Origin of the sequence: Bacteroides sp. 11BF, from assembly GCF_019633765.1 — a bacterium.
Classification (GTDB): Bacteria; Bacteroidota; Bacteroidia; order Bacteroidales; family Bacteroidaceae; genus Bacteroides; species Bacteroides hominis.
Genome location: NZ_JAFKPJ010000004.1, coordinates 173,014 through 230,684 on the forward strand (window position 1 = coordinate 173,014; position 57,671 = coordinate 230,684).

Consider the following 57,671-nt stretch of genomic DNA (forward strand, 5'->3'; position numbering starts at 1 on the left):
AAATATTTAAGATTAGTCTTTATTACTTTTAATTTCCTCCTTTCCCACATTCTTTTATTACTTTTGCATCCATTATCTTCGAAACCCAATACCGCAGTCATTATGAAAAGTATAGAAGTCGTAGCAGCCGTTATCAGATCTGGAGGAAAATATCTTTGTGTACAACGGGGACGAACTAAATTTTCATATACTTCTTTCAGGTATGAATTTCCGGGTGGGAAAGTGGAGAAAGGTGAATCTTTGCAGGAAGCACTTCAAAGAGAAATTATGGAAGAAATGGATTATACTATTGAAGTGGGAGAGAAGCTTTTGACAGTTCATCACGTCTATCCTGATTTCGAAATTACGATGCACGCTTTTCTATGTCATCCTATCGGGGAGCAATATGTATTGAAAGAACATATTGCTGCACAGTGGCTCTCTCCTGGGGAGATGGCAACATTGGACTGGGCGGAAGCGGATAAACCGGTAGTAAAAAAGATTTCAGAACAATAAAAAAGTATGTTTAATTACGTGATATCAAGACGCTTCTCTCTCCAGAGATATAAGTTTATACCTTTTTTCTACTCTCTCCAATAATGATCGAATAATAACTTTATGGAAAGGACGAATCACGAAAAAGTAGAGTTTTCCCAAACGGTTGTGGTATTTGACTATCGTGGTGATTCGTAAAGTTTGGCTGTTGGCTTCAGAAACCTTACACCAAAGGGATACGTAGAAAGTCAAGTGTTTATCGGACATGCCAAAGATTATTTCGTGTTGATTTCTTTCACACTCCATATCTGTGATTCGTCTGTTTGTATTGAGCCCGAAAGGCTTGACTATACTATTTCTTACTTTTAGAAGCCGGATAATCCAGGAGGGTAGTTGGTTAAAAGCTATATCTGCAAACTCGTCAGTGGAGATTGCATTCTTATTATGCAACTCTTTTGAAAAGGAGTCATAATAATCTGCCGGAAGATAGTTCTCAATTAGGCTGTCTGGATTAGTTTCTTGTTGCTTCATAGATCTGATTTCTTATGATTATGGGTTTTATTGTATCATGGTACGTCATGGTGTATTATATAATATCATGAAAATTAATTAGTTATTTAAGAACATATATATGTGTCGGTTAATAAGATCGTGTTGTTCTGCCGATCCGTTTTCTCCCATGTTACTGTGTGTAACTCCATCCAGCCGCACAACTTCTATTCGAAATTTCTGTTGCTCCTCGCTGGTTGGGAGTACACCCGGATCAGCATCATAATCGCATCCTCTCAACGTGTATATCCGTGGCTTTTTTGTTCTTGGGATTATCATTCTCCGGTGGTCCATTGAGATAGCTTTCATTATCAGTTCCGGATGATCCGTTGCGGTGAGCATGGTTATATCACCTCCGTTTGAATGACCTATCACACAAAGTTTCTTCCATTGTAGATCCGGTTTTAGCTTCTTAAACTCCCGGATCGTAAAGAGAATATTTTCTTCTCCTCTTTTCCAGTTAGGCATACGGGTTTCCATAAAATTTCCTTCCATAGCCAGAAGAGGATCATCGGACAATTCGTGTTGGATACTTATCACATAATATCCTTTTTCCCCAAAAAAAACGAGTCAGATATGAATAACTCCGGTTTGATTTATCGTTCTTGTTTCCGTCATATCCATGGTTGAATATAATGACTCTTGTTTTGGGGTTTTCTTTTCGCGGTTGATAAATAGCTACCGGCACTATCCGGTTCCGGCTTGAGTCAAACAGACAAGTCGTGAATTCCGTTTGTGCATATACTTCTGCCAGCAAGAATAAAAATAGAAGTACGATGAATCCTTTTTTCATATTGTCTTGTGTGTTTGGTAAACCTGTTGCTATCTCACAAGTCCATTTTTACTGAAATCATAAAATGCCTCGATCTTTTCCGGTGTATCGGCTTTCAATGCTAATAGCAACTCACGGGTGAATTCCAGATAACCGGTACCGTTTGCCGTAACTATGTTCTTATCGCCGACGGCCTGTTTTTCTATGTAGCCGCTTTCGTTGGTATATTGTTTTCCACCCCACTGTTTGAGCACGGCAAGGGTGTTTCCGGTATGTTTAACATTGTTCAGGAAGCCATGGGCGCACAAAAATGAAGCAGCGTTACAGATGCCGCCAATCACTTTCCCTTTTTCGAAAGCATCCTGCACGATGGGAAATACACGTTCTGCTTCGGCAGACTGCCATTGCATACCACCAATTAGGACCAAGGCGGCATAATCGGAAGGAAGGTTGTCGAAACTGTAGTCTGGCAGAGTACGGAAACCACCCAAAGAGCAGACCGCATCTAAAGTGGGGGCTACTGTTTTGACTATGTACTTGATTTCACTGCCCGGCATCAGACCGGAATGAAGGGATGCTGCTACGAAAGCACTTTCCCAATCGGCATATTCGTTGAGAATGATAAATAATACTTCTTGTTTCATTATTCTTTTTGTTTTATAGTTTAATAGTGACTCTGAGAGAGCTTACTTCATTACCCGGTATTTTCTGCAATAATAAATGCTTCCTTTTTAATAATTCTCTTTTACAATAATTTCACCGCATTTCGGTCATGCGTGTTCTGCCATGTTTTTCGTATCGCAGCGACAATGCAAATATAAATATAAAAAGGGGACTTAATGACGTTCTGTAAATTGTTTTTTCATAAAGGTAATACTTGAATGCTATATTAAATCATTATGTCACATCTCTTTGTATCAACCTTTGAATTGAGATTATCTGGAATTTGTACCCCTTTGAGAGTAATTTAACACGATATGCAACTTGATGGAAATACAAACGAAGTACTGCAAATGTTATACATCTTATTGACTGATAAAATTCATTTTCAAGATCTTTCTGACAAAAATAAATTTCAAAAGGACAAAGAATGATTTGGAGTAGATGGGCTCAGTTTATTTAATTTTTTATTTAGCCTTATTTTTGATAGGATACCAATAATGTGTTAAATAAGAATAAAATGTAATTGACGGTATATGAAAATATTAACTTTGTTCTTAATTAAAGTATCACAATACCTTAAATATGACTACTACTAGGATAAGCGAACAAATAATTGATGATATAAATGAAGGGAAAGAAAATGCCTTTTCTGCTTTATATGATTGCTATTATAGTTATTTATGCGCTTATGCTACTACTTACGTATTCGATCCGGATGAGGCAAAGGAAATCGTTAATGATGTTTTTATGAATATCTGGAACAGTAGAGGTCAGTTAAGTTTCCCTATTCATAATTACCTGTTGCGAAGTGTACAGAACCGTTGTTTGAATTACCTTCGTACTTTACATACGAGAGAACGTGTGCTTGACGAGTATCGGGAGGAACTGATTGCTTTTCAGGAAGAATTCTGCAAAAATGATAATAACCCGTTGCAATTATTGGAGATAGAGGAACTGAAAAGTCAGGTTAACACGGTGATAGACTCTCTATCTGTAAAATGTCGCCTTATTTTTGAAAAATACTTGTATGAAGGTATGTCTCCTCAGGAGATTGCTGATGAACAGGCCATATCGGTAAATACGGTGCGCGTTCATATCAAGAATGCGATGGATCATATTAAACTTCGATTGGGATCTACTACAGGCATACTGCTTTTGTTTCTTTACGGGAGGCTTTGAGCCATTTTTTTATTTCCTTGTTTGTTTTACGCATTATTTTGCTCATTTTTCTCTAAGGAATGTCATCTCCCACACACCCATGGGGGGTAATGGATAGCTATAAGAGAGTCTAAAGTAGGTCGTTTATAGAATTTCTTGCAATTTATTTAAAAAAAGTTTCTTTAAGACTAAATGTTTCTATATCGAGATGTGTATTATATATAAACGAACATGGAAATGATGGAAAAGGAACTTGATACTTTTGAAGAATTGATGCTTGATTTTCTGGCAGGAAAACTGTTGGAGGATGGAGAACAGAAGCTACTTCATTTTCTACAGTCGGATATTTCTTATCGGCAGAGATATAAAGAAATGGCACGGACACGGGCTAAATCGTTTATCGGTAAGTTTGAACAGGAAAAACAAGCTGACTATGAGGCTTTGTCTGTGAAGTTAGGACTAAAGAAGAAATCGGAAAAGAAAAGGATACCGTTGTGGCGTACTTTCTCGCAAGTGGCTGCTATTGCTTTATTGATTCTTACTACTTCTATTGCAGGTTATTATATATATAATGATGTAGCCGAATCGAATCAGGAAATGGCTTTGTGTCAAATGGAAGTACCTTTAGGATCGCAGACCAAAGTGATTTTGCCGGATGGTTCGGTCGTTTGTCTGAATTCCGGTTCCGTGTTGAAGTATGATCCTGCTTTTCTCCGTAAAAAGAGCCGGGAAGTCTATTTGATAGGTGAAGGATATTTTGAAGTACAAAAGAATCCGGAGAAACCTTTTATTGTTCATGCCGATGATATAAATGTCAAGGTACTCGGTACGGTTTTTAATGTGCGTTCTTATCCGGAAGATTCTGAAATAGAAGTCAGTCTGATAAAAGGAAAAGTAAATGTATTCTCCGCTTCCGAAACCCGGGACAATGTGATTCTTGCCCCCGATGAACAGTTGACGTATGATAAGAGAAGCGGTAAAATGAACCATCATCATGTAGATGCTTTACAAACTTCACAATGGACTACCGGCCGTTTGAGTTTTGTCAATGCATCAGTACCTGAAATAATGAAAGCTATCGAGCGTAAGTATGATGTGCGGATTGTTATCCACAGTAAATATCTGGATAAAGAGGTCTTCTCAGGAAGCATTAGCCCTAAACTTACGGTTGAAGAAATACTGGACTATATGGATGTCGACAATAAATATAGCTGGAGTCGGAGTGGTAATGTGATTACTATTACCGATAAGTCAATCAAGTAGTAACCTTCAAAAAGAATATTATGAAAAACTGTACGTAAAAAAACAAAAATCGGAGATACATATTGGGGTATGTCCTCCGATTCCGAATTTAAGTTATCTTTTAAGAAAATCTTTAAATCAGTACAAATGTATGAAAAAAAAATGTTTTTATAGCGGAATGACATATTTATTTTGTCATTCCGGAGCTAATCTTTTGTTGGTAAGAACACAGATTTTGCTTTTCTTTTTTGTTTTTCTTTTGCCTCTCTCAGGTGTTGCTTCACCCTTACAAGAGATTAGGATTACTATCCAGCAAAAAAATGTACCGTTAAGTAAAGTATTTAAAGAAATAGAGGAGAAAACAGATTGTTCTTTTCTGATTCGAAACAATGATGTAAATACTAATGAGAAAGTATCGATTGATGCCAAGAATAAGACTGTTGCCGAAATTTTGGGGATACTTTTTGATGGTAAGGGTATCAAATATGAAGTAAACGGCAAGCGTATTTCTGTATATAAAGCTGTCCGGCAGCACACCATTGGAGGCAAACGTAAAGTGACCGGACAAGTAACGGATAATATGGAAGAAGCTGTCATTGGTGCTTCTGTCTTTGTAATGGGAGCTTCCAATGGTACTATTACGGATATGAATGGGCATTTTTCGTTGGAATTACCTGATGATAATGCGAAGTTACAGGTGAGTTATATTGGCTATAAGACACAAGTAATTAATGTGGGGAATAAATCGTCGGTAAATATTGTATTGGTAGAAGATTCAAAGGCATTGGAAGAAGTGGTGGTGGTAGGCTATGGAACACAAAAGAAAGTGAACCTGACAGGAGCCGTTGAGACTGTAAAGTCCGATAGACTTGCCAATAAACCGGTTACTTCTATTGCCTCTGCATTGACAGGTGAAGCTGCTGGTGTTACTGTCACGCAGAATTCTGGTCAACCCGGACCTAATCAAGGTACGGTACGTGTTCGTGGTATTGGTACTTGGGGGGATGCATCTCCTTTGGTTTTGGTGGATGGAGTATCCATGAGCTTAAATGATGTGATTCCGAGTGAGGTGGAATCAGTGTCTGTATTGAAAGATGCTGCGTCAGCTGCTATTTATGGTTCACGGGCTGCTAATGGTGTTATCTTGATTACTACAAAGAAGGGTAAAGAAGGGAAACTTACTTTTAACTATTCAGGTAATGTAGGTTTCCAGTTTGCGACAAGGGTACCGGAGTCGGTAACTTCTTGGCAGTATGCCGAGCTTTATAATCAAATGCAGTATAATGAAGGAAAGAGTTCCTCTTTGTTTCCTCAGGATCGAATAGACCGGATGAAAGCAGGTGGTGATCCTGACAAGTTGGAAGGTAATACGGATTGGTATGACGAATTACTCCGTTCGGGTGCCCCACAACATAATCATCAATTAACTGTATCCGGAGGTAGTGATAAGATAACCTATATGATCTCAGCCGGTTATTCCGATCAACAGGGTATTATTCCTTCTACAGATTATGAACGTTACAATCTTCGTGTTAATACCACCTCCAAACTTACTTCTTGGCTGAAGTTGGATGTGAATATGGCATATTTAAATAGTACTCAAGAAGAGTCCGCAGCAGGAGCAGCTGAGGCTTATCGTAGAACGATGCGTGCATTGCCTTATTTGCCTGTTCAATTCTCGGATGGTACTTATTCTTATGATGCTGCACCTTCTAATCCTGTACGTATGGTGAACGGAGATTATGGGATGAGAAGAAAGAACAATGACTGTATGACATTGTTGATTGCTCCGGAAATTAATATTTTGGACGGTCTTAATATCAGGGGTACCTTTGGGTATGAATCAAATATATATAAAGAAAAAATATTTAATAAAACAGTTACTTACGGAAGTTTTGAGCCTGCAGGACAGAGTGGACTTACAGAAGTTTCCCGTAATAAACAAACTGACCGTTGGGATCAATACCGCAACTTGACTGCTAATGTCACAGCTTCTTATGAGAAAACAATCGGTAAACATGATTTCAAGGTAATGGCAGGTGGTTCTTTGGAAACATTTAAGTGGGCTTATACAAAAGCCTCACGAATGGATTTTCCAAATGATGATTTTGGTGAAATCAATGCCGGGGATGCTACTACGGCAGCAGCAGAAGGTAATTCCACTTATTCTGCATTGGCTTCGCTTTTCGGACGTGCTAACTATGTATATGCTGATCGTTACCTGTTTGAATTTACTGCTCGTTATGATGGCTCTTCCAAGTTTGCACGTGGACATCGTTGGGGATTCTTCCCTTCTGTATCTGCTGGCTGGCGTATATCTGAGGAAGCTTTCTTTGAACCTTTGAAGAAACACGTGCAGAATCTAAAACTAAGAGCGTCATGGGGAGAACTCGGTAATCAACGAATCAATGATTATCAGTTTATTTCGAATGTCGGTAATGGTGGAAGTTATCTTTTTGGAGGTACCCCTATTATCGGTTATAAAGAGGCCTTGATGGGGAATGAAATAATTACTTGGGAGTCTTCTCGTAATTTGGATTTCGGTATTGATTTTGCTTTGTTTGATAACAGGCTGCAAACCACTTTTGACTGGTATTGCCGGACAACTTCGGATATTTTGTTAAACTTGGAAGCTCCGGGTGCATTGGGAATTAAACCTGCTATGGAAAACGCTGGTAAAATGGAGAATAAAGGATGGGATTTGACTGTAAGTTGGCGTTCAAACATAGGGAAAGATTTTAAATACAATATAGGATTCAATCTGTCTGATGTAAAGAATAAAGTGATTGATTTGAGAGGATATAAATCTTCAACTACCGAATTGATAGCTAAGATAGAAGGGCAACCGTTGAATGCAATCTTTGGTTTCGAGACTTTAGGTATTTGTGACAATCAAGAGTTATATGACAAATATGCTCCGATGATGCAGAAATACAATCCTAAATGGGGGATGGGTGATATTATTATTAAGGACCGGACGGGAGAAGGTGTAATTAATGATGAAGATAGAACTGTTATTGGAAATTCTATTCCTCGTTTTACTTTTGGATTGAATTTGGGATTTGAGTACAAAGGCTTCGATTTCTCTTGCTTTTTTCAAGGGGTAGGTAAAGCCGATGGATATGTAACAATGGAAGCTATTCAGCCAATGGGGATTAATGGAGCGCGCAAAGAACATTATAAAGAGTCTTTCAATCCGCAGGATCCTAAGCCGGGGGCTTATTTCCCACGTATTCTGTCCAGTGATTATAATTACGCTTACATGTCTCACTGGGTACAGGATGCTTCCTATATTCGTTTAAAGAACCTGCAGATCGGTTACTCTTTCAAAATAAAGGGGCTCAACCAATTGCGTGTATATGCTTCGGGAGAGAATTTGTTCACGGCTACCAAATACCGTACCTGGGACCCTGAAACTCCGGTTGGTGCAAGAGGATTTTATCCTAATGTAGCAGTTTATTCAATGGGAGTGAATCTTAATTTTTAAACCTTAAATGATTTATAGATATGAATAAAATAGCTTATATGACCTGTGTTTTGAGCTTGGCTTTTACTATGCAGGCATGCGATGATTTTCTGGATTCTTTTCCACAGGATACAGTTACAAATGAAAACTTTTGGAAAAGTAAAGAGGATGCAGACAAGGTGTTAGTAGATATTTATGCATCACTACTTCCTAAAGATGCCATCTTTTTTGATGAGGCTATGTCTGATAATGCCTATCTGGTATGGGATTGGTGGGGAGGTGCTCAACAAGTGGCAAACGGTTCTTATACAACAAGTGGCGAGATACCTACTAATAGATGGAATGGCAGCTATGAAGTTATCCGTAAATGTTGGTTTTTACTTGAGGGTATTGAAAAGATTGAGGATATATCAGAGCAAGATAAAAATAAGATAATAGGTGAAACCTACTTTATGTTAGCCTATAATTACTATGTTTTGACAAGTTATTTTGGTGATGTTCCTCTGGTGACTAAAACACTGGCTATTCCTGAAAGCAAACAACTCGTTCGCACTTCCAAAGCGGAAGTAGTGGATTATGCCATTAACAAGTTGAAAGAGGCTGCCGTAATGCTGGAAGGGCTTTCACAAGAGAAAGGTAGAGTTACGGCAGATGCTTGCAGATTTTTGATTGCCCGTATGTATTTGTATAACGGTGACTATTCGGATGTATTGGAAACAGTTAAACTATTGGAGGGTAAATATCAATTATACAGGGAAGGTGATACACCTTATGAAGATTTATTTTCAGGTGTTGCAGAAAATAATTGTGAAGTAATATTGAGTGTAGTTTGTGATAAAAGAGTTGGAGAAATTTATACTTCCCACGGTGGTAATGGAATCATGTTGTTAAAGGGCATTACCGGTGAGGATCCTTATCGGGGAGTTACGCCTTCAGGTTCGTTGGTTGACGCTTATCCTATGGCAGACGGACGATTGATTCATGAAGCCGGTTCTTCCTATGATCCGAAAAAACCTTATGAAGGTAGGGATCCGCGTTTTTATCAGTCTATTGTATATCCTACCGGACAGATAAAATATCTGGATGTGGAAACTGGTACTGTCAAAGAACGGTTATATGATCCGGAAGATCCTACTACCGTACCTGAACACCAGTATAATTACTCTCAGCCTTCGGCTACCGGATATATGTGGAACAAATACATTGACTACTCTGTCTATGCCATGAACTCCGTGTGGGACTGCACTAATGATATTATTGTGTTCCGTTATGCGGATGTGTTATTGATGAAAGCAGAAGCTTTATTGCAAACGAAAGGAGAAAGTGCAAAAGGGGAAGTATGCAATCTGATAGATCAATTACGTGATCGTTGTTCCTGTGGTAGAGTACACCGTGAAAATTATAACTCAAAAGACGAGTTGATGGAGTTATTGAAAAATGAACGCCGTATTGAGTTAGCCAATGAAGGACTTCGTTATATGGATCTTATCCGTTGGAAAGATGCTGAAAAGAATACGATTGTTACAGGGGTAGGATTAACCGGGCAGATGTATGGTGCATATATGCGTAAAGATGGAGTTGGCAAGGACGACAAAACTGTAGATGTTGACAATACTCCTCGTCGTTATATCGAAACGCGTTATTTTAATGCATCTAAAGGGTATCTGTTCCCAATACCTCAAAAAGAACGAGATCTGAATCCGAACTTAACTCAAAATCCGAATTGGTAACTTCCGTTTTCCGATTTTATTAAATTTTTAGGTTTTCAGGATACAACTACTTATACTTATAGAAGTGGTTGGCTGACTATTACGTAGTGGCTCTACAGCCACTACGTGGTAGCTCAGTATTTGTTCCGTAGTAGTTTAGAGATTTTTTAAGTAGTTATTAAATTAAACAAACGATCAATGAAAAATTATATACTCACAGCAGTATTACTGTTTTTAACCATCAGTTTATCGGCGCAACCCATCCCTAAATATAAAGATGCCTCACAGCCGATAGAAGTAAGAGTGCAGGACTTGTTGAGTCGTATGACCATAGAAGAAAAGGTTGCCCAATTACGTCATATCCATGAAGGAAGTATCCTGAATGATGACCATACTTTGAATTTGGAAAAGATGAAAAACATCATCGGTACATTGGGCTGGGGGGCTGTCGAAGGACTTACTTTAGAGGGGATCGAGATGGCTCGTTATACCTATCAGATTCAAAAGCACTGTATCGAAAATACCCGCTTGGGTATTCCAATCTTTACTATCTCTGAGTCACTTCATGGGGCCGTGCAGGGTGGGGCTACTATTTTCCCACAAGCTGTAGCGTTAGGGAGTACCTTTAATCCTGATTTGGCTTATCAGATGACAAAAGCTATTTCGGGTGAGTTGAATGCGATGGGTGTGAACCATGTGTTATCCCCTACTATTGATGTGATACGTGAACTGCGTTGGGGACGTGTGGAAGAGAGTTTCGGCGAAGATCCATTCTTGGTATCCCAGATGGGAGTGCATGAGATAAACGGATATATTGACGGGGGAATTTCGCCTATGCTCAAGGTATTCGGTCCCCATGGGGTGCCAACTTCCGGATTGAATTTAGCTTCTACCGAAGCCAACGAAAGAGATTTGAGAGAGGTTTTCCTAAAACCTTATGAAGTAGCCGTTAAGCAAACGGGGGTGAATTCTGTAATGACCGCCTACAATTCTACCAACCGCATACCCAATACAGCATCGAAATGGCTGTTGACAGATTTATTACGTACGGAATGGGGATTCAAAGGATATACCTATTCCGATTGGGGGGCGGTGTCTATGTTATATGGTTTTCATAAAGTAGCTTCCAATGTTAATGAGGCGGTTAAGATGGCACTGATGGCAGGTACCGACTTGGAAGCCTCAAGTGATTGCTATGCCAATATACCTGCTATGGTACGTTTGGGTGAATTGGACGTGAAATATGTGGATTTAGCTTGTTCCAGAGTGCTTTATGCCAAGTTCAAAGCAGGTCTGTTTGAAAACCCTTATGGACTTCCTATCGAAGAATACGAAAAAAAGGTGCATACAAAGGAGAATGTTGCTTTGTCTCGCAGGATATCGGAAGAGAGTGTGGTAATGGTTAAAAATGAAGGAAATCTGTTACCGCTCGATATGAAGAAGCTGAAATCTGTTGCTGTTATCGGCCCTAATGCCAATCAGGTGCAGTTTGGTGACTATACCTGGAGCCGTAATAATAAGGATGGGATTACCCCGTTGCAGGGAATACAGAATCTCGTTGGTAATAAACTGGCTGTTCATCACGCTGTAGGTTGTGATTTGGTATCCGATGATAAGTCGGGGTTTGCAGATGCCGTGGCTACTGCCAAGAAGTCGGATGTGGTATTTTTGTTTGTAGGCTCTGCCAGTGCTTCATTGGCGCGCGATTATAGCAATTGTACTTGTGGTGAAGGGTATGATTTGACTGATTTGAATCTGACCGGTGTGCAGGGTGATTTGGTGAAGGAGATTTATGCGACCGGGAAACCAGTGGTCTTGATTTTGGTAACCGGACGCCCTTTCTCCATTACCTGGGAAAAGGAACATATTCCGGCTATCCTGTTCCAATGGTATGGTGGCGAAAGAGAAGGGGAAGTGATTGCCGATGTGTTGTTTGGCAAAGTCAATCCTTCGGGCAGCCTCTGCTACTCCATACCGCAGAGTGTCGGTCATTTACCTATACATTACAATCGTTTGCCTTCGGATAAGGGTATCTATCGTTCACCGGGTACCATTAACAAGCCGGGCCGTGACTATGTGTTCTCAACTCCCGAACCCTTGTGGCCGTTCGGTTATGGTCTGAGTTATTCCGACTTTGAATACAGTGACTTCTGCTTCGACAAAGAAAATTATGGGTTGACTGATACCGTACGTATTCAGGTAAATGTGAAAAACAAGAGTGCCATTGAGGGTAAGTCAACTGTACAGGTATATGTGAGAGACCTGGCCGGCAGTGTGGTCATGCCGATGAAGCAACTGAAAGGCTTTTCCAAGGTTACGGTTCCTGCCTATGGAAGTACGCTTGCCGAAATCTCTGTACCTGTGAGTGAATTGGGGTTGTATGATATGAATATGCGCTATGTGGTAGAACCGGGAGATTTTGACTTTATGATCGGCACTTCTTCTGACAGTATTTGTTTCAAGAAGACTATTCATGTGGGAGAAGTGGACGCTAAGGCAGAAAGAGTTTCTTCCGCAGCTTCTAAGGAAATGCAAACGGTTAAGACCGGCAAGAAGATGATTGTAAAAGGAGTGGTACGTGATGTACAGGCCAAGACATTGGACGGTGTGAAAGTGTCTGTGAAAGGCAGAAAAGGGAGTGTGATAACCAATGGGAAAGGTGAATATTCCATTGAAGCTACTTCTGCAAGTGTATTGGTTTTCAGTAGGAAGGGATATGAAATGCAGGAAGTGGAAGTGAACTCGCAAAAAACACTTAATATAACTTTGTTGAACAAGATTTAAAATCAAGAATATTATGAGTACATCAAGAGATAGAGTCAGACAGGCTCTGAGTCATCAGGGTAGTGATCGTATTCCGGTTGACTTCGGAGCTACAGCCGTAACCGGCATTCACTGCCGGGTAGTGGAGGCTTTACGCAAGCATTACGGATTGTCTTATAAACCGGTAAAGATTGTCGATACCTTCCAGATGTTGGGTGAGGTGGACAGGGATTTAGCCGATGCAATGGGAGTGGATTGCATTGGAGTAGGAGGTACAAGAGATATCTTTGACCATGACACAGAATGCATGCATGAGCAAGTTACACCGTGGGGGCAGAAAGTGTTGGTGCCGATGCTGCTCGATTTGACTCAGGATAAGGAAGGAGATGTTTATGTATATGCAGGGGGAGACAAAAACTATCCTCCGAGTGCAGTTATGCCGAACGGTTGTTTCTTTATCAATGCCATCGAAAGACAGCAGCCGATTGATGAAGATAAACTGAATCCTATGGACAATCTGGAAGAGTTTAACTCCATTACCGATGAAGAATTGGATGCCTACAAGAAAAAAGTGGATGAAGCATCTGCCACCGGCAGGGCAGTGGTAGCCAGTTTCGGTGGCACTGCATTGGGAGATGTTGCTTTTGTACCTGGTATGGGGCTAAAAGAACCGAAGGGTATCCGCAGTGTGGTGGAGTGGTATATGTCCACTGTGATGCGTCAGGAATACTTACACGAAATATTTAGAAGACAGACGGATATCGCCATCGCAAACTATGAGAAATTGTGGGCGGTATTGGGTGATAAAGTGGATGTGGTATTAACCTGTGGTACGGACTTCGGTTCCCAAGAGTCGCAATTCTGCTCAGTGGAGGTTTTTAATGAGCTTTGGCTGCCTCATTATCGGCGTATGAACGACTGGATTCATGAACATACTACCTGGAAAGTTTTCAAACATTCCTGTGGTGCTATTGTGCCTATTTTGCCGGGACTGATTGAAGCTGGTTTTGACATTATCAATCCGGTGCAGATTAATGCTAAGGATATGGATTCCGGAATGTTGAAGAGGGAGTTTGGAAGCCATCTTACCTTTTGGGGAGGTGGAGTCGATACTCAGAAGATGTTGCCTTTCGGTACTCCGGATGAGATTCGCAGACATGTTCTCGGACAATGCGAAATCTTGGGAAAAGATGGCGGTTTTGTATTTAACTCAGTACATAATATTCAGGCTAATGTGCCGGTCGAGAATGTAATAGCAATGCTTGATGCTTTAAAGACTGTATGAACCACTGATAAAAATAAAAGATCATGAACTTGACAGATTTATACGATGCGATTTTAAATGGCAAGCTTGACAGAGCCGTTGCAGTAACCAATGAAGCAATCTCCGAAGGAGTACTTCCGAACGAAATTATTACTAATTACATGATTAAGGCGATGGAAGAGATTGGTAATCGCTTTGAGGCGGGAAAAGTGTTTGTGCCTAATTTGCTGATGAGTGCACGTGCCATGAAAGGTGCACTGGATCTTCTGAAACCGTTATTACAGGGAGAGACTGATGCCTATGTCGGTAAAATTGTTATTGGAACCGTGAAAGGGGACTTGCATGATATAGGCAAGAATCTTGTGGCTTCTATGTTCGAAGGTTGTGGATTTGAAGTTGTCAATTTGGGAGTGGATGTTTCCAGTGAGAAGTTTGTAGAAGCTGCCCGTACAAACAATGCAGATATCATATGTATGTCTGCACTGCTGACTACTACTATGAATTATATGAAGGTAGTAGTAGATGACTTGAAGACGGCAGGATTGTATGGAAAAGTAAAAGTGATGGTGGGGGGCGCTCCGATCAATGAGGCTTTTGCACACTCGATAGGGGCTGACGCATATACAAGCAATGCTAATGCAGCGGTAATAATGGCGAAGAAACTGATAGGAGCGGCTTGATATGGATTTCCGCTATAGAGAGCTTTCATGGAAAGACATTTGTCTGGACTGGGATGACTTTGTTTTTTCTCTGGGCAAAGGTTACAAGATGGAAGGTGAAATATTGACCATGTTCTCCGCTCTGGAAAGAGAAGTGACTCAACTTTGTAAACCTCGTTGGGGATATCGTGTCTTTTCATTGGATGCTTCCGATAAATCTCGGATTATATTGAATGGATGCCGGTTACAGACAGGACGCATTATCACTTCTTATTTGGAGAATGCGGAGTTATGTGCCCTGTTTGTGGCTACAGCCGGTGAGGAATTTGAACGATTTCAACAGGCTGTCAAGAAATCGGGGCAGATTGTTGAGGAGTTCCTGCTGGATGCATTAGGTTCGGCCATTGCTGAGGCTACTGTGAGGGAGACGTGCAAAGCAATAGAAAAGGAGTTCGGGGCGAAAGGATTGGGAATAAGCTATCCTTATAGCCCCGGCTATTGTGGATGGAAAGTCTCTGATCAGCAGATTCTCTTTTCATTGCTTCCCGATCAGCCTTGTGGAGTCGGCCTGACTGCCTCTTCATTAATGTGCCCTATTAAATCGGTGAGTGGAGTGGTGGGAATCGGTAGACAGATGACCAGGCAGAAATACGGTTGTGAGTTGTGTGGGAAAAAAGACTGTTATAAAAATAGATTAAATAAATGATGTAAGATATGAATGTAGATGAATGGATAGAGTATATAATAGTGTCGGATAAAAAGGTTGCATTACCTATTATGACCCATCCCGGCATTGAACTGCTAAATAAAAGAGTTCTGGATGCAGTAACCGATGGTGAAGTTCATTTTAAGGCAGTTGAAGCTTTAAATATGAACTATCCGCAGTCGGCAGCTTGTACGGTCATTATGGATCTGACGGTAGAGGCGGAAGCTTTTGGTGCACAGATTCAGTTTAGTGAGAATGAAGTACCCAATGTTATAGGGCGCTTGGTGAGTAATTATGAAGAGGTCGTCGGATTGAAAATTCCTACACTGGATATAGCTCGTATTCCGCAATATTTGGAGGCAAACCGTTTAGCTGCGAAAGGATTGGATAAACCGGTTTTTGGAGGTTGCATTGGGCCGTATTCTCTTGCAGGCCGCCTATTTGACATGACGGAAATAATGATGGCTATTTACACAGAGCCTGAAACGGCTTTGCTGTTATTGGATAAATGCACTCAATTCATTACCCAATATTGCCGTGCCATCAAAGATTGTGGCTCTGCCGGAGTCATAATTGCAGAACCGGCGGCAGGGTTGTTGTCCAATGAAGATTGTATGCAGTATTCCTCTGTATTTGTCAAACGAATCGTCGAAGAGGTCCAGGATAGTCATTTTGCAGTTATATTGCATAATTGCGGTAATATGGGGCAATGTACTCAGGCTATGGTTGCTACGGGGGCTAAAGGATATCATTTTGGAAATAAAATAGATATGCTTGCTGCTCTGGAAGAATGTCCTTCGAATGCGTTGGTTATGGGTAATCTGGATCCGGTTGGAATTTTCAAACAAGCCACTGCGGAGGAGGTGTATCGGCAAACCTATGCTTTGTTGCAAAGAACCACAGCTTATCCTAATTTCGTGATATCTACAGGTTGCGATGTACCTCCTGAGATTCCATTGGATAATATTCGCGCGTTTTATGAAGCGGTAAAAGATTATAATCAAAAACAATAATAAATAAATTCGGTGTATCATGAAAAAACTAATATTTCTTTCATTGATGGCAATATGCTTTTGTGTCCGTCTTTATGCACAAACCAACTTTAAATATAAGAATGCTTCACTACCTGTAGAGGTAAGGGTACAGGATCTGTTAAGCAGGATGACATTAGAGGAAAAAATTGCTCAAATGCGCCATATTCATGCTTATTCAATCATGGAGAATGGAAAACTGAATGAGGAAAAACTGGAGAAAATGATTGGTGGGCAGAACTATGGGTTCATAGAAGGTATTACCTTGCCCGGAAAGGAATGTCTGACCTTGATGAATGAAGTACAAAAATATATGCGCGAGAAGACCCGGTTGGGTATCCCTGTATTCACGTTGACTGAATCTCTACATGGCTCTGTACACGACGGATCTACTATTTTTCCACAAGCTATCGCATTGGGAAGTACATTTAATCCTATACTGGCTTACGAAATGACTTCTGCCATAGCAAAAGAGTTGTCGGCACAAGGCATCACACAATCTTTAACTCCCGTCATTGATGTCTGCCGTGATTTGCGTTGGGGACGAGTGGAAGAATGTTTCGGTGAAGATCCTTTTCTGGTGTCGCGTATGGGGGTATCGCAAGTGAGAGGTTATCTTGATAATCAAGTATCACCAATGATCAAGCACTTCGGTGCCCATGGTACTCCTCGGGGAGGATTGAATCTTGCTTCTGTATCGTGCGGACAGCGGGAGTTACTTTCCATCTATTTGAAAACTTTTGAAACTGTAGTAAAAGAAGCCAAACCTTGGGCGGTGATGTCCTCATATAATTCTTGGAACAATGAACCTAATTCTTCTTCCCACTATCTGATGACGGAACTTTTACGTGACCGGTGGGACTTCCAAGGATATGTTTATTCCGATTGGGGAGCGATAGGTATGCTGAACTATTTTCATAAAACGGCACAGAACAGTGCAGAAGCTGCTATTCAGGCATTGACGGCCGGACTGGATGCCGAAGCTTCAGACAATAGTTACGCTGAGCTTCAGCAATTGGTGGAGAACGGAATGTTGGATGTGAAGTATATTGACCAGGCAGTGGCTCGTATTTTAACGGCCAAGTTTAATATGGGACTGTTTGAATACTCATTACCAATGGAAAAGAACTATGATAAAGTAGTACATGCTCCTGCCCATGTGTCATTGGCTCGTAAGATTGCTGAAGAATCAATCGTTCTTCTACAGAACGAAAACAATATCTTGCCCTTACAAATGAACAAATTGAAATCCATAGCTGTGATAGGTCCTAATGCTGATCAGGTACAGTTTGGGGATTATACATGGAGTCGTGACAATAAGGACGGGGTTACATTACTTGAAGCTATGAAAGAAAGAGTCGGTAATCAGTTGACATTGAATTATGCCAAGGGATGTGATTTGGTTACGGATGATCGTTCGGGATTTAAAGAAGCGGTGGATGTAGCAAAGAAAAGTGATGTTTGTATTGTTGTCGTCGGTTCGGCAAGTGCTTCTTTGGCGCGTGATTATAGTAATGCCACTTGTGGGGAAGGTTTTGATTTAAGTGACTTGACCTTGACAGGTGTACAGGAAGATTTGGTGGAGGCCATTCATGCTACAGGCAAACCGGTAATTGCTGTTCTATTATCCGGAAAGCCTTTTGCAATGTCTTGGATAAAGGAAAATATACCGGGGATTGTAGTACAGTGGTATCCCGGTGAACAAGGTGGACTAGCCCTTGCAGACATGCTTTTGGGTAAGGTTAATCCATCGGGAAAATTGAATTATTCTTTTCCGCAAAGTGTAGGACATCTACCTTGTTATTATAACTATTTGCCTACAGATAAGGGCTTCTACCGCTCACCGGGCAGTAAGAATAAACCCGGCAAAGATTATGTGTTCTCTTCGCCGAAAGCATTGTGGGCATTCGGCCACGGATTGAGCTATACAGACTTTGAATATCTTTCTGCCACTACCTCCAAAGAAGATTACGCTTGTGAAGATGTGATTGAGGTGAAGATAGCAATTCGCAACACAGGCGATTACGATGGTCTGGAAGTGCCGCAGGTTTACGTGCGTGACATGGTTTCCAGTGTCGTGATGCCTGTTCAGGAACTGAAGGGTTTCGAGAAAGTGCTTATCGAGAAAGGAGAAACGAAGCAAGTGAAAATTAAGATTCCCGTGTCAGAACTAGCCCTCTACAACAAGGAGATGAAAAAAGTGGTTGAACCGGGTGCGTTTGAGTTACAGATAGGCCGTGCATCAGATGATATCCGCATTAAGAAAGTGATAACGGTAGAGCGTGCATCCGAGAAATACATTCCTACTTTGAGGGACAAGGAGAAAAAAGTGTCTTCAACAAAGAATATAACAGCTACACTGGTAGTGGTAAAGGGAACCATACGGGATGTACAAGCAAACCTGTTGCCTCAAGTAACTGTCAAAGTTGGGAAAGAAGAAGTTGTCACAAACTCAAAGGGGGAATATTCTATTCGTGCCATGTCCACCGATACGCTGACTGTGAGTGGAGGTAGTTTTAAGTCAGAAAGCGTTCCCATTGAAGGAAGGCAAGTAATTAATGTGAGATTATTGAATCGTTAAGTTGAAGTTTATATTGATTATTAATATTAGATATAAAAGATGAAACAGTATTATTTTGTCAGAATTTTATTGTTAGGATTGTTCTTTGGAATGCCTCCTTTGCAAGCTCAAACCATTCCAGCTTATTTAGATACCACTTTATCCATTGATGTCCGTGTCAATGATTTAGTTTCTCGTATGACTTTAGAAGAGAAAGTCTCTCAGATGACACATACTTCTAAAGGGATAAGACGTCTGGGCATTCCGGACTATAATTGGTGGAATGAATGTCTACACGGTGTAGCGCGTTCCACAGAAAAGGTAACTGTTTTTCCACAACCTATAGGGCTGGCAGCTACATTCAATCCAGAAGAACTCTTTAAGTCCGCTGAAATGATTTCTGACGAAGGAAGAGCAGTGTATAATGCTTCTGTGAAGAAAGCGAATACCCTCCAAAGATACACGGGGCTGACATTCTGGACTCCAAATGTGAATATTTTTCGAGATCCCCGCTGGGGACGTGGACACGAAACCTATGGTGAAGATCCTTATCTGACATCTGAAATGGGAATAGCTATGGTGAAGGGGTTGCAGGGAGATAATCCTAATTATCTGAAGTTGTCGGCATGCGCCAAGCACTTTGCTGTTCATAGTGGTCCGGAACCTTTACGCCATGAATTCAATGCTACCGCCAGTGATCGTGATTTGCGGGAGACTTATTTGCCGGCATTTTATCGGTTGATAAAAGAAGCGAATGTGTCAGGTGTTATGTGTGCCTATAATAGTTTCAACGGACAGCCTTGTTGCGGAAGTAACCTGTTTTTGCGCAAGATTCTGCTTCACGATTGGAAGTTCGATGGTTATGTCACTTCTGACTGTTGGGCCATAACGGATTTCCTGTATGGACATAAAACTCATCCGGATTCCATTTCTGCTTCTTCAGATGCTGTGTTGCATGGGACTGATTTGGAATGTGGAGATACTTATCGTTCATTGCCGACAGCGGTCAATGCAGGCTTGATAACGGAAGAACAAATTGATATTTCTTTGAAGAAACTTCTGAGGATTCGCTTTCGTTTGGGGATGTTCGACCCTCAGAATAAAGTTCCTTATTCTAATATTCCTTACAGTGTGCTTGAATCACGTCCGCATCAGGAGCAGGCACTTAAAATGGCCCGCCAGTCCATGGTGTTGTTGAAGAATGCCAAGAACCTACTGCCTCTCTCCTCCAAAGTTAAGAAAATCGCCTTGATAGGTCCTAATGCTGACAATCAGACTACCCAGCTTGGCAATTATAATGGAGTACCCAGTAAGAACATAACCCTTTTGGAAGCCTTACGGGCAGAAAGAGATGTTGAGGTGGTATATGATGCGGTTTCTGATTTTACAAAGTTGAATAAAGGAGTCGATCTTAATAACTTTATAAATAAATATAAAGATGTAGATTTGATAATTTATGTTGGCGGCATATCTCCGATGTTAGAAGGTGAAGAAGGAGATGCCGGTGGTATCGAAGGGTTTGTGGGGGGAGATAGAACCACTATTAACTTGCCTTCAATTCAGACTGAAGTGATGAAGAAGCTTAACGGACTGAATAAACCGATGGTATTTATTTGTATGTCGGGTAGTGCTATGGCTTTTAATTGGGAGGCAGAAAATTTACCGGTTATCATCCAGGCATGGTATGGCGGTCAAGCAACCGGAACAGCTTTAGCAGATATTTTGTTCGGACGCTACAATCCTTCTGGAAAGTTACCTATCACTTTTTATCGTTCAGATGCTGATCTTCCCCCCATCGAAGATTACTCTATGGCTAATAGAACATATCGCTATTTTAATGGGGATGTATTATATCCTTTTGGCTATGGATTGAGTTATACCTCTTTCAAATACAATAAGTTGGAATGCCCTATAGATACACAGATTGGCGATACGTTGAGTGTCAAGGTTGAAGTTCGTAATATAGGTAAGTGTACGGGGGAGGAAGTTGTACAACTCTACTTATCTCACAAGGCCATTGCACACGAAACGCCATTTTGCCAATTGGTTGGTTTTAAGAAGGTTGAGCTTAAGCCGGGGGAGAGTAAAGTGGTCGAATTTAGACTTTCCACAAGAAATCTAGCTTATGTTGATGAGACGGGAGGAATTACTACGGTGCCTGGTTTAGTCATTTTTTATGTCGGTAATGTCTGCCCGAGTGCTCCTGAGAGATTTACCTCTAAAGTTATATCCAAATCTGTGATGTTGAAAGGAGAACCTGAATACTTCTTGTACTGATATGACAGAAAAAGTATGAGGTTGGCAAGCTGTAATTGGTTATTTCTTCTAAAGAGTATGGAGCTATGTCTAATCTGTCGGTGATTTCTCATGCAATTCGTGTCTTTTAAAAAATTACAATGCAGCTCGTTGTCAACTTGATCATATACTTGCTATAGCTGATAAGCATTGTCTTTTGACAACTTAATTTGGGTCATAGCATTTGCAACATAGCCATTTGTTTTAGATGGTGAAAGACATATCGTATTATTAATTAATTTATGAAAAGTAAAAAGATGAAGCAAATTATTGGATTGATATTAATCGCTTTGTGTGCTGTGGGACATCTTGCTGCAAAGGACTATCATGTGATGCCTACCGGCAATGATGCGGCTGATGGAAGTCTTACTACTCCCTTAAGAACTATTAATCGTGCTGCACAATTGGCTTTACCTGGTGATACAGTAACGGCACACAATGGAGTTTACCGCGAATGGGTGAATCCTTTGAATGGCGGTGAGAGTGACGGGAAACGTATTCTTTATCGTGTAGCCGATGGTGAGAAAGCTGAAGTGAAAGGCTCAGAAATAGTGACCGGATGGAAACGGGAGAAGAAGAATAAGAATGTGTGGAAAACAGTATTGTCTAATGACTTCTTTGGTGATTATAATCCTTTTAATGACCGCTTGTATGGTGACTGGCTATGGTCGAAAAAAGAACATCACACCGCTGATGTCTATCTGAATGACGTATCTCTATACGAAGAGTTTAGTCTGGATAAGGTGTATTTTCCTGATACACTTCGCACCATTCGCGATCCCCAGGGAAGCACCTGTGTGTGGTTTGCCGAGGTGGATAGCGAACATACCACCATTTATGCCAATTTTGGTAATGCGGATCCAAACAAAGAAACGGTGGAAGTATCAGTACGCCCCACTTGCTTCTATCCCACACGTGAGGGCTTGAATTACATCACCATTCGCGGTTTCCATTTTAACCAAGCAGCCACGCAATGGGCGGCACCCACAGCCGAACAAGTGGGAATGGTATCTACTCACTGGTGCAAGGGATGGATTATAGAAAAAAACGTCATCAAAAATTCACGTGCCAATGGCATCACTTTGGGTAAGGAGCGTAGCAGTGGTCATAATTTGGATTGCTACGATTCTCGTCTTGATGGTACCCTACATTATATAGAGGTAATCTTCAACACGCTGCGTCGCGGATGGGACAAGGCTAACATCGGTTCACACATTGTGCGAAACAATATCATCTCAGATTGTGAGCAAACCGGAATATGTGGCAGTATGGGTGGAGCTTTCAGTGAAATCCATCACAACCACATATACAACATCTTGTGCAAACAGCAGTTTAATGGAGCCGAGATGGCAGGTATTAAACTGCACGGTGCTATTGATGCCTACATACACCATAATCGTATTCATAAAAGTGGTAATTATGGTATCTGGCTTGACTGGATGTTACAGGGAGCAAGAATATCATCCAATATTTTGTATGATAATGTAAGTCATGATTTATTCTTTGAAGTTGATCACGGACCTTATATTGTTGACAATAATATTGTTCTCTCTGCAAAGTCATTGGCTGAGTGCAGCAATGGAGGCGCATTTATACACAATCTCTTTGCCGGCAGTTTTGTTCGTTATGATGATTCACGATATACTCCTTATCAATTGGAACATTCCACGCAAGTGAAAGGGGTGAGCATCATGAATGAAGGTGACCATCGTTTCTATGGAAACGTTTTTGCAAGTAATCAAGCCAAAGAAGCAAATCAATGGTTAGGGAGTACCCCGCAGAAAGCACTCTATGGTCTGGAGGCTTTCAATGTAACACGGCTACCTGTTTATGCTGAAGATAACCTCTTCTGTCAAGGCACATCTCCTATGAAAGATAAAAAACAAGGTTGGGAGAAGACCGAGTGGAATCCGAATTTTAGAATAGAAGAAACAGCCGATGAGGTTTATTTGCTATCTGATGTCATCTTTTCTGATTTTCACCTCTATAAAGGAAGGAAAATAGATACGGAGCGTCTCGGAATTGCGCAACTTACTGGTTATACATTCGAAAATCCGGATGGTTCTTCCTTTAAGATGAGTAAAGATGGGCTGGGTAATGAACGTACTTTAGAATCGCCATGTATAGGCCCGATTGAAAAAGCTCCTTCTGCTAAGCGTGTGAAGATTTGGGGACAGTAGATTTTGTATCTTAAAATTCTTAACATTGTTTGGATTTTAAGTGTTTCGTTATTTGTGAAGTTTGGATAAAATATAATTTGATATCATGAATAAGATAGTAAGTTTTTTATTAATATGTCTGCTTCTGGCAGATCTGCATGCACAGAATACAATTAAAATTATAGATAAAGATAAAACAAGTACACCTGTGAGTCCTTATTTATGGGGTAGTTTCTTTGAAATGGGGTTTGGCAGAAGCGACTTGTTGTGGGGTGAACTTCTCTTTAACCGCAGTTTTGAGAATACGAAACCTGTAAGTGAGTCAAACTCTTGGTACACGTGTTACCGGGGGGATGTGAAGGAAGCTAAGTGGTGGCATTCCGGCTATGAAGAGCCAAAGTGGTATCTGCTTGCTGATGGAAGAAAAGAAGAAAAGTTACCTCTTATATTCAATAATTATTGGCCATCGGCTCATGGAAAGTACTTTTTGCAGATTGATAATCGTAAAAAGCAAACTCCAACCCTATTAGTTCAAGAACGCATTTATATTGAAAAGGGAAAAGGATATACTGTTTCAGGCCTTTTCTCATCCGGTGGTTACCTAAGCGAAGAGAAATATTCAAAGGAGAGTGTCCCGGTAACCATTGCCATTTATAAAGAAGGTGATTTCCATGCTCCGTTGTCAATGACTGAATTGGCTGTGAATACAAATCAATTTATCTTGTACAGTTCTTCATTGGATGCGACGGATTATGAAGGCTGGTGTACTTATACCGTAGAAGTGCCTGCGGGCAGCCGTATAGGGATAGATCTGCTATCATTGATGGCAGATGATGTAATAAAAGGTTGGAAATGTGAATCGGTTGAACGTATCAAGAATGAACTTCGTCCCAAGACCATGCGAATGCCGGGCGGATGTTTCACTTCGTTTTATGACTGGCGTTCGGGAATTGGTTCACGTGAAGAAAGACCGGTCAGCTATGATACTTGGTGGGGATGTGAATTGCTGAATGATGTAGGTACATTCGAACTGGTGGATCTTTGCGAAGCAGTGGGGGCGGAACCTTTCTTTTGTGTACCTGTTATGTTTAATAATGAATACAGTGCCGCAGACTGGGTTGATTTCTGTAATAATCCTACTAATGCACAACGTATTGCCTATGGCCGTACCAAACCGTTGAATGTGAAATACTGGGAATTGGAGAATGAACCTTACCGTCGGTTCGACGCTATCACGTATGCCAATCGTTGTGTAGATTTTGCGAAAGCGATGAAAGCAAAAGATTCTTCAATCAAAATAGCGGTGGGTAATTATTGGTTGTTTAATAAGAAGTTTAAGGAAATATTAGAGATTGTCGGACCTTATGTAGATTTGATTACAAACAGGGGAGGAACCCCAGAAGAGATGCGCACTGATATCGTAATTTTAGATGCATATAACAAGGTACACGGCACAGACATCAAATTATGCCATACGGAGTTTCGTGCTCCGGTAACCCGAAGCGAAGGAAATACCGATGGACTGAATCAGAAGGATACAGGTGGGGAAGAAACTCTCTTTAATGCTTCCATCCGTTGGGGATTTGCCATGAACATGGTGGAGCAATACATTGCCTATCAGAATATGGGTGGAAGTTTCTTTACAGCCAATTTTACAAACCTGTCCGATGGTTGGGGAGAATGTTTGATAAATACTCCTAAGGAAGGTACTTATCTGAATGCTTCGGGGGTGGCTTTCGCTCTCTTGAATTCATTGGATATAGCGTATCCTCAAATAATAGAGCAGGAAAAGGAGAACCCGGATATTGTGATTCAGGCTGCTTGGAATAAGAGACGGGACAAGTTGACATTGGTTGTACTGAATTTTAGTCAGAATGATCAACTTTGTAAAATAGATTTCAGTCAAATAAAGAAATCTTTCCGTGTGAGGAAAGGTATGAAGATTGCTCCACGGTCGGAATTGAGCTTTAATACATTACAACATCCGGAAGAGGTGAGGGTAGAGTCGTTTGTTCCCTCAGCGGGTAAAATGATGAAACTCGGGCTATCTGGTAAATCTTTGATGGTAGTAGAATTACAGACAGAGCGGAGTCATGGTATACATGTGAACGCTTCGACAGGAAACGATGCATCAATTGGTAGTTTTGCCTATCCTTTGAAGACGATACAAGCTGCTGCCGATATGGCTGAGCCGGGAGATACGGTTATTGTGCATGAAGGTATCTATCGTGAAAGGGTTTCTCCTTCACGGGGTGGAGAGTCGGAAGAAAAACCGATCGTCTTTATGGCAGCTAAAGGGGAGAATGTAGAGATAAAAGGTTCGGAGGTAATTAAAGGTTGGAAGAAGGTAAATGATACAACTTGGGAAGTCGGAATACCGAATAAATTTTTCGGTGAGTTTAATCCATATGCTGAAACTTTACATGGTGACTGGTTTGAGAGAGGCAAGTGGTGTCATACAGGAGAGATATATCTGAATGATATAGCTCTGATGGAGAATCCGTCATTGAGCAATGTTTTGCAGAATAAAGGTGATAGTTTGTTGTGGTTTTGCAGAGTAGAGCAGGATACTACACGTCTGTACGCTAATTTTAGCAATAAGAATCCCAATCGAGAGCTGGTTGAAATCAATGTAAGGCAATCTGTCTTTTATCCGGAAAAACCTTATGTGAATTATATTGTGGTTAACGGATTTAAGCTGAGTCAGGCAGCTACCCCTTGGGCGCCTCCCACAGCAGAACAAGTTGGCTTGTTGGGGACTCACTGGAGTAAAGGATGGGTTATTGAGAACAATACAATCACCCATTCCAAGTGTGTGGGGATTACTTTAGGTAAGTATGGAGACGAATGGGACAATAAATCAGAATCAGAAGAAGGGTATGTCAATTGTGTGAAGCGTGCACTTCGGCACAATTGGAATAAAGAGCATATCGGAGGGCATCTGGTACGTAACAACAGCGTGGCTTATTGTGGACAAGCCGGTATTGTGGGTAGCTTGGGGGCTATTTTCAGTAAGATAGAGAACAATACCGTGCATGATATTAGCACACAGAACTTATTCTGGGGATATGAAATGGCGGGAATTAAGATACATGCTGCTGTAGATGTGGAGATCTCAGGCAATCATATTTATCGTGTAGAGGGTGGTATTTGGCTTGATTGGATGGCGCAAGGTGCAAGGGTGACAAGAAATTTTTTGCATGACAACAGGGTCGTGGAAGTTTCATTTGAAGTGAACCATGGGCCTATTTTAGTTGACAATAATCTGTTCTTGTCTCCAGAACTCGCCCAGATCAAACTGTCGCAAGGCATGGCTTTCGTTCATAATTTGATTGTTTGGAAAGTTTGGAAACTGAATAATATAGATCCGCGTAAAACACCTTATCTTGTACCTCATGGGACGGAGATTATGGGATATCACGACTGTCCTTGTGGAAATGTCTCTTATTTCAATAATATCTTTACCAGAGCCGAAATGACGGAGTATGATGATTATGTATTGCCTGTACAGATGGAGAAAAACTGTTATTGGGGAGAGGCGGTATCCTCAGGCTTGGATAAAAATGCTACTGTTAACTCCGGCTTCGATGCAGATATTCAAGTGATAGAAAAAACGGATGGATGGTATTTGCAAATGAATGTTCCTGAAAACTGGAAGGATGAAAAGTACCGTGACAAGATTAGTATGAAGGACTTAGGTCGTGCTTCCATACCAGATCAATCTTTTAATAAAGAAAATGGAACAGTGATAGATTTAATAGAAGATTATTGGGGACAAAAAAGGAAGGGACAAAAGAAGTATTACCCCGGGCCGATAGATTTTACGACTAATGGAGGAAAAGTGATATTGAAGGTGTATGACAAATAATGGATGGAAATATTCTATTATCAAAGTTAAATCGGCACTGTCCATCATTTTGTGTAAATAGAAAACTACGGGATTCTTCTCGTAGTTTTTTTTATTCGTTTTATCAATAGGTTACTGTATTGTTATAATCTGTAAGCCGAAACAGACTCATCCTTTTGCTCTCACTTAATATTGTTATATATCAGAGTACAATTCATACGTGCATCCATCCTCTTTCTGACAGCCGTTTTCGGTAACCCGATTTTGCTTTGTCTCTTTTTTCCTATCCCTTCTTTTTCCCGTCCCTTATCTTTGCTTGGATGATCTAAAAAAACAATATATTTGTAACCTATGCAATCATTCAGAATCATAAAGCCCACAGCGCCACTCGTCCCTTATGTCCGGCATTACTGGGTATTGAGCGACGATGCGCTTGCGCCGGTATCCGAACGGACGCTGCCCGTGGGGTGCGTCCAGATGGTTTTTCACCGGAGACGCCAACTGCTTTCACTGACCGAAGGCCGGTTGCAACCCTCTTCTTTCATCAGCGGGCAGGCGTTCGGCTATTCCGATGTCGAGTCTACGGGGATGCTGGAGATGATCGTAGTCGTTTTTCAGCCCTTTGCCGCAAAAGCTTTTCTTCACATGCCGGTCAGCGAGTTTCGTGGGATGAATGTAAATACCGAAGAAACGGACGATCCTCAGTTGGTTGATCTGGGCAGGCGGGTAGCCGATATGCCGGATCAGGCAGCGTGCATCCGCCTGATAGAAGAGTTTCTGTTAAGCCGTCTATACGCTTTTCCCGAATACAACCTGAAGCGGGTTTCGACTGCTTTGGAGGCGGTGACCCTCCATCCGCACATCCGTACGACACAACTGGCGGACGTAGCCTGCCTGAGCAATAAGCAGTTTGGGCGGGTGTTTGCGGAGTACGTAGGCGCTACTCCCAAGGAGTTTCTGCGCATTGTGCGGATACAGCGGGCGTTGTACACCCTGCAATGCCAGCCGGGCATTTCGTTTGCGCAACTGGCCTGCGAATGTGGTTTCTTCGACCAATCGCACATGATTAAGGAGTTCAAACTCTTTTCGGGATATACTCCGGCGGAATACTTAGCTGTTTGCGCTCCTTATTCCGATTATTTCTCCGTGGAGGAATGATGTCTGTTTTCTACTATCCGGGGCGGGTGCTTTGCCCTACTTTTGCGGTGTGCTTGGGAGACGTGACTTCCGGCATACAGTATTCATCTTATTAATAGAAAGAAAATGGAAAAGTTTATTGCGTTTTTTGAGATTCCGGCGGCAGATTTCCACCGGGCGGTAGGATTTTATGAAACAGTGTTGGACATCAAATTGGCGGTCTCGGAGCATGAAGAGGAGAAGATGGCCTGCTTCATGGAGCAGGGCGAAGCGGTGGGAGCGGTGTCGTGGGCACCCGATTTCCTGCCTTCGGAGCGAGGAACATTGATTCACTTCTATTGCGAAGAGATCGGCAAGTCGCTGGAACGTGTCTTGCAGAAAGGCGGGAAAGTCATTATCCCCGAGACGAAGATTGACGCTGAAGGCAGGGGACATTTCGCTGTTTTTGCCGATAGCGAAGGAAACCATATCGGTTTGTATTCGGATAAATAGCAGGTGTGAGTGATTCTCACTATATTTGCCCGAAATTGAAGTATGTATAGAGAATATCAACCTTGTGGACTGCTGGCTCCTTACGTCGATAAAATTTGGGAGTTCAAAGGAAGTTCTGAGTATGGGATGCGTATCAACGTCCTGCCGGACGGGTGTACCGATTTGATTTTCGCTTTGGGCGGGATAACACAACCGGTAGGCAACGAAGGGCGGATCATGCCGTCTTGCCGTTCGTTTTTCGTGGGACCGATGAAACGTTATTCGGAGTTGGTCGCGTATACCGAAACGGTTCACATGGTTGGTATTCGTTTTCATCCTTGCGGATTATTCCGATTCATGGACTTGCCCGTGCAGGAGTTGGCCGGTCAACGGATCGGCAGTGCCGACTTGGGAATCAAGCTGTTCGATGATTCGTTTACAGAGCGACTCTACGAGCTTCCGGATTTGCGGAGCAGGATTCAGTGTATTGAGACAGTATTGGTGCGGTCGATGTACAAGCACGATGTAGTGGACAAACAGATTGTTTTTGCGGTAAACCACATTCATTTGTACCACGGTCAGCGGGAGATCCGTTTGCTGGCAGAAGATGCCTGTTTGTGTCAACGGCATCTGGAACGGAGGTTCAAGCTGTTTACCGGATTTACCCCTAAAGAATACAGTCGGATTGTGAAGTTCAGGCAGGCGATCGATCTGCTGAAAAGTACGACGGAGGCAAATAACCTGCTCTCGGTAGCGGTGAATGCCGGATATTACGATGTTTCGCACTTCCTGAAAGAGGTCAAGACGCTGTCCGGCGGTACGGCAGAATCATTCCTTTCTCCGACCTTACCGCAAGAGGGGCTGCTGACGTATATTGAGAAATAAAATACCGGTTGGGTGATAAAGGAAATCTCCTTTAGAAAAGCGTTTCGGATTTAGTTTCGGGTACAGGCATTGTATCGCGAGCGTAAAATAAACTATGTCTGTAAGAAATTTAGTCTGCTTCTTATTCTATAAAAGTCGTTTTTTTACAACGCCGGGGTAGGTTGGCAAGCTTATATTTGCAGGGATTATCAATCTAAATAACATATACAATGAAATCATTAAACGAAAGAGCAGCAGATTTGCTGCAAGGTTGTGAAACGGTAATACTCAGTTCAGTCAATCAAGAGGGATATCCCCGCCCTGTCCCTTTGAGCAAGATTGCTTCGGAAGGTCTTTCTGAGATTTGGATGGCAACCGGAGAACATTCTGTGAAAACGAAAGATTTCCGGAGCAACCCGAAAGCGGGTCTTTGTTTCTACGAACAAGGGAATAGCGTTGCCCTGACGGGTGAAGTGGAGGTAGTGACAGATGCCGGACTTAAACAGAAGTATTGGCAAGACTGGTTTATCGCCCATTTTCCAAAGGGGCCGACTGATCCGGAATACGTTTTACTGAAGTTCCGTTCTGAGCATGCCACGTTTTGGATCGACGGACAATTCGTCCATCGGAACATTTAACCCGTTACTCTGTATTCTGCTTCTTTTATGGTAAATCTTTTAGCTTCTGAGAGGTAGGTACAAAAAAAACGGTACTTCGATTCACATCGCAGCACCGTCACAACACAAACACAAAATAAAACACGACAAAACTACTATGCAATCTTACCTGTCTATGCCGGGGAGGCATACGGTGCGACTATTATGGATATTCCCATAGGCATAAAGCGCTTCAGGCCGATTTGCATAATTATAAACGCAGAAGAAATCATTTTTGTTCAGGAGTGAGCAAAAAAAAATGTATTTTTTTCGAGTTATATGTATTTTCCCAAGTCTATGACCGGCTCTCAATAGGCTATAACCGTGTATCGGGCACATTCAATAGAATCGCGTAGTTTGTTCGGTTCACATGGATATCTTTTAGTAAAGTGATGGAATATGTTTCAACCGTATTTCCCTGTGTTTCCTCTTTTTGCCTGATGACAAAAGATACATCCTTAGTTTTACTGACCAGTACTAACAATTCGATTAAGTGACGTAAATATTTGCTGCTGATCCAGATATTCTCTCGATGTATCTTATTATACTGATTGATTAGTAAATTCTTTGCTATTAAATATCGGTAATAGAATATTCTGAGTTAAGAATCGATCGATTGGATGATTTTCTTCTCAGAGTATCGATTAATATCGTCTACGAACAAGAAGATTCTCAAGTCCTTCGTGCACTTGTCCCGTGTTTTAATCAGAGTTTTAAGTTCCTTTTTAAATTTTGTAGTTTTATCATGGAAACTAACTCCCTTGTTAAATTATGGACAATCATTAAGCTCTGTCTCTATTATGTTCAATCAAAGGTAGTGAGAAATATTATTGGTCAATGAACGGACAAAAACAGGAAGCTATTGATAATTTTCCTATTTTATTCTCTTATAATCGGGAAAAAGAATACTTTTGTTATCGTAAAATAAGCATAATCTATGAAAGCATCTTCCAATAATCTTTTAAGCATCATAAAGGGACCACGACAGTTTGTGATTCCCATTTATCAGCGTACATACAGTTGGCAACTGGTTCAATGCAATCAATTGTTGAATGATATTTTGCGTATTAGCAACGATTCTGCTGTCCAAGGGCACTTTATCGGTTCTATCGTTTATTTTCAGGAGAGTATACATACAGTGTCCGATGTGCCTAAACTTCTGGTTATTGATGGACAGCAGCGCTTGACCACCGTCTCTTTGCTGATAGCGGCTATTGCCGATTTTATAAAAGAGAATGCGGTAGAGATAGATACCAGCTTCACTAAACTTCAGAACTATTATCTGATTAACCCGGAAGAAGATAATGAATTGCGGTATAAACTTCTGCTGACCCGCAGAGATAAAGATACCTATATAAATTTATTGAAGGGGATTCCTCAGTCCGAGGGGAGGTCACAACGCATCATTGAAAACTATGACTTCTTTAAAAGTAAGATAAACAAGGAGAATGTGGTAGCTATTTATAGCGGAGTACAGCGACTGTTTGTTGTGGATGTGGCTCTTGAAAAGGAGAAGGACAACCCACAATTGATATTTGAAAGTATGAACAGTACGGGACTTGATTTATCACAAGCCGACTTGATTCGCAATTACGTGCTGATGGGACAAGAAGTTCACTTGCAGACCTCACTTTATGAATCTTATTGGTATCCTATGGAACAAGGATATGGTAGTGAATATGCGGCGCTGTTTAATAGCTTCATGCGCGATTACTTATCAGTGAAGACAGGCACCATTCCTCGTATCGATATGGTGTACGATGCTTTCAAGGCCTATGTGATAGGGGGAAAAGCTCCCGATACGATCAGCGAAGTAGTCAAAGACATTTATACTTATTCCGGATATTACGTCAACATGGTGCTTCACAAAGAGCCGGATAAGCAGCTTTGCGGGGCTTTCAAACGCATCAGCCAGTTGAGGGTTGACGTTAGTTACCCGTTTTTATTACCGTTGTACAACGATTATGTCAACGAAGTTATCAGTAGGGACGAGTTCTACGAAGCTCTTTGTCTAGTTGAGAATTATGTGTTCAGACGTGCCATTTGCGGCATACCGACAAATAGCCTGAATAAGACGTTCGCTACTCTCTATAAGTCATTCGATAAAGCGAATTATATGGATGGCCTGAAAGCTGCATTCCTATTGCTGGATAGTTATAAGCGCTTTCCGAACGATACGGAGTTCACTACTTTCCTACAAACCAAAGATGTTTATAATTTCCGTAACAGGAACTACCTTTTAAATCGGTTGGAAAATTTTCAGCGTAAGGAGATGGTGAATATTTCTGATTATACCATCGAGCATGTTATGCCCCAAAATCCTAATCTATCACACGAGTGGCAAGAAATGTTAGGGGAAGGTTGGGTAGAAGTCCAGGGTAAATATTTACACACACTTGGTAATCTGACTCTGACTGGTTATAATTCGGAATTGAGTGATCGTCCGTTCCAAGAAAAGAAGAGTATGGAGGGAGGTTTCGACGATTCTCCTATTCGCCTCAATTCATATCTGAGGAAAATCAGTTCGTGGAACGAAGAGCAGATACTTGTGCGTGCGGGGCAATTGGCTGAGAAAGCTAAAGAAATATGGAGATTTCCGTTATTATCGCCGGAGACACTCGAAGTTTATAGATCTGTGGAGAGAGATTCTGCAGAGTATACGTTGGAGCACTATGAATATCTGAAGGGGGACATACTTACTCTGTTTCAGGCCTTGCGCAGAAGGATCATGAATATAGATCCTTCCGTAAAAGAGGAACTCAAGAAGTTGTATATTGCCTTTAAGGCTTATACTAATTTTGTGGATGTCGTGCCTCAGAAATCCCGGTTGCGTCTTTCTCTAAATGTAGCATTTGCAGATATACTTGATCCAAAAGGTTTGTGTAAAGATGTATCCAACTTGGGACGATGGGGCAATGGCGATGTAGAAGTCGGTATTTCGAATATGAATGAATTGGATGATATCATGGAGTTGATTCAACAAGCGTTTGATAAGCAAATGGAAGCGAATTGATTGTTTTTGTGCGTGATGTAGTCTGCTATGAATAACTTTTGTTCGGTATGTATTTAAATATGCTGGGCAAAAGTTATTTTTTAATTTCCGGATAGGTGGTTTGCTTTTGTATTAGTCGTGTCGGTTTTTGGATGCAATAAGGAAGGCTTTGGTGCTTTTAATTCTGTATTTTGATAGATATACTAAAAATCCTCTGTTTTATGAAAGAAAACAGAGGATCATATAAAATTATTATTAATATCTGCGGTGCGTACGGGACTCGAACCCGTGACCCCATGCGTGACAGGCATGTATTCTAACCAACTGAACTAACGCACCAATTTTATTTTTTTTTATTAAGATTTGAGATGCGGTGCGTACGGGACTCGAACCCGTGACCCCATGCGTGACAGGCATGTATTCTAACCAACTGAACTAACGCACCAATTTTATTTTTTTTTATTAAGATTTGAGATGCGGTGCGTACGGGACTCGAACCCGTGACCCCATGCGTGACAGGCATGTATTCTAACCAACTGAACTAACGCACCAATTTTATTTTTTTTATTAAGATTTGAGATGCGGTGCGTACGGGACTCGAACCCGTGACCCCATGCGTGACAGGCATGTATTCTAACCAACTGAACTAACGCACCAATATTTCATTTCTTAATCGCTATCTCTCTCGATTGCGGTTGCAAAGGTAGGCATTTTTCCGAAACCTGCAATAGCTGAACGAAAAGTTTTTTGAAAAAAATGAAGCGATTTTGGCTTAGTTCCTCATTTTTAAGCCATTTAGTTTGAAAAAAAAGTGTGAAAAAATAATAGTGTAATTGGCCTCCTGTTTTCTTTCTGTTTTCCCTTTCGGATAATACTTATTCGTTTTATATGCCGAAAATCTTTCTATCTGTTATAAATCTATCTTTTAATTCAAACTTCTTGCTCCGATTTTTCGTGGTTTTGCAATAATTCGTTATTTTTGCGGACTAAATGTAGTACATTAAAATGAAAGTAGCAGTTATCAAATATAATGCAGGTAACATCCGTTCTGTGGACTATGCATTGAAACGCCTGGGAGTGGAAGCGGTGATTACCTCTGACAAAGAGGTGTTGAAAGCCGCTGATAAAGTGATCTTTCCCGGGGTGGGGGAGGCTGAGACTACTATGCTTCATCTCAAAGAGAGTGGTATGGACCGTTTCATTAAAGAACTCCGCCAGCCGGTATTGGGCATTTGTCTGGGCATGCAGCTGATGTGTCGTTTCTCCGAAGAGGGGAACGTCGGTTGCCTTGGGATTTTCGATACCGATGTGAAACGTTTTGTGCCCCGGAAACACGAGGATAAGGTACCCCACATGGGATGGAATACCATCGGTCAGTTGAAGAGTGACTTGTTCAAAGGATTCACCCGTGATGAATTTGTTTATTTCGTACATAGTTATTATGTACCCGTCAGTGAGTTTACGGCTGCCGAGACCGATTATATCCACCCTTTCAGTGCCGCTTTGCATAAAGATAACTTCTATGCCACCCAGTTTCATCCCGAAAAAAGTGGGGTGGCGGGTGAGAGAATTATAAAGAACTTCCTGGAGCTCTGATTCCCCCGGAAGTTTAAACCGTTAATTGAGAACAGACAGATGATAGAATTAATTCCGGCCATTGATATTATCGACGGGAAGTGTGTACGCCTTTCCCAGGGAGATTATGATAGCAAAAAGGTATATAATGAAAACCCGGTGGAGGTTGCCAAGGAGTTTGAGGCCAATGGCATCCGGCGTCTGCACGTTGTGGATCTGGATGGTGCTGCTTCACATCATGTGGTCAACTACCGGACACTCGACCTGATAGCCAGCCGCACTTCGCTGATTATCGATTTCGGCGGTGGGCTGAAGAGCGACGAAGACCTGATAATCGCTTTTGAGAACGGGGCGCAGATGGTTACCGGCGGCAGTATAGCTGTCAGGAACCCTGATATGTTTTGTCGTTGGATAGACCGTTACGGCAGTGAAAAAATCATTCTGGGCGCCGATGTCAAAGATCATAAGATAGCTGTCAACGGTTGGAAGGACGAAAGTGACTGTGAACTTTTCCCTTTTCTAAAAGATTATACGAAAAAGGGCGTTGAAAAGGTGATCTGTACCGACATCAGTTGTGACGGTATGCTGGCCGGACCTTCCCTGGAACTGTATAAGGAGATACTGACAGAGCATCCCACCCTTTACCTGATAGCCAGTGGTGGAGTGAGCAGTGTGGCCGACATTGAAGCGTTGCACGAAGCCGGGGTGCCTGCCGTCATTTTCGGCAAGGCTCTTTACGAGGGGCGTATCACTCTTAAAGAGCTTCAGGCATTTATTTAACCACAGGGTAATGCGGAGTTTTACAGAGTTCTGTTTTCTCTAATCGTTGCACTCTTTGGAGTTCTGTGTAATTTTGTGGTCAACCATTAATCAAACGTAAAATCGTAAATATAGAATCGTGTTAGCAAAAAGAATTATACCTTGTCTCGATATCAAAGACGGGCAGACCGTGAAAGGGACGAATTTCGTAAACCTCCGCCAGGCCGGTGATCCGGTAGAATTGGGGCGTGCCTATAGCGAGCAGGGAGCCGACGAACTGGTGTTTCTTGATATTACCGCCAGTCATGAAGGGCGTAAGACTTTTGCCGAACTGGTCCGGCGGATTGCTGCCAATATCAGTATTCCTTTTACCGTTGGGGGAGGGATCAACGAACTGAGTGACGTAGACCGCCTGCTCAATGCCGGTGCCGACAAAATTTCCATTAACTCTTCCGCCATTCGCAACCCGCAGCTGATAGACGATATTGCCAAGCATTTCGGGTCACAGGTATGTGTGCTCGCGGTAGATGCCAGACAGACCGGAAACGGATGGAAATGTTATCTCAACGGTGGGCGTATCGAGACTGACAAAGAACTGATGACGTGGACCAAAGAAGCTCAGGAGCGCGGAGCCGGCGAAGTGCTGTTTACCAGTATGAACCACGATGGAGTGAAGACCGGATACGCCAATGAAGCCCTGGCGGAGCTGGCTTCCCAACTCTCCATACCCGTTATCGCATCGGGCGGAGCAGGCCGGATGGAGCACTTCCGCGATGCTTTTACACTTGGTAAAGCAGATGCCGCACTGGCAGCCAGTGTTTTTCACTTCGGAGAAATTAAAATTCCCGAATTAAAATCGTATCTTTGCGGCCAGGGAATTACCGTCAGGTAGAAAGCGTAAGCAAATCTTAGCCTGAAGATAAAAGACGATATAGAAATGAATTAAATAAGAGTTCACCACAGATTACACAGATTAACACAGAACTTTTAATCGTAGATAATCAGAGAGATCAAAGATTAATCAGTGAAAATCCGTGTAATCTGTGGTGAACCCGAAAACATAAGAACCATGGATTTAGATTTTGATAAAATGAACGGACTCGTTCCGGCTATCATACAAGACAACGACACCCGCAAGGTACTGATGCTTGGCTTCATGAACAAGGAGGCTTACGAGAAAACTGTTGAAACCGGGAAAGTAACCTTTTTCAGCCGTACCAAGAAACGTTTGTGGACTAAAGGTGAAGAGAGCGGTAACTTCCTGAATGTCGTGTCTATCAAAGAAGATTGTGACAAAGACACTCTGCTGATTCAGGTAAATCCGGTCGGTCCGGTATGCCATACCGGAACTGATACTTGTTGGGGAGAGAAGAACGAAGAACCTGTCATGTTCCTCAAGTTGCTGCAGGATTTCATTGACAGACGTCACGAAGAGATGCCCGAGAAGTCCTATACCACCAGCCTGTTCGAGTCCGGCATCAACAAGATTGCCCAAAAGGTAGGTGAAGAGGCGGTAGAAACTGTTATCGAAGCCACCAACGGCACAGACGACCGTCTGATCTACGAAGGTTCCGATCTGATCTATCACCTGATTGTATTGTTGACTTCCAAAGGATACCGCATCGAAGATCTGGCACGCGAATTGCAGATAAGACATAGCGACTCATGGACGAAACACTGATTCACTATACCGACGTAGAGATACATCAGCAGGAACTCTGTGTGCTGAGCGATGTCAATCTGCAACTGCACAAAGGTGAGTTCGTTTACCTGGTGGGTAAAGTAGGCTCCGGCAAGACCAGTCTGCTCAAGACCTTCTATGGTGAGCTTGATGTGGCTTCTGGCGAAGCCGAAGTGCTTGGTTACCGGATGACATCCATCAAACGCAAGCACATTCCGCAGTTGCGGCGCAAGCTGGGCATTGTCTTTCAGGATTTCCAACTTCTCACCGACCGTACAGTGAACGACAACCTTGAATTCGTGCTTCGCGCTACCGGGTGGAAGAATAAACAAGAGATCAGGGAGCGCATCGCTGAGGTGCTCAACCTTGTCGGGATGGAGAATAAGGGCTATAAACTGCCTAATGAACTTTCGGGTGGCGAGCAGCAACGCATCGTGATAGCGCGTGCCATGCTCAACTCGCCGGAGATTATCTTAGCGGACGAGCCTACCGGGAACCTCGATGTGGAGACTGGAAAGGCCATTGTCGAACTGCTGCACAACATCTGTCAGGCGGGATCATTGGTAGTGATGACCACCCATAATCTCCAGTTGGTTACCGAATATCCCGGACAGGTATACCGGTGTGCCGAACACCGCATTGTCAATGTGACGGACGAATTTGTGAAAAGAGAAAATAATTAATATACATACTAATTTTAACACAGTAACGAAAATGAAAGTTTTAAAGTTTGGAGGAACTTCCGTAGGCTCTGCACAGCGGATGAAGGAAGTGGCCAAATTGATTACCGATGGTGAAAGAAAGATTGTTGTCCTCTCGGCTATGTCGGGCACAACAAACACATTGGTGGAGATTTCCGACTATCTGTACAAGAAGAATCCGGAAGGTGCCAACGAGATTATCAATAAGCTGGAGGCTAAATATAAACAGCATGTTGACGAGCTTTACGCTACTGAGGAGTATAAACAGAAAGGGTTGGAGATCATAAAATCTCATTTCGACTATATCCGTTCGTACACCAAAGACCTCTTCACCCTGTTCGAAGAGAAAGTGGTGCTGGCACAGGGCGAGCTGATCTCTACCGCTATGGTCAACTATTACTTGCAGGAGTGTGGCGTGAAATCCGTATTGCTTCCGGCTTTGGAGTATATGCGTACAGATAAGAATGCGGAACCCGATCCTATCTATATTAAAGATAAACTTCAAGCACAACTGGAACTCTATCCGGATGCTGAAATTTACATCACCCAAGGCTTCATCTGCCGCAATGCTTATGGCGAGATTGACAACTTGCAGCGTGGTGGAAGCGACTATACCGCTTCACTGATCGGTGCCGCTATCCATGCTTCCGAAATCCAGATCTGGACCGATATCGACGGTATGCACAACAATGACCCGCGCATTGTCGACAAAACAGCACCGGTGCGCCAGCTGCATTTTGAAGAAGCTGCCGAGTTGGCCTACTTCGGTGCCAAGATTCTGCACCCCACCTGTATTCAGCCTGCCAAATATGCCAACATTCCAGTCCGCCTGCTGAACACCATGGACCCTCTTGCGCCGGGCACACTGATCTCCAACGATACGGAAAAAGGTAAGATCAAAGCAGTAGCTGCCAAAGACAATATTACTGCTATCAAGATCAAGTCGAGCCGTATGCTGCTTGCTCACGGTTTCCTTCGCAAGGTGTTCGAGATCTTTGAGAGCTACCAGACTTCCATCGATATGATCTGTACGTCGGAGGTAGGAGTTTCCGTATCTGTCGACAATACCAAGCACCTCAACGAAATTCTGGACGACCTGAAGAAATACGGTACCGTTACAGTCGACAAAGACATGTGTATCATCTGCGTCGTAGGCGACCTGGAGTGGGAGAACGTAGGTTTCGAAGCTAAAGCGCTCGATGCTATGCGCGACATTCCTGTGCGTATGATTTCGTTTGGCGGTAGCAACTATAATATTTCCTTCCTGATTCGTGAGTGCGACAAGAAGGTTGCTTTGCAGTCGCTCAGCGATATGCTGTTCAACGGCAAATAGAAATGAATTAGGTTTACCACAGATTGCACAGATTAACACAGAACTTTTAATCTTAAAATATCGACGAGATAAATTATTAATCTGTGAAAATCCGTGTAATCTGTGGTGAATTCAAAACTGATTAGTAATTTTTCAAAATGAAAACTGTATTCCCCATTCATAAATTCCGCGAGTTGCAGACCCCTTTTTATTATTATGATACAAAGGTGCTTCGCGACACGCTGGCGTGCGTCAACCGTGAGGTGGCACGTTACGACAACTTCAGTGTACACTATGCCGTCAAGGCCAATGCCAATTCCAAGGTACTGACCATCATCCGCGAAAGCGGACTGGGTGCCGACTGTGTCAGCGGAGGTGAAATCCGTGCTGCCATCAAAGCCGGTTTTCCTGCCGGGAAGATCGTCTTTGCCGGTGTAGGCAAAGCTGATTGGGAGATCAACCTGGGACTCGATTACGATATTTTCTGTTTCAACGTCGAGTCGGTTCCTGAATTGGAAGTCATCAACGAACTGGCCGCTGTCAAGGGCAAAGTAGCCAACGTTGCTTTCCGCATCAACCCCAATGTCGGTGCGCATACCCATGCCAATATCACTACCGGGCTGGCCGAAAACAAATTCGGTATCAGCATGCACGATATGGATAAGGTGATCGACGTGGCTTTGGGCATGAAGAACGTGAAGTTTATCGGCCTTCATTTCCACATCGGTTCGCAGATTCTCGATATGGGGGATTTCATTGCGCTTTGCAACCGTGTCAACGAGTTGCAGGATAAGCTCGAAGCCCGTCACATCCTTGTGGAACATATCAACGTAGGCGGCGGACTGGGCATTGATTACGATCACCCCAACCGTCAGGCCATTCCGGACTTTGCCGACTACTTCCGTACGTACGATGAACATCTGAAACTTCGTCCGCACCAGACTTTACATTTCGAACTGGGGCGTGCCATTACGGGACAATGCGGTTCGCTGATTTCAAAAGTGCTTTATGTCAAGCAAGGCACCAACAAGCAGTTTGCTATTCTCGATGCCGGTATGACCGACCTGATTCGTCCGGCACTCTATCAGGCTCATCACAAGATGGAGAACCTGACTTCCGAGGATACGACAGTTGAAACCTACGACGTGGTAGGTCCCATCTGTGAGTCGTCCGACGTTTTTGGCAAAGCCGTCGATCTGAATAAGGTGAAGCGTGGCGACTTGATTGCCCTTCGTTCCGCCGGTGCTTATGGCGAGATTATGGCTTCCGGCTATAACTGCCGTGAATTACCGAAGGGCTATACTTCGGAGGAATTAGTGTAATCTCCGAACAATCTATCTTTTAAAATTGTTATTTTTGTAGTGATTTTAATAACTTAAAATGAATACGATTATGATTTCAGAGAAATTACAGAATGCAATTAACGAACAGATTACAGCCGAGATGTGGTCTTCTAATCTGTATTTGTCTATGTCTTTCTATTTTGAAAGAGAAGGTTTTAGCGGTTTTGCACATTGGATGAAGAAGCAATCTCAAGAAGAGATGGGGCATGCTTATGCCATGGCCGAATATATTATCAAACGTGGCGGTACGGCCAAAGTAGATAAGGTAGATGTTGTTCCTACCGGTTGGGGTACTCCCCTCGAAGTGTTTGAACACGTCTTTGAGCACGAACGCCATGTATCGAAATTAGTGGATGCATTGGTCGACATGGCCGCAGCCGAAAAAGATAAAGCGACTCAGGATTTCCTTTGGGGATTCGTTCGCGAACAGGTAGAAGAAGAAGCTACTGCACAGGGCATTATCGATAAGATTAAGAGAGCCGGTGATTCCGGTATTTTCTTTATCGATTCTCAGCTCGGTCAGCGATAAGGTTGTTCACCACAGAGTACACGGAGTACACAGAGTACACAGAGTTTTATTGCTAATAAACGGAGTTCACCACAAATTACACAGATTAACACAGATTGAGAAATAGATAAATCTGTGATAATCTGTGTAATCTGTGGTGAAAAACATTAAAACTCCGTGAGACTCTGTGAACCTCTACCAATACCCGCATCAAATGTTTTTGCCATTCTGTCCGGGTGTCTTTGGAGCGTCCGTTACAGTCCGGTCCTCCTTCGAATCCCCGTCTTCGGTGACACTCCTCCAGGTCATGCTCCGTGAAGCAGCGGTCTTCTCTGGTTGCGGAGCAGTGAATAACAATCAGATTGATTTCTCTCATAGTTCCGGTTCTATTTTTCGGTGTTCCCCTTTTAAATTTAAATCTGTGTTAATCTGTGAAATCTGTGGTGAACCCTGATTCGTTTATATATAATGTACGCGCGCGTGTACCTTACATTTCATATTCATTCAGAAACGCTTTATCCGCCAGATACATCGCTGCTTGTTTGCAGAACCGTGTGTCGTTCAAGTGACAATAGTATTCCTCCACGCTTTCGATGGCCGCCTGTCGTTCGGGTTCGCTCAGCTTTTTCCATTCGCGCCTTGCACGTCCGATGTTTACTTTGGCTGTTTGCGTCATCTCGTGATACCTTTCCCAGAAGAGGTGGAAACTCCGGTCCGACGAACTGTTTCCCGTTTCGTACGCTTTCAGCTTCCCCGTCCATAAGTCGTAGTTGTTGACTCGTATCCGCATCATTCCGTTGGGAGAGGGTAGTCGCTCGATGATGCCTTCTTTGATCATTGCGTTGAAGAAGTTCCGGGTTTGCGTGCGTTTCCATCCCAGCAGGCTCGCCCAGTGGAGCAGGCTGTGGGGTGATTCTCCGCGGTGGCAGATGAAGTGCTGTCCGCACGAGTCGCACTCCGTATCCGAGTAGTTGACGTTCATCAATACCCGTATCAGGGCTTCGAATCGCCCCTCTGTTTGTCCGTGAGTGGCGAAATAGTTTTCTAACAGAGATTTTGGGATGACGATATAGCCTTTTTTCAGCATTTCGACAGTTGGTGTTTTCATGGCAGTTTTGTTTTTAATGGATTTCTAATCTGATTTCTCACCACAGAGTAACATAGAGAAAATATTTTTTCAAGTGTACCGGTTATCAAAAAGAAACAAAAACTCTGTGTCGCTCTGTGCTACTCTGTGGTGAACTCCCCGCAAAAGTACCCTCCCTTGGCCCTCTCTCCAAAAAACGGGTTCTGATTGGTTGAAACAAGTCATTCTCTGTTGCTTCCTGTTTGTTTTTCGGGAGGGATAGGCTGGGGAGGGTGGTTACAGAGGCTCCGTTTCTCTCCGGCAGAGCCTCTGTCGGCCTGTGACGGAGGCTCTGTTTGCCTGTGTTTGAGGCTCCGTTTCCTCCCCGTTTCGTCCTCCATAGGTGGGCCAGTGCCGGAGCCACCTTTTTTCTGTCTCTTATCGTTTGGCTCACAGATGTTTATGCGGTGTCTTGTCACCCCTCAAAAATATCAGGTGGGCCATATAATAAATACTAACAAAAAAAGATATATGAATATATCAGTCGAATTTCCGGTCACGATTGAGCAGAGTCTCCCTCAATTCCGGCTTTTGGGCGATCAATAATCCTGCTTCGTCCGGCATGCCCCAATGCCGGATGATGATACTGATTTGTCTGGGAGAAAGCATCAGGGTGTGCGGGTGGTATTCCGCTTCCGCCAGTTCCCGGGCAAGTCGGGGGTGCTTCTGTATTTCGCTGCGGAAGCGGCGGATTGCTGAACTGCTGGCCTGTAAGTCCGGAAAATAAGCGATGGCTACGGTGGATATCGGATGGAATCCTTCGAGTAGCCAGTTTGGGTGTTGATTGTTCATGTTTTTAAATCATTTAAATGTTTATAATTTCTGCCGAAAAGCAGTTAATTTACATTTTGGGGCGCAAAGATATATGAATTTTTTGAATAGTTCTTTTTCCCCCGATCCCTCTGTTTATCGGGCATTTAGTTATTTGTCCTGATGTTTCATCGCGTGCGCCCGCAATGAACCGGAACGCGCGAGAGGTGTTATTTGTAATTAAATTGATAAAATATGAAAAAACAAAGTTTAACATTTTATTTGGCTTCTCTGGTCAAAAAGATGAAGTCGGGCGGGCGTTACGGCACTGCCCACGTGTACGATTGTGCCATGAAGTCGTTCTCCACTTTTTGCGGAAATAAGGCTGTTCCGTTCGGTGTGCTCACACCCGAATGTCTGAAACGGTACGAAAATCATTTGAGGGGAGCGGGTAAGAGGGAGAATACGGTTTCCACCTACCTCCGTATGCTCAAAGCCGCTTATCGCAGGGCAGTTCGCGAGAAGATAGTAGAGGACTATGACCCTATGCTGTTCAGCGACGTCAGTACCGGTACGCGTGCCGGTATCAAGCGTGCCATCGAACCCGATGTCATGAGCAGGATACTCAATGCCGACCTTTCCGCACTTCCCAAGTCGCTTCGTACGGCATGCGTACGCGCCAGCCTGATGTATCGTTTCCGTGGGATGTCTTTTGCCGACTATGCTTATCTGCCTGCCGAGGGCTTGCAGCCCAAGAAGCGGCTGACGTACAAGCGTAAGAAGACGGGGCGTGCGCTGACTGCCCTTGTTTCGGCGGAGACACAGGCTCTGATCGATCTCGATGCAAACTCTCAGGAGGGATCGGACTATCTTTTCCCCATCCTGGGGACCTGCGAATGGGGGAGCGAGGCGGGATATAAAACGTATCAACGGGAACTCCGCAAATTCAACCATCGCCTGGACAGGCTTTCCAAGGTGTTGGGGCTGGGTGTCCGCATCAGTTCGTATACCATCCGCCATACATGGGCAACAACCGCCTTCCGTCAGAAAGTACCGATAGGCTTGATTGCCAATGCTATGGGGCACTCGTCCGTCAAAGTGACGGAGACGTACCTGAAACCTTTTGAAGAGGAAGAGTTGAACCGTGTCAACGAAGGAATCATAAAGTACACCATGGAACGAATGAATGCTGCCGTGTAGTAGTATCTGGCTGATAATCAGCCGTTATTTTGTAGGTAACGGCACGAGTATAATTGTACAAAAGTGAACAAAACAAAGCAAATATCCAAATAAAACCGTAAATAATTTCGTTTAAATCTCCAAATAATCTTCCATACTGTCTTTTTTACCTGCCTTTTTATCTTTTCATGAAGAAAAACCGCATGTGAGTGGCTTTCACATTTAAATGTTTAAATGCGATATTGACATTTTATACCAGTTGCTAAACGTATAAATGTTTTTATTTCTGATGTTTAGAGAGTGAGATGCCTGCCGAAACTTCGACCTGTCATGTGCCGTTACCTACAAAGTAACGGCCATCACACAACAAAACAAGAAAATATGCTTACAGCTACTACTCAGGAAGCCGTCAGACTTCTGCGTTATATCTATTATCGGGACACATCCTGCGGCTGTCCTTACCATCCTGCTGACTGTATTTTTGAAGATGCTTCCGTACTTCTGCTTCAATTAGAAGCCGGAGGCCTGATTCGTTGTGTCTGTCAGGAGGCTCCGGATAAGCCCGAGTCGTACGAACTCTGCAAGCCTTTGGGGTCCGTCAGCCTTTTATCCCTTTTGCTGATACTGAACGAGGGTGTACACCCGGTTTCTCCCGACGTGGATGAACAGCGTGTCTACGGACGCTACGGGGTAGTCGCTTCCCGTATGGGCGTGGTCAACCAGATGATGCGCAGCATCTTCGGTGAGATTCATTTGACGGAATTGTGTTTGTAATTTGATTTTTAGAGATTGTCTGCCATGAACCGGATTCTACTTCTGCTCCTATATGTCCTTCTGCTTTCCGCCCCTGCCTTGGGACAAGAGGGCGGCGCTTGCTCTGCCCGGCGGTGCGATTCGCTGCATACATTCCGTTTTGTACAGGGGCGTGATGTGCTGTATGCCGACTATCGTGGCAACGACCACGAACTGAAACGGCTTTTTGCGGCAGTCACCGCTTTCCGTTCCTCCATCGCGGATGGAAAGATGCGTATCTACGTAGACGGTTACTGTACGTCGGGGAGCAGTGTGCGCGATAATCTCTGGCTGGGTTATGTACGCAGCAGCCGTGTGAAATCCGAACTTATCACCCGCAAGGGGATGAAAGAAGCCTGGTTTGTGACACACAACCATGCCGTGCCGTGTCCCGACGAGGAGCGCGATGTGGTGGTGGTATGCCTGCGCGAACCGTTGGCGGCCGATACCCTGAGCCGTTCCCGCTATGCCGGGTATACCTCCCGTTATCCGCTTTTGCCCGCACGGGCTCCTTCGTTGCCGGAAGGCGGAACGTGCCCGGCACCCGCTCTTCACGAACAGTCCCGCCTGCTCGCGGCGGAGCACACATACCCTGCGCAGGTCGGGCCCTCGCAGGTCATCTTCTCCCTGAAAACCAATCTGTCCGACTGGGCAGGTCTGACACCGGAGGGCCGTTTGGCGGCTTTCCGTCCCAATCTGGCTGCCGAACTGTGCTTTGCCCGTCGTTGGTCAGTGATGGCCTCGGCGGCATATTCCGGTTGGAAAGGGGGGAAGGAGCACCGTTTCTGGGGTGTTTCGGGCGTTAGCCTCGAACCCCGCCTGTGGCTTAGGGGAGACGGGCGTTACCGCCGGTTCTATCTGGGAGTTTACGGGCAACTGGGCGACTTCGACTATCAGCCTTCACCTTCGGGAGATGCGGGCGCTACAGGAGCCAGCCGCACAGGACGCTACTGGCATACCGGACTTTCTTTCGGTGTCTATCTGCCCCTATCACGCCATTGGGGGATAGAAGCCGGGATACGTGGAGGCTATCGCAATGCCTCGGCGAAGGCCTACGACAACGAGCCGCCCCATGCATACTATCATCACGGTGCCTCGTCCGTCCGTTGGGGGCTGACGGGGATCAACGTGGGCGTGGGGTATAGGTTTTAATAATAGTGGTGAACTAAAACAAGAAGATTGGGAATATGATATTCAAGCCGAAATATATGATAAAAGCGGTCGCTCTTATTGGCTTCTGCTTCTGCTCCTGCACCGAGCGCACCCTTGAGCCGCGTCCCGAGGTAGAGCCTGTCCCCATCCGGCTTTACACAGGCATCCGCACCCGTGCGTTGGTCAGCGTCTTTGGCGAAACTTCCGTGGGCATTGCCTATGGAAGCCGCACGGGAGAGTACAACGGTGCCTGGGACGGGGTGGCTACGGACAACGAGATCCGCCTCACCCCCGAACGCTATTATCCCGCTGACGGTTCGGCACTCTTTCTGAGGGGATATTATCCCCCGGCTCCCCTGGCGGTGGATGGCAGCCTGACTTACCGGCTCACGGGCGAAGAAGACCTGATGCTGACCGGGGAACAGTCCGGTTCGCTGTCGTCACTTTTCGGTCCGGCGGAAGAACAATCGCTGATGTATCGCCATCTGCTGACCCGACTCAGTTTTGCCCTCACCATCGAGGCGGAAGACACCGAAGGGCTTCGCGTCCGTGAGCTCCACCTCAATGGCCTGGCGGGCGAGGTCAGCCTTTCGCTTGCTACGGAACTGCTTACCGCTGCGGATGAAACGGTTTCGGTGCCCATCTATACCGTTGAGGAAGGAGGGGACGGATTAGGGTTTACCGATGGCAAACTTTCTCTTCCGGGCTATGTGTTGGTGCAACCTTCGGCTACGTTCACCCTCGACCTGACGCTGGCCGTGGACGATGACCGTACACACGACCGGGTCTACCGGGAACTTCCCATCCGTTTCGAAGGAGGCGGGACGGGCGAGGGAGGCATCTCTTATACGGTGAAGGTGGAGTTACCCTCACCTTCCGCACCCGATCCTGTAGAGATAAGCGCCGTGGCCACAGTAGGAGAGTGGCAGGCGGGGAAACCGGGAAGCGGCGAACTGGATGGAGGCAAGGTAAACGGTGAATCCTTAAAATAACAACTATATTATTAACTATAAACTTAAAAAAATGATGAAAACGAAATTAAGTGTAGCGGCCATGGCATTCCTATTGGCGGGCTGCTCAAGCAATGACACGGACAGTCTGCCCGAGGGTCCGGTGAACGCAACCCCTATCCGGGTGTCGCAGAGCGTACAGGGTCTGGCCACCAGCCGTGCTGTGGCTGCCGAAGGAGCCGAGGTGACAGCTACCGTGCTGATGCACGACGGAACATCGGGAGATTGGACGGAGTTTACTCCGGTCACCAAGAACGATGTTGCCGATGACGGAACGCTGAATGCACGTGCCACTGTGTCGAACACCACTTTCACGGTAGGCGGCAGTTCTGCCGCCACTTTAGGGCTGAATCCCACTCTTTACCATCATGCGACAAGTGCGGAGACCAATTCTTTCCTGGCGGCAGTCTCTCCCGCAGGCGAGGTGAGTGCGACTACAGTAAAGATCCTTCAGACAGACGGACAGCAGGACGTGATGTATGCGAAGGAAGTAGAGGCCGGCAACAGCGGGGCCTCGCAAACAGCCGCTCTGGTTTTTGATCACCTCACCACTCAGCTTAATTTTGCGATGAAACTGGAACCGATTGCCGAGAGCAAAGGAGAGTGGGCAGGTAAAACGGTCAGCCTGAAAAGCATTGAGGTGCAGGAGGCTTATCGTCCTACCATGGTGAACGCCACCAATGGCGATGTGACGTGGGACAATATCAATGGTGGTACTCTTCCTGTCCCGGGCATTTCTAACAATGTGCTGTCGGCGGAAGCCGTGAAAGTGGGTACACCGGTCATGATCCGTCCTGCGGCTAAACTGACGGTTTGCGCCATTATCAATGTAGGCGGCACAGATATTCCTTTCCACAATGTGCCCGTTAAGGCTGCGAGCGGAGATGATCTGGCTACAGTGAAAGGCGAAGCCCACCTGATCACCTTGACAGTGAAAGAGCCGAAGGGTGCGAATGCTACCAAAGTGACGGCTACCGCTACCGTGACTCCATGGAAGGCCGGTGCTGACGGCAGCGCGACATTAGAATAAATTTCCCTGTAGCCCATGTTGACGAAACACTCTTTTACACAGATAAGCCTCTTCGCCCTGCTGGGCGCATGGGTTTCCGGCTGTACGGCCGCCGGCGACTCTCTCTTGATGGAAGAGAGGGTCACCGTGCAGCTCTGCGCCCGGGACGGAGCGCTGTCGAGGGCTGCCGCTACCGGCAATCTGCCGGAACAGGAGTTCGAAACTACGGTGGCACTTTCTACTGTGAAGGGTGACTACGGTTCTTTATCGGAGGCATACGAAGGCGCTTGGGACGCCACGGTCCGGACTGACGGTGCTATGGAGTGGAAAGCGGTGGCGGAAGCCGAGCCTGTATTCCCCCCTTCGGGCGACTGGCTCTACCTGACCGCTTTCGCTCCGGCGGCCGTTCCGGTAAGCGGCGTGGCGTCTTTCGTGCTTACGGGACAGACCGACCTGCTTTATGCCGCCGAGCTTCGTGGCAACAAGTGGGAAGGTGAGCGCTTTGCCGGCAACCGCTTGAAGGCGGACCGTCCGCTGGAGTTCAACCATCTGCTCACACAGCTCTGCTTCAAAGCCTGCAAGGGCCTGACGGACGGAGTGGCTGTAAGCATCCGTCGGATTACGGTGAACGGGGCGCTGCCTTGCGCGGACTTGACGTTGGCTACGGGAGTGCCGGTGTTCAGCGCTACGGAGGAACATCCCGCCGGACTCTCACTGAGCCTTGCCGAACCGGGAACCGAGGTGACCGGTACCGCTCCCGTGGAAATAGGAACGATACAGGTGCCCCCTTTACATGCGGGCGGCACCTATACACTGACTGTAGAAACCTCCATAGGCACGTTCAGCGGTTTAACGGTGAACTACGTCGCCGGAGAGAATCTGTTGCAGGCAGGTATGTCTCACACCGTGACGCTGACCATCAGTGACCATGAATTAGGAATCACCTCCGTGACCGCGCAACCGTGGACTACGGTGACGGTGGACGGTGACCTGGAGGCGGAATAATTTCACCACAGAGTAATTTCACCACAGAGTACGCAGAGTACACAGAGGGGATTTATTCAAGAGGTATTAGATAGAAAGACTAAAAAAAACTCTGTGTCCTCCGTGGTGAACTCAAAAGAAAAACGAAACATGATGAACCATAATATGAAAATTCATTGGCTGCTTGCTCTTCCGGCAATGCTTCTTGCCGTAGGGTGCGGTGAGAGCGCATTGCCCGAAGAAGGGCCGGACGAAGAGGAAAGAGTAGAATTGCAGGTGTCGCCGCAGGTGGCACTGACACGCAGCGCGATACAAGGCGTAGATGCGTCTGCGGACGGAACTGCGATGGGAAGCATCGCGGTATACGCAAGCAACGCGACGACCAACAATGCGACGAATAATTACGGGCTCTATACCTATGCTGGCAGCAGTTGGAGTAATAGCGGTACGGATAAGATTTATCTCTCGGCAGAAGAGGCGAACATCTATGCGCATTATCCGGCCTATAAACCGGGAACAGGCGGGGTGCTTGCGACAACCGGTACCGCTTTGAAGGTGAACGGAAGCGGGCAGGTGACTGCTAATTCTACCGTGAATATCTCTGTATTTCCGGGGACAGAATCTGCTGCGATTGATGCTTCAACAGATAATAGCGGTAGCAGTACAGCGCTTCTTACAGCTTCGGGAGAAGTGGACTATATGTATGCCGACCAAACAAGTACTCCGAAAGCCAGCTATAAAAAAGGCGTATCCGGTAAAGAGGGAACGGTCACTCTCTCCATGAAGCATGCCCTTGCCATGGTCAGCTTCCGGGTATACGCGGATCATACTTATAAGAATACCGGTGCGTTAACCAAGTTGGTGCTTGCTAACAAAAGCGGCACTATACTAAATAATGGCGGTACCAATCCTACAATGAAGATTTCGGACGGTACGATAACCTCGGGAAGCAGCCCTGCGGCAGCGACCTATACACGAGGTATCTCGAATTATACTTTGCAGAAAGCCTCGGTTGACACTGACGCTGCCAGAACCGCAGCCCAGAACGCTTCGAAAAAAGTAAGTATCTTGGTACTTCCCGAATCGACGCAGGACAAAACGAATGTAGAGGTCACCCTCAAGATTGACGGTCAGGATTATGCGGTCAGTCTCGGTAATGCTACGACGAATGCCTGGAAAGCCGGCGAGAATTACCTCTACACCGTCAAGCTCAGCGGTAAAGAACTTTCTATCACCACCGTGACCGTAACCAAGTGGGATGCAAAAGACGGAGGTTCTTTAGAAATACAATAGGTAATAGTTATGAAATACATTCACCACAGAGGACGGAACGATCAATAATGAACGATCAGCGATCAATGATCGATGAACAGTTGAGAACATTAAAACTCTGTGTCCTCTGTGGTGAATTAAACCAAATAATAGATGCCCCATCCATTTACCTTTTTACTCCTTTGGAGCGTAGCCCTGTTTTTCGGTGCTTGTTCCGGCGAAGACTCTTCCGCCACCGACGGAGACCGCGTCCCCTTGCGTCCCGGTATCCATGCCGGTGCTACCCTTGTCTCCAGCCGTACCCTTGTCAATGGCATCGGTACGGGTGCAGACCGGATCAATAGCATCGGCATCTACCTCGCAGCTCCGGACGGTAGTCTCTATCCCGGCAGCAGTGCCGCGGGAGCTACCTTTACCCAAGGTTCCGGCAACAGTTGGAGCAGCACCCCGCCTACCTATGTCAGTCTCCTGACGGCAAGGCTCCATGCCTGGTCGCCTGCCACCGTGACGTTGACGGGCGGTAGTGGAACCACTCTGCCCACACTTCCGGTAAGCCTGCCTGAGGGGCAGACCTTTGACGGAGCCAATGACTACGGTTGTTCCGTCCATGACTATCTGTATGGTTCCGCCACTTCCACTCAGGGATCGGCTGAGCCCATCACTGCCAACAGCCAAAGTGCCACTCCTGCCATTTACTTGCAACATGCGTTGGCACAACTGGTGTTTCGCATCCGGAATGCGGACAGCCGCCCTTCGGATTCACAATATGATTATGTAAAATCCATCCGCCTGACCGCCGAGGGAGGCGCTACACCCTTTCTTGCGGGCACTTCGGGTGCGATGGCTTTATCGGATGGGGCGTTGTCCGGATTGTCCGCAAGCGGTGAGCTAACCTTCACCCCTTCGGCAAACCCGCAGCAGGTAGGAACCACCGGAGCTGTTACCGTGGCCTATGGGCTGGTGTCGCCGAAAACGGCGGCGGCATCGTCTGTACAGGTCACTTTGACTTTGCGGCTGGGCGAAGCCGGTTTGGGTAACACCGCCACCGAACGTGAACTGACCCTTACGACCGATGCCTTCAACCAGGCATGGGATCGGGGAAACCAATACATATATACGTTGACGCTGGACAAGCGGGGACTGACCTTGAAGGATGCCGCCATTCTGCCTTGGAATGTTGAGCCTTCGGTAAACCAGGATATGAATCCGATAGGATGATAATTTTTTAAATAATGTGTATGAAAGCAATTCAATTCTATATCGTGTGTCTGCTGCCGGTGTTGGCCGGATGTGCCGACGACACGGCGTTGCCCTCCGTACCGGAGGGAACTCCGCTGACGGTGACCGCCGAAATCGGTGTGCCGGATGCGGCGCAGACGGTGGCGCCCACCCGTGCCGTTGCCGCCGACAATGGTTACGACCGCAGCGCTTTCGTTACTGCCGACCGCATCCGTATTACCCGCACGCGCGGCGGAAGTTCGTCCGCTCCGGTGGATTATACGCTTTCCGCCACAGGAGAGTGGGCCCCTTCGGCAGCGGGCTCGGAATTGCTTTTTGAGTCGGGAGCTACCTATCAGGCTATGTATCCCGCCGATTACTCCGGCATTTATGCCGATCAACGAAACAAAACGGGAGGTGTGGATGGTGAGAACTACCGCAACAGTAACTTGCTCCGTACCAGTGCCGGGGTGACTTCCGGTGCAACCGGGGTGCTCTCCTTCACGGGAGACGAGAATGCCTTTGTGCACCGCAACACCAAGTTGACCTTGACATTTGAGGGTAAGAATGCGTTGACACAACCCTTCGCGTATATGACCGTGCAAGGCCAGGGGCTTTATAGCGGCGGAACCGCTGATGAAGATATCTACCTGTATCGTCCGGACGAGACGAAATACACCTGGCACGGCATCCTGTCACCGCTGACAGCCGAATCACCTACGGAGCAGCAGCAGCGGGTCACCGTCACGGTGACCGACTACAACGGAGTGAGCTATACCGCCAGCCTGACTTGCGAGCGGAAGGCGGGCAGCCATTACAGCTACACCCTTACGTTGCAAAACAACATCCTGATGCCCGTAGGAGAAGAGATCAAAGGATGGGAGAACGGAGAGTCGCATACGGGAAGTCTCACGTAACGATGAATTATGAACGATAACCTCTGTGTGACCTTGTGTCACTCTGTGGTAAATTAAATGATGAACAATGAACGGTAAGAGAACGAATTGGATAGGAGGAGTATGGATTGCGCTGGCTCTGGCGGCGTGCGCCCAAGGGGATCCGTTGCCTGTTCCGTTGGAAGTATCGGCGGAAATAGGACAAGGAGTGACCCGTGCCGGGGACACGCACGCGGCTGACTATGACAAACGGACGTTCGCCACCGGCGACCGGATAAAAATATCGAAATCCGGTGGTGCTGCCGAAAGTGCACTCTATCAGCGCAAAGCGGAGAGCAGCTGGGGACTGGCCGAAGGACAGACAGCGCTGACCACTACCGGATCAGAGTCCTTTGCGGCTTCCTTTCCGGAGGAATTCAGCAGTATCCTTGCCGATCAAAGCACGCCAACCAATTTCTGGAAAAGCAACCGGTTGACGGCAGCAGGAGTATTGAACGGAAATAAATGCAGCTTTACCTTTGCGCCGGCAGCGGCGAAGGTGACTGTGGTGGTGACTTATCAGTCGTCGCAGACACCTGATAACGCCTCTTTGTCCGGGACGGGGATTCGTACCGATGCCGGTGCCTCGGAAACCATAACCCCGTATTGCGCCTCGGGAAGCACGACGACTTCCGTCCGCCATACCTATGTGGCGATAGTCTGTCCCGGCTTGCGGCAGTTCACCATCAAGCTGAAAACGACGACGGAACAGGAAAAGACTTATACCGACACGTCGCCGTTTACGCTACAGGCGGGATATAACTACCAATATAACTTCACCACCACCAACGAACTGATTCTGACGGGTGTCACCGTGGCGCCTTTCAGCGATGTGACGGAAGAAAATGTGGGAAGCGCAACCTGAGAAAGGAAGAGAGATGAAACAGAAAGAATATAGACCGATGAAGAATAGGAAAGCCCATAAGGGCACGATGGGAGCCGTACTGCTACTCGCAGCCTTATTCACCTCGTGCGGGGCGGACGATCCGTTGCCTGCGGGCGGCCCTCTGCGGCTGACCGGGGTGGAAGTGGAAACCGGAGAGGGAAGTGCCGCCACCCGTGCGGCCGTCACCGCCGTCGAGGCGATCAGTGTATATGCCACTACTGAGGCTCACGTGGCTTATGGCAGCAATCCGTTTTCGGAGTATCGGCTGCAGAACAACTCCTGGAGCGCGGACCCTGCTCCGGTGATTACCGCCAATGCCCTTCTGTATGCCTGTCATCCTCCGGTGGCGGGAGTAACCCATCAGGCCGACGGCAACCACACTGTACCCGTATCGGTGATGACTACCGCCGGTGCAGCCGATTTTCTGGCGACGGATCAGCCGGACTATCTCTATGGAGTATCTCCCGCTTCGGGGCTGGCACCGGTCACGGCCACTTCGGGTGCCCGGGCGGTCAGCTTCAGGATGAAGCACGCTTTGGCAAAGGTCAGCTTCCGGATTGTGAAGTCGGCTTCGGCGAATAAAGATAAGCTGGAGTTGGTGCAGATAGAGATACAGAGCGGAACCAGCCGTTTGCAGTCGGGTACGGGTACAATGAACCTGAAGACCGGTGTCCTTAATGGCCTGTCGTCCACCTCCCTGTTGACGCTTGCCGATGCGGCAAGGCCGGTCGTGCTGAAAGAGCAGCAGGCTACACCGAATGTGAGTTGCCTGACAGCCCCGATGACGGGAAAGGAAACTGTGCTTTCGTTCCGCCTGAAGGTTCGCATCAATGGTGAGTCGGCAGAAAACGCCCATGCGTTTGAGACGAAATCGGTAAGTGCCGAATGGAAAGCCGGTTACCACTACGTCTATCAGATCACGGTGGACAAGATGGGGGGCAGCTTGAGTTCGGTGAAGATAGATGACTGGAAGAGTGACGCGAACCAGAATACGAGTATTGGAATTTAAGTTTCACCACAGATTACACGGATTAACACAGATTATTTACTCTTCAATATCAACCAGGATAAATTATTAATCCGTGAGAATTCTGTGTAATCTGTGGTGACAAAAATAGAACGATGATGAATAAGAGACTGAAATATTGGATAGGTTGTGGCCTTTGCTGCTTGGGGAGTCTTGGGCTGGCAGGGTGTTCGGGGGATGATATGCCCGGGGCGTCCGGTTCCGGCGGAGATGAAGGAGAGCCGGTGGCACTCAGTTTCCGGCTCTGCCGCTTGGTGGCAGGAGAGGCGTCGACGCGTGTGGACGGTGATCCGGCGGATATGGCGGACGGAAAGACATTCCAGGTTTACGCTTTTCCGGCCAATGCTTCCACAACAAAGACCCAACCGCTGGACGGTAAGACCTATACGGTGAAGAATGGAGTGGCCACGGGTGAACTCTATTTATATCGCGGGACGTACGATCTTTATCTGGTGTCGTATAACTCCTCGACCGAAGTACCGGAACTAAAGACGGACGGTACGATTCCGGTCGGGAACGGCAAAGACTTTATGTATACTACGCTGAAAGGAATCGTGGTACAACCCAACCAGATGGGAGAGAGCCACATGAGCGTGACGCTGCCCAATCCGTTTAAGAGAATGGGGGCACAGGTGCAGGTGTCGGTGGCTGGTAATACTAACTCTCCGGTCACTCCTACAAGTCTGGTGGTGAGATCGTTCCTGATGAATGGGCTTTGCGAATCGCTTAATTATACATTGGGCGGTTCGGCATGGAATGCCTATGGCGGGAGCTTTGGAGGGAATTATTCTTTCAGTGGCTTTACGAATAACGGAACCGGATATGATGTGAAGAAGAAGCGTGAAAGTTCTCCGGTAGTACTTCTGCCGGTAGACGGGACGGCAACCATTGATTTGGCGATAGAACTTGAAGTGGGGTACAGTGATAACGGTGAGGCAAAGGTGTGGAAAGATACCTATCCGGCAAGCATCCAGAAAGTATTGCTTCCGGGAATGACCTATCAGTTTGACTTTACGCTGACTTTCTATGGAATACTCAATCCGGGGGACTTGACTCTGGCGGTGCGGGATTATGAATCGACGATGACCATTAATTCCGATGGGCTTGGTAAAAACAAATGAACAGAAAGATGAAAAGTAGGAATAAAATCTATGGTGTGTTATTGGTAAGGATACTTGCCGTCTTGGTCCTGGCGGGATGGCTGTGCGGGTGCGAGGATACTTCCGCCATTCCGGAAGGCGGATTCTCTTTCCGGTTGCAACAGCCTCCGGCGCTGAGGGTGGATACTCGCGGAATATTGAATACAATACCAATAAACAATGTGTGGGTATTGCAGTATAAAAGCGATGACACCGGCAAACCATTGAAGACTTTCTATTTCTCGTCTGTGGGAGATGCTTTGGATAACGGGACGATCGAACTCAACACAGACGAGGCCGCCTTTAGCCGAATTACCAGCCGGTTCTACGTCATAGCCAATGTAGGAGATGCATTGAAAGATTTCAAGGGGAGCGAAGCCGACCTGATGGGGAAGACTGTTGAGCGCACTACCATTACTGACCAACCGTCGCTGCTCACTGCCGGTCCGCTTAACTATACTCCCAAAGCCGAGGAAGGGGAAACGGGTGCGATACCGATTATAGCTCCGTTGCAGCGTGCTTATGCTACCATTGAAATGTCGTGGACCAAAAAGGACTTTATGGGAAATAATATGACGATTAATTCAGTAGAGATAGCCAATGTTCCAAATGCGATGGCTTTATATGCTCGTGGAGGAGGAGGGCTGTCTGTAAAATATCCGGTGGATGCGGATATGATAAACAAGGACTTGCAATCAGTCGGTTCGGGTGCATTGGATGACAGTGGATCCCGTACGTTCTATATGGGCGAGAATCTGCGGGGAATGGGGACGGCTCCTTCTCTTGCCGACAAGAATCTGGATAAGTACGGGCCGGGTGATATAGAAGGGCATAGACTTGATAACTGTACGTATATCAGGTTGAATGGAAGTTACACGTATACGGGAGCGACGGATCCTATCGGGGTGAGTTATACTCTTTATTTGGGAGGCAACCTGATGACTGACTACAATATCCGCAGGGGCTATCTGTATAAGCTGACCGTCAACATCAGCGGAGCCAATAGTGCGGACGTAAGGGTGACCATCACAGATGGTAACGTGATCATGTTCGATGAAGTGGAAATCATCCCGAATGAAGTGAATTTTAGATAATACGAAGGAGGTAAGATGAAATACAGCAGTTGTATGAATAGGTTAGGATGTATGCTCACGGTAACGGCCCTGTTGATGGGGGTGACGTCTTGTGAGGAGCGGTTCAGTGAGTCTGTTCCGGCAGCCGGTGAAGGAAATCCGGTAGAAGTTTCTCTTTCTTTCGGTTTTGCCGACGAGGAGGATGGATACGCGCTTTCGGTGCCCGCCGATTCGCGTGCCGGAGAGGATGGAGAGGGCGGAGCGTTCAGCGCACGCCTGCTGCCTGCGGCGAAGACCCGGACCGGGGAAGTCACCCGTCCGGACGCGCTTTACCAGTTCCACCTGATGCAGTATGACCGGAGCGGCAATCTGATAGGGAGCGTGCAATATAAGGAGACGGTCCCTATCGGAGCGAATTTCTCTACCGTTCCCACTTCCCTCACCTTGCAGCAAGCCACGGATTGCCAGTTGGTGGTGATAGTCCGCGGGCAAGGGAATACGACACCTGCCATTAGCGGTAACCTTGCCAATGTGCAGAAACAGATGATGGATACTACACTCTTCAAACATACCATTCCGGCCGGCGGACTTACGCAAGCCGATATCAACAAAATGCCCTATATACTTCATCTGCCTCACGTCAACGTGACGGCCGACGGCAAACTTCAGAGTCCGGATGGCAACTATGATACCCGCTTGCTGCTCAAGCGGCTGGCTGCCAGGCTGAAAGTGACCTGGACGGTGGATGATAAAAAACTCACCCAAAAGGGGTATGTGCTGAAAGAGGTAAAACTCTGCCAGGT

Annotated in this window: 45 protein-coding genes, 4 tRNA genes and 2 pseudogenes (1 of these 51 running past the window's edge); 41 read left to right on the forward strand and 10 right to left on the reverse strand. The window is 45.3% G+C overall.

The window, feature by feature from the left end; all coding sequences use genetic code 11:
* Positions 1-102: 102 nt before the first annotated feature.
* On the forward strand, positions 103-495 hold the full coding sequence (locus JZY04_RS05620) for a (deoxy)nucleoside triphosphate pyrophosphohydrolase (RefSeq protein ID WP_122141766.1): 393 nt from the start codon (positions 103-105) through the stop codon (positions 493-495).
* A 24-nt stretch (positions 496-519) separates the two neighbouring features.
* On the opposite strand, the gene JZY04_RS05625 is transcribed toward JZY04_RS05620, so the two are convergent.
* The 3 genes and pseudogenes from JZY04_RS05625 to JZY04_RS05635 form a co-directional block, all read right to left on the reverse strand.
* On the reverse strand, positions 520-1,005 hold the full coding sequence (locus tag JZY04_RS05625; RefSeq protein WP_005820907.1) for a DUF2867 domain-containing protein: 486 nt from the start codon (positions 1,003-1,005) through the stop codon (positions 520-522).
* 78 nt (positions 1,006-1,083) lie between these two features.
* Positions 1,084-1,816 (reverse strand): annotated as a pseudogene (locus JZY04_RS05630) (alpha/beta hydrolase).
* A 29-nt stretch (positions 1,817-1,845) separates the two neighbouring features.
* The gene (locus JZY04_RS05635) at positions 1,846-2,439 is read right to left on the reverse strand and encodes a type 1 glutamine amidotransferase family protein (protein ID WP_122141765.1); all 594 of its coding nucleotides are present in this window, start codon (positions 2,437-2,439) and stop codon (positions 1,846-1,848) included.
* A gap of 601 nt (positions 2,440-3,040) precedes the next feature.
* Between JZY04_RS05635 and JZY04_RS05640 the strand changes: the two genes are divergently transcribed.
* From JZY04_RS05640 to JZY04_RS05725, 18 genes are all read left to right on the forward strand, one after another.
* Complete coding sequence (locus JZY04_RS05640) at positions 3,041-3,637, forward strand: RNA polymerase sigma-70 factor (protein ID WP_122141764.1); 597 nt, start codon at positions 3,041-3,043, stop codon at positions 3,635-3,637.
* A 216-nt stretch (positions 3,638-3,853) separates the two neighbouring features.
* Entirely contained in the window at positions 3,854-4,879 is a 1,026-nt protein-coding gene (locus JZY04_RS05645) for a FecR family protein (RefSeq protein ID WP_181996273.1), read from the forward strand.
* A gap of 130 nt (positions 4,880-5,009) precedes the next feature.
* Positions 5,010-8,345, forward strand: a complete 3,336-nt coding sequence (locus tag JZY04_RS05650) for a TonB-dependent receptor (RefSeq protein WP_181996271.1) — start codon at positions 5,010-5,012, stop codon at positions 8,343-8,345.
* Between the two features lie 20 nt (positions 8,346-8,365).
* Positions 8,366-10,054: a RagB/SusD family nutrient uptake outer membrane protein gene (locus JZY04_RS05655; protein ID WP_122141763.1), complete on the forward strand. Its 1,689-nt coding sequence runs from the start codon at positions 8,366-8,368 to the stop codon at positions 10,052-10,054.
* Positions 10,055-10,231: 177 nt separating this feature from the next.
* The gene (locus JZY04_RS05660; protein WP_122141762.1) at positions 10,232-12,817 is read left to right on the forward strand and encodes a glycoside hydrolase family 3 N-terminal domain-containing protein; all 2,586 of its coding nucleotides are present in this window, start codon (positions 10,232-10,234) and stop codon (positions 12,815-12,817) included.
* A 13-nt stretch (positions 12,818-12,830) separates the two neighbouring features.
* Positions 12,831-14,081, forward strand: coding sequence for a uroporphyrinogen decarboxylase family protein (locus JZY04_RS05665; protein WP_122141761.1), 1,251 nt, complete (start codon positions 12,831-12,833; stop codon positions 14,079-14,081).
* Between the two features lie 23 nt (positions 14,082-14,104).
* Positions 14,105-14,740, forward strand: coding sequence for a corrinoid protein (locus JZY04_RS05670; RefSeq protein ID WP_005798635.1), 636 nt, complete (start codon positions 14,105-14,107; stop codon positions 14,738-14,740).
* Between the two features lies 1 nt (position 14,741).
* Positions 14,742-15,425, forward strand: a complete 684-nt coding sequence (locus JZY04_RS05675; RefSeq protein WP_122141760.1) for a vitamin B12 dependent-methionine synthase activation domain-containing protein — start codon at positions 14,742-14,744, stop codon at positions 15,423-15,425.
* Positions 15,426-15,433: 8 nt separating this feature from the next.
* A complete protein-coding gene (locus JZY04_RS05680) occupies positions 15,434-16,438 on the forward strand; it encodes a uroporphyrinogen decarboxylase family protein (RefSeq protein WP_122141759.1) in 1,005 nt (334 codons plus the stop codon).
* Between the two features lie 19 nt (positions 16,439-16,457).
* Complete coding sequence (locus JZY04_RS05685) at positions 16,458-19,037, forward strand: glycoside hydrolase family 3 N-terminal domain-containing protein (RefSeq protein WP_122141758.1); 2,580 nt, start codon at positions 16,458-16,460, stop codon at positions 19,035-19,037.
* 39 nt (positions 19,038-19,076) lie between these two features.
* Positions 19,077-21,293: a glycoside hydrolase family 3 C-terminal domain-containing protein gene (locus tag JZY04_RS05690; protein ID WP_234077398.1), complete on the forward strand. Its 2,217-nt coding sequence runs from the start codon at positions 19,077-19,079 to the stop codon at positions 21,291-21,293.
* 275 nt (positions 21,294-21,568) lie between these two features.
* Positions 21,569-23,491 carry a right-handed parallel beta-helix repeat-containing protein gene (locus JZY04_RS05695; protein ID WP_122141838.1) on the forward strand — a complete coding sequence of 641 codons (1,923 nt, stop codon included), beginning with the start codon at positions 21,569-21,571 and terminating at the stop codon, positions 23,489-23,491.
* An 85-nt stretch (positions 23,492-23,576) separates the two neighbouring features.
* Entirely contained in the window at positions 23,577-27,338 is a 3,762-nt protein-coding gene (locus JZY04_RS05700) for a right-handed parallel beta-helix repeat-containing protein (protein ID WP_122141757.1), read from the forward strand.
* A gap of 330 nt (positions 27,339-27,668) precedes the next feature.
* Entirely contained in the window at positions 27,669-28,475 is an 807-nt protein-coding gene (locus JZY04_RS05705) for a helix-turn-helix domain-containing protein (protein ID WP_122141756.1), read from the forward strand.
* Between the two features lie 105 nt (positions 28,476-28,580).
* Positions 28,581-28,946 carry a VOC family protein gene (locus JZY04_RS05710; RefSeq protein WP_122141755.1) on the forward strand — a complete coding sequence of 122 codons (366 nt, stop codon included), beginning with the start codon at positions 28,581-28,583 and terminating at the stop codon, positions 28,944-28,946.
* 42 nt (positions 28,947-28,988) lie between these two features.
* Positions 28,989-29,810, forward strand: a complete 822-nt coding sequence (locus tag JZY04_RS05715) for a helix-turn-helix domain-containing protein (protein WP_122141754.1) — start codon at positions 28,989-28,991, stop codon at positions 29,808-29,810.
* 209 nt (positions 29,811-30,019) lie between these two features.
* On the forward strand, positions 30,020-30,427 hold the full coding sequence (locus JZY04_RS05720; protein ID WP_122141753.1) for a pyridoxamine 5'-phosphate oxidase family protein: 408 nt from the start codon (positions 30,020-30,022) through the stop codon (positions 30,425-30,427).
* Between the two features lie 955 nt (positions 30,428-31,382).
* Positions 31,383-33,458 carry a DUF262 and DUF1524 domain-containing protein gene (locus tag JZY04_RS05725; protein ID WP_122141751.1) on the forward strand — a complete coding sequence of 692 codons (2,076 nt, stop codon included), beginning with the start codon at positions 31,383-31,385 and terminating at the stop codon, positions 33,456-33,458.
* A 244-nt stretch (positions 33,459-33,702) separates the two neighbouring features.
* On the opposite strand, the gene JZY04_RS05730 is transcribed toward JZY04_RS05725, so the two are convergent.
* From JZY04_RS05730 to JZY04_RS05745, 4 genes are all read right to left on the reverse strand, one after another.
* Positions 33,703-33,776, reverse strand: a tRNA-Asp gene (locus tag JZY04_RS05730).
* 32 nt (positions 33,777-33,808) lie between these two features.
* Positions 33,809-33,882, reverse strand: a tRNA-Asp gene (locus JZY04_RS05735).
* 32 nt (positions 33,883-33,914) lie between these two features.
* Positions 33,915-33,988: transfer RNA gene (locus tag JZY04_RS05740), tRNA-Asp, on the reverse strand.
* A gap of 31 nt (positions 33,989-34,019) precedes the next feature.
* Positions 34,020-34,093, reverse strand: a tRNA-Asp gene (locus tag JZY04_RS05745).
* A gap of 349 nt (positions 34,094-34,442) precedes the next feature.
* On the opposite strand from JZY04_RS05745, the gene hisH reads away from it, so the two are divergent.
* From hisH to JZY04_RS05785, 8 genes are all read left to right on the forward strand, one after another.
* Positions 34,443-35,033: an imidazole glycerol phosphate synthase subunit HisH gene (hisH, locus tag JZY04_RS05750; protein WP_005780065.1), complete on the forward strand. Its 591-nt coding sequence runs from the start codon at positions 34,443-34,445 to the stop codon at positions 35,031-35,033.
* A 39-nt stretch (positions 35,034-35,072) separates the two neighbouring features.
* Positions 35,073-35,792, forward strand: coding sequence for a 1-(5-phosphoribosyl)-5-[(5-phosphoribosylamino)methylideneamino]imidazole-4-carboxamide isomerase (gene hisA, locus JZY04_RS05755; protein ID WP_005807013.1), 720 nt, complete (start codon positions 35,073-35,075; stop codon positions 35,790-35,792).
* Positions 35,793-35,910: 118 nt separating this feature from the next.
* The gene (gene hisF, locus JZY04_RS05760; RefSeq protein ID WP_005807011.1) at positions 35,911-36,663 is read left to right on the forward strand and encodes an imidazole glycerol phosphate synthase subunit HisF; all 753 of its coding nucleotides are present in this window, start codon (positions 35,911-35,913) and stop codon (positions 36,661-36,663) included.
* Positions 36,664-36,840: 177 nt separating this feature from the next.
* Positions 36,841-37,452, forward strand: coding sequence for a bifunctional phosphoribosyl-AMP cyclohydrolase/phosphoribosyl-ATP diphosphatase HisIE (hisIE, locus tag JZY04_RS05765; protein WP_122141750.1), 612 nt, complete (start codon positions 36,841-36,843; stop codon positions 37,450-37,452).
* Positions 37,437-38,135, forward strand: a complete 699-nt coding sequence (locus JZY04_RS05770; protein ID WP_032543839.1) for a cell division ATP-binding protein FtsE — start codon at positions 37,437-37,439, stop codon at positions 38,133-38,135. The genes hisIE and JZY04_RS05770 overlap by 16 nt, the downstream gene beginning before the upstream one ends.
* A 31-nt stretch (positions 38,136-38,166) precedes the next feature.
* Positions 38,167-39,486: an aspartate kinase gene (locus JZY04_RS05775; protein ID WP_005780056.1), complete on the forward strand. Its 1,320-nt coding sequence runs from the start codon at positions 38,167-38,169 to the stop codon at positions 39,484-39,486.
* Between the two features lie 137 nt (positions 39,487-39,623).
* On the forward strand, positions 39,624-40,787 hold the full coding sequence (gene lysA, locus JZY04_RS05780; protein WP_122141749.1) for a diaminopimelate decarboxylase: 1,164 nt from the start codon (positions 39,624-39,626) through the stop codon (positions 40,785-40,787).
* Between the two features lie 70 nt (positions 40,788-40,857).
* A complete protein-coding gene (locus JZY04_RS05785; RefSeq protein WP_005807003.1) occupies positions 40,858-41,337 on the forward strand; it encodes a ferritin in 480 nt (159 codons plus the stop codon).
* A gap of 172 nt (positions 41,338-41,509) precedes the next feature.
* Here JZY04_RS05785 and JZY04_RS05790 read toward each other — a convergent pair.
* The 3 genes and pseudogenes from JZY04_RS05790 to JZY04_RS05800 all read right to left on the reverse strand — a co-directional run.
* Positions 41,510-41,692: pseudogene (locus JZY04_RS05790) on the reverse strand (N-acetylmuramoyl-L-alanine amidase); the annotation flags it as partial.
* 111 nt (positions 41,693-41,803) lie between these two features.
* Positions 41,804-42,424 (reverse strand): hypothetical protein, encoded by a 621-nt coding sequence (locus JZY04_RS05795; protein WP_122141748.1) that lies wholly within the window; start codon positions 42,422-42,424, stop codon positions 41,804-41,806.
* A 498-nt stretch (positions 42,425-42,922) separates the two neighbouring features.
* Positions 42,923-43,234, reverse strand: coding sequence for a DUF4248 domain-containing protein (locus JZY04_RS05800; protein ID WP_122141747.1), 312 nt, complete (start codon positions 43,232-43,234; stop codon positions 42,923-42,925).
* A gap of 213 nt (positions 43,235-43,447) precedes the next feature.
* Here JZY04_RS05800 and JZY04_RS05805 point away from each other — a divergent pair, with 213 nt between their 5' ends.
* The 14 genes from JZY04_RS05805 to JZY04_RS05870 form a co-directional block, all read left to right on the forward strand.
* On the forward strand, positions 43,448-44,392 hold the full coding sequence (locus JZY04_RS05805; protein ID WP_122141746.1) for a site-specific integrase: 945 nt from the start codon (positions 43,448-43,450) through the stop codon (positions 44,390-44,392).
* Positions 44,393-44,752: 360 nt separating this feature from the next.
* A complete protein-coding gene (locus tag JZY04_RS05810; RefSeq protein ID WP_122141745.1) occupies positions 44,753-45,145 on the forward strand; it encodes a hypothetical protein in 393 nt (130 codons plus the stop codon).
* A gap of 24 nt (positions 45,146-45,169) precedes the next feature.
* Positions 45,170-46,315 (forward strand): DUF3575 domain-containing protein, encoded by a 1,146-nt coding sequence (locus JZY04_RS05815; protein WP_122141744.1) that lies wholly within the window; start codon positions 45,170-45,172, stop codon positions 46,313-46,315.
* A 35-nt stretch (positions 46,316-46,350) separates the two neighbouring features.
* Positions 46,351-47,307 carry a fimbrillin family protein gene (locus JZY04_RS05820; RefSeq protein ID WP_122141743.1) on the forward strand — a complete coding sequence of 319 codons (957 nt, stop codon included), beginning with the start codon at positions 46,351-46,353 and terminating at the stop codon, positions 47,305-47,307.
* Positions 47,308-47,338: 31 nt separating this feature from the next.
* Complete coding sequence (locus tag JZY04_RS05825; RefSeq protein ID WP_122141742.1) at positions 47,339-48,355, forward strand: hypothetical protein; 1,017 nt, start codon at positions 47,339-47,341, stop codon at positions 48,353-48,355.
* A 126-nt stretch (positions 48,356-48,481) separates the two neighbouring features.
* Positions 48,482-49,339 carry a fimbrillin family protein gene (locus JZY04_RS05830; RefSeq protein WP_250707161.1) on the forward strand — a complete coding sequence of 286 codons (858 nt, stop codon included), beginning with the start codon at positions 48,482-48,484 and terminating at the stop codon, positions 49,337-49,339.
* Positions 49,340-49,468: 129 nt separating this feature from the next.
* A complete protein-coding gene (locus tag JZY04_RS05835) occupies positions 49,469-50,611 on the forward strand; it encodes a fimbrillin family protein (protein WP_122141740.1) in 1,143 nt (380 codons plus the stop codon).
* A gap of 132 nt (positions 50,612-50,743) precedes the next feature.
* The gene (locus tag JZY04_RS05840; protein WP_122141739.1) at positions 50,744-51,808 is read left to right on the forward strand and encodes a fimbrillin family protein; all 1,065 of its coding nucleotides are present in this window, start codon (positions 50,744-50,746) and stop codon (positions 51,806-51,808) included.
* Between the two features lie 14 nt (positions 51,809-51,822).
* Positions 51,823-52,725 carry a fimbrillin family protein gene (locus JZY04_RS05845; RefSeq protein WP_250737503.1) on the forward strand — a complete coding sequence of 301 codons (903 nt, stop codon included), beginning with the start codon at positions 51,823-51,825 and terminating at the stop codon, positions 52,723-52,725.
* A 67-nt stretch (positions 52,726-52,792) separates the two neighbouring features.
* Positions 52,793-53,608: a fimbrillin family protein gene (locus JZY04_RS05850; protein WP_122141737.1), complete on the forward strand. Its 816-nt coding sequence runs from the start codon at positions 52,793-52,795 to the stop codon at positions 53,606-53,608.
* 13 nt (positions 53,609-53,621) lie between these two features.
* Entirely contained in the window at positions 53,622-54,638 is a 1,017-nt protein-coding gene (locus JZY04_RS05855) for a fimbrillin family protein (RefSeq protein ID WP_250707163.1), read from the forward strand.
* Between the two features lie 116 nt (positions 54,639-54,754).
* Positions 54,755-55,777: a fimbrillin family protein gene (locus JZY04_RS05860; RefSeq protein WP_122141836.1), complete on the forward strand. Its 1,023-nt coding sequence runs from the start codon at positions 54,755-54,757 to the stop codon at positions 55,775-55,777.
* Between the two features lie 8 nt (positions 55,778-55,785).
* Positions 55,786-56,889 (forward strand): DUF4906 domain-containing protein, encoded by a 1,104-nt coding sequence (locus tag JZY04_RS05865; protein WP_122141835.1) that lies wholly within the window; start codon positions 55,786-55,788, stop codon positions 56,887-56,889.
* Between the two features lie 33 nt (positions 56,890-56,922).
* Positions 56,923-57,671, forward strand: the 5' end (the start) of a protein-coding gene (locus JZY04_RS05870) for a DUF4906 domain-containing protein (RefSeq protein WP_250707167.1). Its footprint extends 1,720 nt past the window's final position; only the first 749 of its 2,469 coding nucleotides appear in the window; its start codon is at positions 56,923-56,925; the stop codon falls past the right edge of the window.

Excerpts from the sequence above, each read along its gene's own strand:
- JZY04_RS05720 (WP_122141753.1), top strand. The coding sequence starts at position 30,020 with ATGAAATCATTAAACGAAAGAGCAGCAGATTTGCTGCAAGGTTGTGAA.
- JZY04_RS05820 (WP_122141743.1), top strand. The coding sequence starts at position 46,351 with ATGATATTCAAGCCGAAATATATGATAAAAGCGGTCGCTCTTATTGGC.
- JZY04_RS05685 (WP_122141758.1), top strand. The coding sequence starts at position 16,458 with ATGAAAAAACTAATATTTCTTTCATTGATGGCAATATGCTTTTGTGTC.
- JZY04_RS05865 (WP_122141835.1), top strand. The coding sequence starts at position 55,786 with ATGAAAAGTAGGAATAAAATCTATGGTGTGTTATTGGTAAGGATACTT.
- hisH (WP_005780065.1), top strand. The coding sequence starts at position 34,443 with ATGAAAGTAGCAGTTATCAAATATAATGCAGGTAACATCCGTTCTGTG.
- JZY04_RS05855 (WP_250707163.1), top strand. The coding sequence starts at position 53,622 with ATGAAACAGAAAGAATATAGACCGATGAAGAATAGGAAAGCCCATAAG.
- JZY04_RS05815 (WP_122141744.1), top strand. The coding sequence starts at position 45,170 with ATGAACCGGATTCTACTTCTGCTCCTATATGTCCTTCTGCTTTCCGCC.
- JZY04_RS05640 (WP_122141764.1), top strand. The coding sequence starts at position 3,041 with ATGACTACTACTAGGATAAGCGAACAAATAATTGATGATATAAATGAA.
- JZY04_RS05710 (WP_122141755.1), top strand. The coding sequence starts at position 28,581 with ATGGAAAAGTTTATTGCGTTTTTTGAGATTCCGGCGGCAGATTTCCAC.
- JZY04_RS05800 (WP_122141747.1), bottom strand. The coding sequence starts at position 43,234 with ATGAACAATCAACACCCAAACTGGCTACTCGAAGGATTCCATCCGATA.
- JZY04_RS05860 (WP_122141836.1), top strand. The coding sequence starts at position 54,755 with ATGAATAAGAGACTGAAATATTGGATAGGTTGTGGCCTTTGCTGCTTG.
- JZY04_RS05655 (WP_122141763.1), top strand. The coding sequence starts at position 8,366 with ATGAATAAAATAGCTTATATGACCTGTGTTTTGAGCTTGGCTTTTACT.
- JZY04_RS05690 (WP_234077398.1), top strand. The coding sequence starts at position 19,077 with ATGAAACAGTATTATTTTGTCAGAATTTTATTGTTAGGATTGTTCTTT.
- hisIE (WP_122141750.1), top strand. The coding sequence starts at position 36,841 with ATGGATTTAGATTTTGATAAAATGAACGGACTCGTTCCGGCTATCATA.
- JZY04_RS05770 (WP_032543839.1), top strand. The coding sequence starts at position 37,437 with ATGGACGAAACACTGATTCACTATACCGACGTAGAGATACATCAGCAG.
- JZY04_RS05645 (WP_181996273.1), top strand. The coding sequence starts at position 3,854 with ATGATGGAAAAGGAACTTGATACTTTTGAAGAATTGATGCTTGATTTT.
- JZY04_RS05620 (WP_122141766.1), top strand. The coding sequence starts at position 103 with ATGAAAAGTATAGAAGTCGTAGCAGCCGTTATCAGATCTGGAGGAAAA.
- JZY04_RS05665 (WP_122141761.1), top strand. The coding sequence starts at position 12,831 with ATGAGTACATCAAGAGATAGAGTCAGACAGGCTCTGAGTCATCAGGGT.
- JZY04_RS05700 (WP_122141757.1), top strand. The coding sequence starts at position 23,577 with ATGAATAAGATAGTAAGTTTTTTATTAATATGTCTGCTTCTGGCAGAT.
- JZY04_RS05805 (WP_122141746.1), top strand. The coding sequence starts at position 43,448 with ATGAAAAAACAAAGTTTAACATTTTATTTGGCTTCTCTGGTCAAAAAG.
- JZY04_RS05810 (WP_122141745.1), top strand. The coding sequence starts at position 44,753 with ATGCTTACAGCTACTACTCAGGAAGCCGTCAGACTTCTGCGTTATATC.
- JZY04_RS05635 (WP_122141765.1), bottom strand. The coding sequence starts at position 2,439 with ATGAAACAAGAAGTATTATTTATCATTCTCAACGAATATGCCGATTGG.
- JZY04_RS05705 (WP_122141756.1), top strand. The coding sequence starts at position 27,669 with ATGCAATCATTCAGAATCATAAAGCCCACAGCGCCACTCGTCCCTTAT.
- JZY04_RS05670 (WP_005798635.1), top strand. The coding sequence starts at position 14,105 with ATGAACTTGACAGATTTATACGATGCGATTTTAAATGGCAAGCTTGAC.
- JZY04_RS05840 (WP_122141739.1), top strand. The coding sequence starts at position 50,744 with ATGCCCCATCCATTTACCTTTTTACTCCTTTGGAGCGTAGCCCTGTTT.
- JZY04_RS05825 (WP_122141742.1), top strand. The coding sequence starts at position 47,339 with ATGATGAAAACGAAATTAAGTGTAGCGGCCATGGCATTCCTATTGGCG.
- JZY04_RS05680 (WP_122141759.1), top strand. The coding sequence starts at position 15,434 with ATGAATGTAGATGAATGGATAGAGTATATAATAGTGTCGGATAAAAAG.
- JZY04_RS05625 (WP_005820907.1), bottom strand. The coding sequence starts at position 1,005 with ATGAAGCAACAAGAAACTAATCCAGACAGCCTAATTGAGAACTATCTT.
- JZY04_RS05660 (WP_122141762.1), top strand. The coding sequence starts at position 10,232 with ATGAAAAATTATATACTCACAGCAGTATTACTGTTTTTAACCATCAGT.
- JZY04_RS05775 (WP_005780056.1), top strand. The coding sequence starts at position 38,167 with ATGAAAGTTTTAAAGTTTGGAGGAACTTCCGTAGGCTCTGCACAGCGG.
- JZY04_RS05715 (WP_122141754.1), top strand. The coding sequence starts at position 28,989 with ATGTATAGAGAATATCAACCTTGTGGACTGCTGGCTCCTTACGTCGAT.
- JZY04_RS05795 (WP_122141748.1), bottom strand. The coding sequence starts at position 42,424 with ATGAAAACACCAACTGTCGAAATGCTGAAAAAAGGCTATATCGTCATC.
- JZY04_RS05725 (WP_122141751.1), top strand. The coding sequence starts at position 31,383 with ATGAAAGCATCTTCCAATAATCTTTTAAGCATCATAAAGGGACCACGA.
- lysA (WP_122141749.1), top strand. The coding sequence starts at position 39,624 with ATGAAAACTGTATTCCCCATTCATAAATTCCGCGAGTTGCAGACCCCT.
- JZY04_RS05850 (WP_122141737.1), top strand. The coding sequence starts at position 52,793 with ATGAACGGTAAGAGAACGAATTGGATAGGAGGAGTATGGATTGCGCTG.
- hisA (WP_005807013.1), top strand. The coding sequence starts at position 35,073 with ATGATAGAATTAATTCCGGCCATTGATATTATCGACGGGAAGTGTGTA.
- JZY04_RS05835 (WP_122141740.1), top strand. The coding sequence starts at position 49,469 with ATGATGAACCATAATATGAAAATTCATTGGCTGCTTGCTCTTCCGGCA.
- JZY04_RS05650 (WP_181996271.1), top strand. The coding sequence starts at position 5,010 with ATGAAAAAAAAATGTTTTTATAGCGGAATGACATATTTATTTTGTCAT.
- JZY04_RS05845 (WP_250737503.1), top strand. The coding sequence starts at position 51,823 with ATGTGTATGAAAGCAATTCAATTCTATATCGTGTGTCTGCTGCCGGTG.
- JZY04_RS05785 (WP_005807003.1), top strand. The coding sequence starts at position 40,858 with ATGATTTCAGAGAAATTACAGAATGCAATTAACGAACAGATTACAGCC.
- JZY04_RS05695 (WP_122141838.1), top strand. The coding sequence starts at position 21,569 with ATGAAGCAAATTATTGGATTGATATTAATCGCTTTGTGTGCTGTGGGA.
- JZY04_RS05675 (WP_122141760.1), top strand. The coding sequence starts at position 14,742 with ATGGATTTCCGCTATAGAGAGCTTTCATGGAAAGACATTTGTCTGGAC.